Raw genomic sequence first — 57,202 nt, 5'->3', positions numbered from 1 at the left:
AGGCGCTGACCCGGCTGACCGTGCTGGACAACATGAAGCTGGCGGCGGTCGGCCAGCGCGGTGAGAACTTCTTCAACGCGCTGGTCCCGGCTCTCTGGCGTCCGCAGGAAAAGGGGCTGGAGAAGCGGGCCCTGGAGCTCCTGGACCGGTTCAAGCTGGCGCACATGCGCGATTCGTTCGCCGGTGAGCTGTCGGGCGGCCAGCGCAAGCTGCTGGAGATGGCGCGCGCGCTGATGGTGGGCCCGTCGATGGTGATGCTGGACGAGCCCATGGCCGGCGTGAACCCGGCGCTGACCCAGTCGCTGCTCGGGCACGTCCGGGCGTTGCGCGACGAGGGCATGACCGTCCTGTTCGTGGAGCACGACATGGACGTGGTCATGGGGATCAGCGACTGGATCGTGTGCATGGCGCAGGGACAGGTGATCGCCGAGGGCACGCCGGACCAGATCCGTTCCAATCGGACGGTCATCGACGCCTACCTTGGAACCAGGCACGAGCTGGAGGCGGAGGAGTAGAGGATGACCGAGACGGACGCGCAGGCGGCGGAGCAGAAGGCTCCGGAGCCGCTGCTGGTGGCGGAGAAGGTGGTCTCCGGGTACATCCCCGAGGTCAACATCCTCAACGGCTGCGACCTCACCCTCGCGGAGGGGGAGGTCGTGGCGGTGATCGGGCCGAACGGCGCGGGTAAGTCGACGCTGGTCAAGACGATGTTCGGGCTGATCCCGGTTCGTTCGGGGTCGATCCGGCTGAAGGGCTCCTCCTGCACGAACCTCACCGCGCACGAACTGGTGTCGCGGGGGATCGGGTACGTGCCGCAGACGCAGAACGTGTTCCCCACGCTCAGCGTCGAGGAGAACCTGGAGATGGGGCTGTACCTGCGGCCGAAGATGTGGAACGAGCGCTTCACGTTCGTCTGCGAAATGTTCCCGCTGCTGGGCGAGCGGCGCAAGCAGAAGGCCGGCGCGCTGTCGGGCGGTGAGCGTCAGATGGTGGCGATGGGCCGCGCACTGATGATGGACCCGTCGGTGCTGATGCTCGACGAGCCGACGGCCGGGCTGTCGCCCAAGTTCCAGGACCAGGTCTTCGAGCAGGTCAAGCAGATCAACACCAGCGGTGTGTCGATCGTGATGGTGGAGCAGAACGCGAGTCGCTGCCTGCAGATCTCCGACCGCGGATATGTGCTCGACCAGGGGCGCAACGCCTACACGGGCACCGGCGCCGAGCTGCTGCACGACCCGAAGGTCATCGAGCTGTATCTCGGCACTCTCGCCAAGGTCGACTGACCCGCCGCCCGGTCCGCGCCGGTGCGCCGGAGCGGACCGGGACGGGGGCGACGTGGCAGGACGAACGAGGAGGGCCCGGCCTGCAGGCCGGGCCCTCCTCGTTCGTGTGCCCGGTATGGGAGATCACCGGTATAGGGGCGTTCAGCGGTTCGCCGGACCGCCGGGGCGGGCCCGCCGCGCCCGGGTGACACGGAAAGGAGGGGCGGGAAACCCCGCCCCTCCTTTCCGATTCGCGCTGCTGTGAGGTCAGCTCACCGGCTTGCTCTGGACCGTGTCGATGATCTCGAACTTGCCCTTGTCGTTGTACTCGTAGATCTCGATCTCCGTGGAGCCGGGCTCGCCGGGCTCGGTGAAGTCGAGCGGGCCGCTGGCACCGTCGTAGTCGATGTCCTTGCCCTGCTTGATCAGGTCACGGCACTGCGTGAAGGTGGTGCACTTCTCGCCGCCCTTGGTGACCTCGTTCATCTTGGTCTTGAAGACCGCCGGGTCGTCGGTCTTGGCGGTCTCGGCCGCCAGGGCCATGACGGTGACGCAGTCGTAGACCTGCGGTGCGTACTGGAAGACCTCCAGCTTGGGGTCGAACGCCTTCAGGCCGTCGGTGAACGCCTTGTTCTCGACGGAGGCGGGACCGGTGCCCTTGAAGCCTTCGATGACCGAGGGGTCGCTCTTGGAGAAGCGCTGGGCCATCTCCTCGTCCTTCATGCCGTCGGCGCTGTAGAACTGGTTCGCCTTGAAGCCGGCCTCGATGAGCTTGGTGCCCAGCTGGGCGCCCTCCTGGAACGAGACCATGACGACCGCGTCCGGCTTGGCGTCCCGGACCTTGGTGACCGTGGCGTTGAAGTTGGTGGTGTTCGGCTCGTAGGCCTCCATCACCGGCACGGTGGCGCCGACCGCCTCCAGCGCCTTCTTGGTCGCGTCGGCCAGGCCCTTGCCGTAGTCGTCGCCGCGGTAGGTGATGGCGACGGTGGAGTGGCCGTCACCGGTGATGGTGTCGGCGAGGATCGGCCCCTGGAGCACGTCGCTCGGTGCGGTGCGGAAGTAGTAGCCGTCGTCCTTGTAGGCGGTGAACGTCGGCGCGGTGTTGGAACCCGAGCACTGCACCTTGCGGGCGCTCTTCACCTTGTCGAGGATGGCGAGGGACATGCCGGAGGCGGCCGCGCCGACGATCCCGTCGACGTTCTGGCCCAGCAGCCGGTCGACCGACGCGTTGGCGATCTCGGCCTTGCCGCCCTCGTCGGACCCGACCACTTCGGGCATCGGCTTGCCGAGGACGCCGCCGGCCTTGTTGATCTCGGAGATGGCGTACTTGGCCGCCGAGACCTGGGGCGGGCCGAGGTGGGCCAGCTCGCCGCTCTCCGGGAAGATGTAGCCGAGCTTGAGCACCCCGTCCTTGCTGTTCGCGCCGGCGTTGGTCTTCTTGTCGCCGTCGCCGTCGCCGCCGCCGCAAGCCGCTAGGGCGAGCGCGGTCACGGCGGTAAGTGCCAAGGTGCGGAACCTTCTGCCGCCTTGCATGGGCATCTCCAGCTGTCCGTGGACTGTCACTTTGTGTCCGTTTTGTACAGTGCCACGGAGGCTACTTGACCAGGCAGTTCAGGGGGAGGCGGGTGTCGGGGTTGCGGCCGAGTCGTGATCTGATGTGACCGTTTCGTGAAATGCCGCGCGCCGCGTGGAATGCCGCCCGGCATCGGCGGCTCCGCGTCCGAAAGGGGCCCGGGATCACCTTTGGGGCCGTACGAACCTTCCCCGGGCGCGTACGTTGTCTACTCGGTGATCCCGGGCCGTTCCGATCCACGGTACAGACCGGGGGGCGCGCATCGCAAAGAAAGCGCGGATCAGCCGCCGGGCGCGTCCCGCAGCATGCAGGTGAGCCGCGCGGTGCAGACCCGCCGGCCCTCGTCGTCGGTGATCACGATGTCGTAGGTGGCGAGGGTGCGGCCGCCGTGGGTGCGGGTCGCCACACCGGTGACGTACCCCTCGGTCGCGGACCGGTGGTGGGTGGCGTTGATCTCGATGCCGACGGCGATGCGGCCGGCGCCGGCGTGCAGCGCCGCGCCGGTCGACCCGATCGACTCGGCCAGAACGCACGACGCGCCGCCGTGCAGGAGCCCGAACGGCTGGGTGTTGCCCTTGACGGGCATGCGGCCCACGACGCGTTCGGGCGAGGCCTCCAGGCACTCGATGCCCATGGCCTTGCCCAGGTCGCCGTACGCGTCCGGTCCGGAGCCGGCGGGATTCACGGCGGGCTGCGTCCCGGGGTTGTCAGTCACTTACGCCTCCACAAAACTGTCGTACGCGCAGACTAGAGTCCTGGTGTGGCGACGACAGCAGCGACCCCTGACAAGCGTGACCGGCTTCTCCTGCTCGACGGGCATTCTCTGGCCTACCGGGCGTTCTTCGCGTTGCCCGTGGAGAACTTCTCCACGACCGACGGGCAGCCGACCAACGCCGTGTACGGCTTCACCTCGATGCTCATCAACGTCATGCGGGACGAGCGGCCCACCCATATCGCGGTGGCGTTCGACCGCTCCGAGCCGACGTTCCGGCACGAGCAGTACGTGGAGTACAAGGCGGGCCGGCAGAAGACGCCGGACGAGTTCCGCAGCCAGGTCAGCCTGATCTTCGAGGTGCTGGACGCGCTGCGCATCCCGCGGCTGTCGGTCGCCGGGTTCGAGGCGGACGACATCATCGCCACGCTGTCGGTCCAGGCCACGCAGGCCGGCCTGGAGACGCTGATCGTCACCGGCGACCGGGACGCGTTCCAGCTCGTCAACGACGACGTCACGATCCTTTACCCCATCCGCGGCGTGTCGGAGCTGTCGCGGATGGACCCGGGCGCCGTCGAGGCGAAGTACGGCGTCCCGCCCGAGCGGTACCGGGAACTGGCCGCGCTGGTGGGGGAGAGCAGCGACAACCTGCCCGGCGTGCCCGGCGTCGGCCCGAAGACCGCCGCCAAGTGGCTGGCCAAGTACGGCGACCTCGGCACCCTCGTCGACCGGGTGGAGGAGATCAAGGGCAAGGCGGGCGACAACCTGCGCGAGCACCTCGCCGGGGTGCTGCGCAACCACCAGATCAACAAGCTCGACACCGAGGTCGGGCTGGAGCTGACGCCGCCGCAGCTGACGATGGGCCAGTGGGACCGCGAGGAGATCCACACCCTGTTCGACTCGCTGCAGTTCCGGGTGCTGCGCGAGCGGCTGTACGCGACGCTGTCGGCGGCCGAGCCGGAGGCCGACGAAGGCTTCGACGTCGAGGTGGACGCACTGGAACCCGGCGCCCTCGGCGCCTGGCTGGAGACCAACGCCGGCGACCGGCTCGGCATCGCCGTCACCGGCTCCTGGGGCCGCGGAACCGGTGAGATCACCGCGCTGGCCCTGGCGTCCAAGAAGGGGCCGGCCGTTCATCTCGACCCGGCCGAGCTGATCGAGGACGACGAGCGCGCCCTGGCCGCCTACCTCGCCGAGGCCGCGCGTCCCAAGGCGATCCACGAGGCCAAGGGGCCGATGCTGGCGTTCGCGGCCCGCGGCATGACGCTGGAGGGCGTCACCAGCGACACCGCGCTCGCCGCCTACCTGGCACTGCCGGGGCAGCGGACGTTCGACCTGGCCGACCTCGCCCTGCGCTACCTGCACCGCGAGCTGCGCAGCGAGACCGAGGAAACGGGGCAGCTCACCCTCGACGGCTCCGGCGAGGTGGAGGCGGCGCAGGCCCTCGCGGTCCGCGCGCGCGCCGTCACCGAGCTGGCCGACGTCCTCGACAAGGATCTCGACAAGCGCGGCGCGACCCGGCTGCTGCACGAGGTGGAGTTGCCGCTCGTCCGCGTCCTGGCCGACATGGAGCGCGCCGGAATCGCGGTCGACACCGGCCATCTCGCGGAGATGTCCGCGTCCCTCGGCGGCCAGGTCAAGGAGCAGGAGCAACTGGCCCACTCGGCCGTCGGCCGCGAATTCAACCTCGGATCGCCCAAGCAGGTGCAGCAGGTCCTGTTCGACGAGCTGAACCTGCCGAAGACCAAGCGCACCAAGACCGGCTACACCACCGACTCCGAGGCCCTGACGAACCTCGCGGAGAAGGACCCGCACCCCGTCCTCGACCACATCCTGCGCTGGCGGGAGGTCGCCAAGCTCAAGAGCATCGTCGACTCCCTCATCCCGATGGCCGACGACGCCGGCCGCATCCACACCACGTTCAACCAGATGATCGCCGCGACGGGCCGGCTGTCGTCCACCGACCCGAACCTGCAGAACATCCCGATCCGCACCGCCGAAGGCCGCCAGATCCGCGAGGCGTTCGTCGTGGGCGCGCCCTACGAGTCGCTCCTGACGGCCGACTACTCGCAGATCGAGCTGCGCATCATGGCGCACCTGTCGGAGGACGAGGCGCTCCTGGACGCGTTCGGCACCGGCGCCGACTTCCACACCATCACCGCGTCCCGCGTGTTCGGGCTGCCGCCCGAGCAGATCGACTCCGAACTGCGCGCCCGCATCAAGGCGATGAACTACGGCCTCGCCTACGGCCTGTCGGCGTACGGGCTCTCGCAGCAGCTGCGGATCTCCCCCGACGAGGCCCGCGGCCTCATGGAGGAGTACTTCGAGCAGTTCGGCGGTGTCCGCGACTACCTGCGCGACATCGTCGCCAAGGCCAGGCAGGACGGCTACACCGAGACGATCCTCGGCCGCCGCCGCTACCTGCCCGACCTCAACTCCGACAACCGGCAGCGCCGCGAGATGGCCGAGCGGATGGCGCTCAACGCCCCCATCCAGGGATCGGCGGCCGACATCATCAAGGTCGCCGGCCTCAACGTCGACCGCGCCCTCCGCGCCGCCGGCCTGGCGTCCCGGATGCTCCTCCAGGTCCACGACGAGCTCGTCTTCGAAGTCGCCGCCGGCGAACTCGACGACCTCAAGTCCCTGGTGAGCACCGAGATGGCCGGAGCCTACGACCTCCGAGCCCCACTCGGCGTCTCCATGGGCACGGGCCGCACCTGGCAGGAAGCAGCGCATTAGTTTCTTGCATTTCCCTTGGCGGTCGGGCCCTGGGGGCCCTCCTTCGGCGGGAACTGCGGTGCGATCGCTGCATCGCTTCGGCTCGCCTGGCGGCTCGCTGCGCGATCAGGTTTCTCGCAGGCTCGAAACCTGCCTTCGGACGCGATCGCGACGGTTTTGGTCGTTGCGTGGTTGCGGTGGCGGCTGGGGTGGTCGGGCGCGGCTGGGAACCCGACGGCCGACACCGGCCCTTGAGGACACGGACCTCCGAGGACACCGGCCTCTGAGGACCCGGACTTCTGAGGACGCCGACTCGTGAGGACATGGGCTTCTGAGGACACCGGCTCCTGAGGACACCGGCCGCTGAGTGAATGCGGTCTCTGGGTGAATGCTGCCCCTGAGTAAATACGACTTGGTGGGATGTGGGGCGGGGCGGGGGTGGGGTGTGGGGATCATGCGGGTACGGGAGTGGGTGTCCGTAGATGTCCGGGGACCCGTACGCTGTCCCCGGTTCCTGTTGGGGTCGACCGGCGGGGGGTAGCGTGCCTCTGCTTCACAAGATCGCTGGAGTCGTGATCGTCTGCGCCGTGGTCCTGGGACTGACGCTCCCAGGGGACCGGCGGGGGCGCGACAAGGAGGACGCGGCCGAGCGGGCCGGGGCCGCGTCCAAGACGACGCCCACCGCGCGCCCGGCCAAAGCGGGGGCCACGCCCGCTCCCGGGAGCGGGTCGCCGTCGGTGTCGGCGAGCGCGCCGATCCGGGCGGCGGCGCCCGGGGCGGCGGCGGCCAAGGCGAACGAGCTCGGCCAGGTGCCGGTGCTGATGTACCACCGGATCGTTGAGAAGCCCGAGCGGCCGCTGGACCGGTCGGCCAAAGAGCTGTACGACGAGCTGACACGGCTCGCCAAGGACGGCTACTGCCCGATCACGGCCGCGGAGTTCGTCGGCGGGCGGTTCAACGTCCCGGCCGGCAAGCACCCCGTCGTGCTGACGTTCGACGACGGCACCCCCGATCATTTCGCGCTGGACCCGCAGGGGCGGCCGAAGGGCGGCACCGCCGTGGCGATCATCCAGCGTGTCGCGGCGGAGAACCCCGGCTTCCGGCCGGTCGCGACGTTCTTCATGACCAGGGAGCTGTTCGGGATGGAGGACGCGCAGGCGGCGACCGCGCTGAAATGGCTCCAGCAGCACGGGTACGAGCTCGGCAACCACACGATGAACCACCCCAACCTCTCCGGCATGTCCCAGAAGGAGGTGCGAGAGGAGATCGGGGAGATCGAGGACCGGGTCGTCCAGCTGACCGGGCGGCACACGACCACGCTGGCGTACCCGTACGGGGCCCTGCCGGAGAAGCTCGCGTGGGCCGAGAAGGCGGACGGCAGATACGGCTTCCAGGGCAACTTCGTCGCCGGCTGGCGGCCGTCGGCGTCGCCGTTCGACGAGGAATTCGACCGGTGGGAGATCAACCGGATCCGATCCGAAGGCAAGATCGCGGAGAACGACTGCAAGAAGTACTGCTCCACCGCGTGGCTCGAACAGCTGGACAAGAACCCGCATGAGCGGTACACATCTGACGGAGACCCGAACACCGTGACGTTTCCCAAGGCGGCCGAGTACCGTCTGGCCAAGGAGTACCGGGGCCGTGCGCGGACGTACTGACGGCCGGGCCGCGCGACTCGCCCGAGGCTGGATTGACCACGGGAGATTGGTCCCATATCCTGATCGCTGCGCTGTGGGCCTGCGCGCGCTTCGGACGGAGCAGGCTCGCGCTCGGTCAGGTCGGCGACAACGGTTCGGTGTACTGACGCGGCATGGTCCGCGTTCCCTTCCGGTCCTCGGCAGGGCGGAAAACGGCCCTCCGCGCAGAACCCATACGACTTCACTGTCCGTACCGGAGCCAGCCGACACATGACGAGCAGCACCGAGGCCACCTCGACCACCCCGCAGGTAGCGGTCAACGACATCGGGTCCGAGGAAGCCTTCCTCGCCGCGATCGATGAGACCATCAAGTACTTCAACGACGGCGACATTGTCGAAGGCACTGTCGTCAAGGTCGATCGTGACGAGGTCCTCCTCGACATCGGCTACAAGACCGAGGGCGTCATTCCCTCGCGTGAGCTGTCCATCAAGCATGACGTCGACCCGAACGAGGTCGTCTCCACCGGAGACCACGTCGAGGCCCTCGTCCTCCAGAAGGAGGACAAGGAGGGCCGGCTGATCCTGTCCAAGAAGCGCGCCCAGTACGAGCGCGCCTGGGGCACGATCGAGAAGATCAAGGACGAGGACGGCATCGTCACCGGCACGGTCATCGAGGTCGTCAAGGGCGGCCTGATCCTCGACATCGGCCTGCGGGGCTTCCTGCCAGCGTCGCTGGTCGAGATGCGCCGGGTCCGCGACCTGCAGCCGTATGTCGGCCGCGAGCTCGAGGCCAAGATCATCGAGCTGGACAAGAACCGCAACAACGTGGTGCTGTCCCGCCGCGCCTGGCTGGAGCAGACGCAGAGCGAGGTCCGCCAGACCTTCCTCAACACGCTGCAGAAGGGCCAGGTCCGCAAGGGCGTCGTGTCCTCGATCGTCAACTTCGGCGCGTTCGTCGACCTCGGCGGCGTCGACGGGCTGGTGCACGTCTCCGAACTGTCCTGGAAGCACATCGACCACCCGTCCGAGGTCGTCGAGGTGGGCCAGGAGGTCACGGTCGAGGTCCTGGACGTCGACATGGAGCGCGAGCGGGTCTCGCTGTCGCTCAAGGCGACGCAGGAAGACCCGTGGCAGCAGTTCGCCCGCACCCACCAGATCGGGCAGGTCGTCCCGGGACGCGTCACCAAGCTGGTGCCGTTCGGTGCGTTCGTCCGCGTCGAGGAGGGCATCGAGGGCCTGGTGCACATCTCCGAGCTGGCCGAGCGTCACGTGGAGATCCCCGAGCAGGTCGTGCAGGTCGGCGACGAGATCTTCGTGAAGATCATCGACATCGACCTCGACCGGCGCCGCATCAGCCTGTCGCTCAAGCAGGCCAACGAGGGCGCCGCCGGCGTCGAGGAAGAGGACTTCGACCCGACGCTGTACGGCATGCCCGCCGAGTACGACGACCAGGGCAACTACAAGTACCCCGAGGGCTTCGACGCCGACACCGGCGAATGGCTGGAGGGCTTCGACGAGCAGCGTGAGACCTGGGAGCGGCAGTACGCCGAGGCCCGGTCCCGCTTCGACGCCCACCGCAAGCAGATCGAGGAGGCCCGCAAGGCCGAGGCCGAGGCCGGTGCCGAGCCCGCGAGCAGCGGTGCCGCCGGCGGTGGCGGCGGTGGCGGTGGCGAGACCTCCTACTCCGGCGGCGGCGAGAGCGAGACGACCGGTGGCGCACTGGCCACCGACGAGGCTCTCGCGGCGCTGCGGGAGAAGCTCTCCGGCGGCCAGTAGGCCCGTCCCTTCCTCCGGCGGGCCGCGTGCGGACGCGATCCGCGCCCGGAACGCCGGAGGAAGGAAACCCGGTGACGGTCCGCCGCACCGGCGGCGCATGCCCCGGAAGGCCAGACCGCCCGGGTGCGGAGGTCGCCCGATATCCTCGACACGGCCGGAGAACGATCTTTCGGGATCGGCCTCCGGCCGTGCTTCGGTTACGTCACCATGATGTCGGACGGCCACGTGACTCCGGCGGTGCCCGTGTGACCCGTCGCCCCCGAAGCGCTCACCCGTCCCGCAGGTCCGCTCGTCCCCGGGAGCACTCGTTCAATTGGCCAGCACAGACGCCAGCACAGACGCCGGCGCCAGGACCGGCGGCCCCGCCGCGTCCGGGCCCTCCATCGTCCCGCAGGGCCCCGCCAGGCTCGCGCTGATCGCGGTCACCGTCGCGGTCCTCGCGCAGACACTGCGGTTCTCGCTGCCCCAGCTCGACCATTTCGCCGACCAGACCGGCATCGCGGCCGCCGCCGGCGGAGTGCTGGTCGTGTACCTCGCCGGGTTCACCTCGCCGCTGATCCGCCGAGCCGTCGGCCCCCGCGGCCTGCTGCTCGCCGCGGTCGGCGGCCTGTTCGCCGTCCGGCTGCTCGCGCAGGCCATCGACCCGCGCACCTGGCTGGCGTTCGCCGGCACCGCCATCGGCATGATCGCCGTCGCGGCGCTGTACGAGGGCGCCCGCGGCCTGTCCGGCGTCGGGTTCGCCACCGCCACCGTCGCGGGCCTGTCGATCGACGCCGCGGTGCGGATGTGCTTCGCCACCTGGGACCCCGTGTGGCGTGACGGCGTCGGGCCGTGGCTGGCGTGCCTGGCGTTCGTCGGCGTCGGAGCCGCCGCGCTCTACCGGGAGACGGCGTCCGGGCCGGTCACCGCGCCCGGGGTGTCCTGGCGGGACGCGCTCGGCGCGGCCGCGTTCGGGCCGTTCCTGGCGCTGCAGATCCTCGTGCTGTCCAGCCCCGCGTTCGTGGCGTCGTCCGGCTGGCAGTCGCTGACGGCCGCGCACGTCACGATCGTCGTCGGGCAGGGCCTCGCGCTGGCGTTCCTCGCGTCCGGCCTCGCCGTCCGGGCGGTGCCGGGCGGTGTGTGCGTGCTCGGCGGCACCGTCCTCGGGGTCGGCGCCGGCGCCGTCGCCGGGACCTACGCGATCTCCGGCATCGAGGTCGTGCCCATCGTGATCCTCGGGCAGGTGCTGTCGGCGTGGCTGCTGGCGGTGGCGTGCCGTGCGCCGCTGCGGCGCGCCGGCACCGGCGGGCCGGTGTGGCGGGTGGACGCCGGCGCCGCGCTCGGCGGCCTGCTGATCGCCGCGATCCTCGTCCCGTACCAGGTCAGCGCCGTCTCACCGCTGCCGTTCCCGAACAATCTGCTGCCCGGCCTCGCCGGGATCGCGCTCGGCGCGCTCGCCGCCATCGCCTCGGCCCGCGGCGGCCCGCTGCCCGCCCGCGCGCCGCTGCGCGCCCTCACCGCCGGCGCCGCCGCGCTCGCCCTGCTGGCCGGCACCCTGGTGTTCTCGGTGGCCGCGCCGGACGGGAAGGCGCAGGCGGGGCCAGTGCCGGGGCATGTCCGGGTGCTCAGCTACAACATCCACGACGCGGTCAACCAGGCCGGCCGCCTCGACCCGGAGGGCATCGCCCGCGTCATCGAGGAGCAGCGCGCGCAGGTCGTCCTGCTGCAGGAGGCCAGCCGCGGGTCGCTGCTGTCGGGCACCGCCGACGTCGGCGTGTGGCTGTCGCGGCGCCTCGGCATGAAGCTGATCTGGGGCCCCGCCGCCGACGGCCAGTTCGGCAACGCGATCCTGACGTCGCTGCCGGTGCGCAGTTCGGGGACGGGCCGGTGGCCGCGCGGCGACTGGTCGCAGATCCGCGGCTACGTGTGGGCGCGGCTCGGCGTCGGCGGCACCACGATGGACGTGTGGTCGACGCACCTGGAGGGCGGCGAGGACCAGTCCGACGAGCGGGTCCGCTCGATCGCGGCGCTGCTGCGGGCCTGGGGCGGCGCGCCCCGCACCCTGATCGGCGGCGACTTCAACGCCGGGCCGGGCAGCCCGGAACTGGCGGCGATGACCGACGGCACGGACCTGCGCAGCACCGCGATCGGCAACGACTCGTCCCCCACCAGGTCCGACGGCGCCCGCACCGACTGGATCTTCGGGTCGGACGGCATCCTCGTCACCGAGTACAACGTGCCGGCCTCGGAGGCCTCCGACCACTACCCGGTCGCGGTGACCATCCGGATCGGGCGCTGAGCAGACCCGGGGGCCCCGCGCCGCTAGGGTCGTCCCATGAGCGAACCGACGGTCGCGGTCGAGCGGGCCGGCCCGCAGGACGCCGGGGAGATCCTGACCGTCCAGCGCGCCGCCTACGTCGCGGAGGCGCAGCTGTACGGCGACCCGTTCATCCCCCCGCTGGTCGAGTCGGCCGAGCAGCTCCGGAAGGTGCTGTCGGGTGACGCGGTGGTTTTGAAGGCGGTGCTGGGCGGCCGTCTCGCCGGGGCGGTCCGCGCCCGGTTCAGCGACCACACGTGCCTGGTGGGGCGGCTCGTGGTCGTCCCCGACCTGCAGGGCCGCGGCATCGGGCGGCGGCTCCTCGCCGCGCTGGAGGACGAGGTGGCCGGGCGCGCCGACGCCTGCGTGCTGTTCACCGGGCACCTCAGCGAGACGAACCTGCGCCTGTACCGGCGCCTCGGCTACTCCGAGACGCACCGGGAGCGCGTCGCCGCGCACCTCACCCTCGTGCACATGCGCAAGCCCCTCGTGCCCGCCGGGACCGGGTGACCGGGCGGCCGCTAGGGTGAGCGCGTGCTGAAAGTGGGACTCACCGGCGGGATCGGGTCGGGCAAGAGCCAGGTGTCGGCGCGGCTCGCCGAACGCGGCGCCGTGGTCATCGACGCCGACAAGATCGCCCGGGAGGTGGTGGAGCCGGGCACGCCGGGCCTCGCCGCCGTCGTGGCGGAGTTCGGCGAGGACGTGCTGCTGCCGTCCGGCGGCCTCGACCGCGAGAAGGTCGGCCGGATCGTGTTCGCCGACGCCGGCCGCCTCGCCGCGCTGAACGCGATCGTCCACCCGCTGGTGGGGGAGCGGATGCAGGAGCTGATGGACGCCGCCCCCGACGGGGCGGTCGTCGTGTACGACGTCCCGCTCCTCGCGGAGAACGGCCTGGCCCCCATGTACGACGAGGTCGTCGTCGTGGACGCCCCGGAGGATGTCCAGCTCGACCGTCTCGTCGCCCGCCGCGGCATGACCGAGGAAGACGCCCGCGCCCGTATGGCGAATCAGGCGTCCCGCGCGGACCGCCGCGCCGTCGCGACCCGCGTCATCGACAACTCCGGCACCCTCGACGCCCTGAAAGCCCAGGTCGACGCCCTCTGGGAGACCCTGGCCCGCAGGGCGGCCGCCTAGAACGGGGCGTCGAGGGGAAGCCGGTGGACGTCGGGGAGGTAGGGGTCCAGTTCGCCGGGTTCGAAGCGGCACATGCCGACGGCGTACCAGAATTCGGCGGTGGCGTTGCCCTCCCACTTGTAGCGGCCGTCGGGGGCCAGCGCGGCCCAGCCTTCGGACAGGCCGAGGAGGGTCGCGCGGCGCGTGGGGGCGGTGCCGGCGCCGGTGCCGGCGCCGACGTCCCAGAGGATGATGGCGCCGTCGTCGCCCGCGGTGGCGAGCAGTGAGCCGTCCGGGCTGAACGCGGCCGACCAGACGCGGCGGGTGTGGCCGGTGAGGGTGTGCAGCGCTTCGCCGGTGGACGGGTCCCAGAGGCGGACGACCATGTCGTCGCCCGCGCTCACGAGCAGCGTCCCGGACGGGTGGAACGCCGTCGTCCACAGGCGGCCGGTGTGGCCGGTGAGGGTGTGCAGCGCTTCGCCGGTGGACGGGTCCCAGAGGCGGACGGTTCCGTCGTTGCTCGCGCTGGCGAGGGTTTCGCCGGACGGCGAGAACGTCACGCGGTAGACGCGGTCGTCGTGGCCTTCGAGTTCGGCGGTGAGTTCGCCGGTGCGGGGGTGCCACAGGCGGACGAGGCCGTCGTCGCAGCCGGTGGCGACCAGGGCGCCGGTGCCGGCGGAGGCGGGCTGGAAGTCGATGCTGCGGACCCGGCCCCGGTGGTCGGCGAGGTTCACGACCTCGCGGCCGGTCGTCCAGTACCAGAGGCGGACGGTGTCGTCGTCGTTGGCGGTGGCGAGGACGTCGCCGGCGGGCGCGAACGCGTGCGCCCAGACGTGGTCGGTCTCCACGTTCAGCTCGCGTTCGAAGGTGCCGGTCCCGGCCTGCCACAGGTGGACGCCGCCGTCGTTGGTGGCGGTGGCGAGCTGGGAGTCGCGGGTGTTGAAGGTCGCGGAGGTGAGGTTGTCGGCGACGCCGCGCAGCTCGCGGATCATCCGGCCGGTGCGTGGGTCCCAGAGCCGGACGAGGCCGTCGTTGCCGCTGCCGGCGAGCATGCCGCCGTCCGGGCTGAAGGTGACGCCGGTGACGCGGCGGCCGTGGCCGCGCAGCACGACGCGGCACTGCCCGGTCTCGGCGTCCCACAGCCGGGCCGTCCCGTCGTTGCTGCTGGTGGCGAGCTGGGCGCCGTCGGGGCGGAACGCGAACGGCCACACGGCGCCGCGGTGCCCGGCCAGTTCGAGGCGCTGCCGGCCCGTCCTCGGGTCCCACAGCCGGACGGATCCGGCGCTGTCGGCGGTGGCGAGGCGGCCGCCGTCGGGGCTGAACGCCGCCTGGTAGATGCCGCCCTCGTGGCCGGACAGCGTCGCGCGGTGGCGGCCGTCCTCCCAGAGCCGGACGGACGCGTCGGTGTCGCCGGTGACGAGGAGGTTCCCGCCCGGGTGGAACGCGATGGCGTAGACGCGTCCGGTGTGGCCGAGGAGTTCCTGCCGGATCTCGCCGGTGCGGATGTCCCAGAGCCGGACGACGCCCGCCTCGTCCCCGGCCGCCAGGATGGAGCCGTCCGGGTGGAACACGGCCCGGAACACGGCGCCGCGGTGGCCGGTCAGCTCGCGCAGCAGGGTCCCGCCGGCGAGGTCCCAGACGCGCAGGGTGCCGCCGGCGTCGCCGGTGACCATGAGCGAGCCCATCGGGTCGAACACGGCCGTGTAGACGGGCGCGGTGTGCCCGGTCAGCTCGTGCAGCAGGGCGCCGGTCGCGGTGTCCCACACGCGGACGGTCCCGTCGGCGGCGCCCGCCGCGAGGAGGTCGCCGTGCGACGGGGAGCGCCCGCCGGCGACGACCGGCCACACGCCCTCCGGGTGGACGGTGAAGGTGTGGGCGGTGTGCCCGGTGGCGAGGTCCCACAGCCGGACGGTGCCGTCCGCGGACCCGCTGGCCAGCAGGTTCCCGGCGGAGTCGAACGCCACCGCGTAGGCGCGGTCGGTGTGGCCCTGGAGGGTGCGCAGGGGGGTGCCGGTGACGGCGTCGCAGACGAGGACGCCGCCGTCCTCGCAGCCCACGGCCAGGACGGAGCCGCCGGGGCTGTAGGCGAGCGGCTGGGGGAGGCGGCTGGTCTGGAAGTGGAAGCCGTAGGGGACGCCGACGCCGGCGGGGGCGACCTGGATGTCGATGGGGCGGCCGGGCGCGATGGCCGCCTCCCGCAGTTCCGGTGCGTTCGCGACGCGTTCGGGGAGCGTGGCGTCCACGAGGGCGGCGCGCGTCCAGCGTCCGCCTTCGACGGCGACGTCGCGCAGGTCGGCGCGGGCGAGCCGGGCGCGTGACAGGTCGGCGCCGCGCAGGTCGGCTCCGGTCAGCGTGGCCTCGTCGAGGCGGGCCCCGGCCAGGGACGCGTCGCGCAGGACGGCGCGGGACAGGTTGGCGCCGACGAGCTGCGCGTCGGTGAGGTCGGCGCCGGTCAGGTCGACCTCCTGCAGGTCGCGGTAGGACAGGTCCTCGCCTTGCAGGCGCGCGCCGCGCAGGTCGGTGCGCGCCGGGGTGCGCAGCCGTGTCGTGATGCGGATGGCGTTGGCGCGGGCGATGTCGTCGGCGCCGGGGTCGGCGAGCACCGCGGCCGCCCATTCCTGGCAGGCGCGGGTGTCGGCGAGGTCGCAGAGGAAGTCGACGATGAGCTGGGTGAGCGCGCGCCCGCCCAGCGCGGCCGGCGCCGCGTCCCGTTCGAACTCGTCCGCGATGTGCCGCGCGACGAGCCACTCCATCACCGACGTGTGGATGAATCCGAACAGGCCCTCCGCGGTGCGGACGAGGAGGCTCCCGGCGCCGACGGCGTGCGTCACCTGGTGCGGCGACATGCGGCCGCCCGCGAGGCCGGTGAGGGTGTCGGCGACGTCGGCGAGCTCGGCGAGGCGGAGGAACTGCTCGTTGCCCTCCCACAGCCGCAGCGCGAGCGTCCCGACGGCCCGCCACATGTCCTCGGCCTTCAGCCCGGACGGCCCGCCCGACCCGCCGACCCGGTCGGCCTCGTACGCCAGCCACGACGACAGGATCTCGTGGTAGAGGTCGGCGGGGCTGACGGCCCGGCGTGCCTGCGCCACGGCGCGGAGCCGTTCCTCGGGCAGGTCGGCGATGAACGACAGCATCCGCGGGTTGGACGTCAGCACCAGCAGTTCCCCGATGCCCGCGAGCAGGGCCAGGCGCGCTTCGGCCGCGCCCTCGTCCCCGTACCGGTTGACCAGGTACGAGCGGACCTGCGGGGGTGTGAAGTCCTCCAGGCCGAGGACGCGCCGGTGCGGCAGCACGCCGACCTTCTCGCCGAGCGCGGTCAGCACCTGCGCCTGCGACTTGAAGTGCTGCGTGCGGCTCGCCACCACGATCTTGGCCTTGTCCTGGGCGGCCTGCAGCAGCGTGTCGAGGTGGTCGGCGGCCTGGTCGTAGGTCATCCGCGTCACCAGCTCGTCGAACCCGTCGAAGAGCAGGACGATGCGCCCCTGGCGGAGCATGTAGTGGAACGCCTTGAGGTCGATCAGCTCCTCGCCGTGGTTGGCGAGATGCGCGGCGACGAGGCCGTCCACCGAGTGCGCCTTGTCGAGGGCCCGCAGCTCGATGAGGATCGGGATGACGTGCGGCAGTTCCTCGGGGATGCGGCGGGCCAGCTCGCGCAGCGCGAACGTCTTCCCGCGGCCGAAGTCGCCGAGCAGCAGCAGGAACCGGCCGTGGTCGGCGGCCAGCAGCCGCAGCATCTCGCCGACCACGTCGTCGTGGACGTCCCGGCCCGGATCGGCGCCGGGCGGGCGGCCGCGCTCACCGTCCCGCGGCCCGGCCGGCGCGCCGGTGCCGAGCCGGTCGAGTTCCCGGTAGCGCTGCGGGACGTACAGGGCCGGCGGGTACAGGCCGCCCGCGGAGAGCCGTCCCGTCTGCGCCGTCACGTATTCGGAGAGGTCGACGAGGCCCTGGAACTCGGTGAGGCTCCGCACGCGGATGCCGCGCCGCAGCGCGTCGTCGCGCAGTGACCGGGCGGGCGCGGGGCCCAGATACACCAGTTCGGACCCGTGGTCGGTGCCGTCGGCGTGCACATGCCGGACGAACGCGTCGACGTCCGCCTCGGTCACCTGGCCCACATGCGCGCCGATGCGGTACTGCCGGACGAACCCGTCCTCCAGGTGGGTGAGCAGCAGGTGCGGCGGGTCCGACCGGCCGTCCTCACGCGGCGGCGGGACGATGCGCCGGATCGTCGCGCGTTCGAACCGCGTCTCGCACGCCTCCGTCAGGCGGTCGAGGAGCCGCGCCGCGGGGTCGGGGACCGGGTCGGCGGCGCGGCCCGCCCCCGGCCCGAGTTCCGGGACGGGCGGAGCCGGCGGCGTCTCGGCGCGCGGCGGGGGGAACGTGCCCGCGGCGTTCGCCCAGGACCGTTCGAGACGTTCGGGGCCGCGCCGTTCGGCGTCCTCGGGGATCCACCGCCGCAGGCCGTCGCGCTCCACGACCACGATCTGGTGGCGGCCGGGCCCGAGCGCCGGGACGGACGGGACGCCGCCGCCCAGCAGGGGGATCGCGCCGAACTCCGACTCCGTCCCCTGGAAGAACAGGTTGACGTGGCCGCCGAGGAGCATCTCGACGGTCTCGGGGTCGCGCAGCGCGCCGGGCTCCCCGGAGATCGGCGTGTGCTCGACCGCGGCGAGGCGGAGCCAGCCGTCGTCCTCGAAGTGCCGGAGCCGCTCGTTGAACCAGGCGGCCTGCGCCCGGCCGACCTGCCCGTACCGGTCCTCCTCGCGGTGCGTCTGCGGCAGCGTCGAGTTGAGGCCGGCGACCGCGACCCGCAGGTCGGGGACGGGGAACAGCGTCCACGGCTGGGCGCTGTCGAAGATGAGCGCGTCGATGCCCTGGTAGAACTCCTTGAACAGACCTGCGTAGTGCCGCCATTTGGGCCAGTACGGCGGCTGCGGCTCGATGTCGTCGGCCTCGCAGCTGGAGAAGTAGGCCTGGCAGGCCGCGCGGGTGACGTCGTGGGTGCCGGGGACGACCACGACGCGCTGCGCCTCCAGCCCGAGCAGGGCGCGCAGGCTCGTCAGGAACGACAGCGCCTCGGCGAACTCCTTGCGGCTGCCCGAGTGGGTGATGTTGCCGGTGACGAGGAGCAGGTCGGGGCGCGGCACGCCGGAGTCGGCCAGCCGCGTCACGTCGCTCCAGATGCGGTCCTGCAGCTCGGTGGCGGTGGTGGGCTCGCCGGGCTCGGCGAGCGTCCGCCCGAACCGGGGCCCGGCGACGTGCAGGACGCTCAGCCGCTCGCGCGGCTCCTCCCCGCCGCCGCCGGCGGCGGGGAACGCCGGCGCCGCCACGGGCGCCCGCCGCGCGGGCCGCTCACCGGCCGGATCCGGCCGGCCGCCGCCGGCGTCCTCCAGACGGCCCTGGAGGGGTTCCCGGTCGCCGGGGCCACCGGGAACGGCCCGGCCCGTTCCGGGGAAGCCGGGGCCGTTCTGGGGGCGCGCATGGCCGGCGAGGGCCTCGCCGATGCGCCGCATCAGCATCCGGCGCGCCTCGTCCGGGTCGTCGACGCCCACGAGGTCCACGTAGGTGATCGTGGACAGCAGCCCGTCGATCGGGCAGTCCTCGATGCGGACCGTGACCAGTTTGCGGGCCGGGTCGTCCGGGTCGGCCCGCAGCGCCGCCATCCACTCCATCCGCCCGTACCGGGACCGCAGGTAGTTGCGCGACAGCACCGCGACGACGGCCCTGGCCTCCGACAGGCCCCGGTCCATGAAGTCGATGAAGTTGGTGCCGGGCACGAAGTCCCACGCCTGCATCATCGTCCGGTGCCCGGCCGCCTCCAGCTGCCAGGCGATCCAGGACGCCCACCGCTCGTCCGCGGGGGAGTAGCTGATGAAGAAGTCGGTCGGACGCTCCTGCCTGGGGTGGCCGCCGTGGGTCGTCATTCCGCCAGTATCGCGCGGCGGGGCGACGAAAGCAGTGCCCCGGGCCGCCTATGGGATCATGTCGCGCGTGTCACCCCGGATCGAGATCCTGCGCCGCGCGGCCGGACGGCTGGGCGTTCTGGACTGGATCCGTGTCGGGGTGCTCGTCCTCGGCCTGGTGTTCGTCGCCACCGGCCTGCTGCCGGCCGGCACGGCGCGCTCCAGCGTCGAGCGGATTGCGCCGCTGCTGCTGTTCCTGTTCAGCGTCATCGTCCTGGCGGAGCTCACCAAGGCGGCCGGGGTCTTCGACGCGATCGCGCAGCGGATGGCGCGGGCGGGACGCGGCAACTACGCGGTCCTGTTCCTGCTGTGCGTGGCGTTCGCCTCGCTCACCACCATCTTCCTCAACCTCGACACGACCGCGGTGCTGCTGACGCCCGTCATGCTGGCGCTGGCGGCGCGCGCGCGGATCGCGACCCTCCCGCTGGCCATGACGACGGTGTGGCTGGCCAACACCGCCAGCCTTCTGCTGCCGGTGTCGAACCTGACGAACCTGCTCGCCGCCGACCGCGTCGCGCTGGGTACCCGCGCGTTCGCCGCCCGCATGTGGGCGCCGCAGCTCGCGGCCCTGGCGGTCACGATGGCGCTGCTGTGGGCGTTCTACTGGCGGCGGCGGATGCGCGGCGCCGACTCCTACGACCCGCCCGCACCCGCGCCCGTCCGGGACCGGGTGCTGTTCTCGGCGACCGGGCTCGCCTGCCTGATGTTCATCGGCGCGATCCTCGCCGGCGTGCACACCGGGATCCAGCTCGGCATCGCCGCGACCGCCGCCGCCGCCGTGGCCGCCGCCGCGTTCGCCGTCCGCGACCGGGCGGCGCTGCGTCCCGCGCTCATCCCGTGGCAGCTCATGGTGTTCGTCACCGGCCTGTTCCTGGTCGTGCCGACGCTGGAGCGGTTCGGGCTGGACGACGTGATGCGCGCCGTCATGGGCGGGGACGACGGTGTCGTGGGTGCGTTCCGGGCCGCGTTCGCCGGTGCGGGACTGTCGAACGTCCTCAACAACCTCCCCGCCTACGTGGCGGGGGAGCCGGCCGTGCCCGCGGCGAACAAGGACCAGCTTCTGTCGCTGCTCATCGGGACGAACGTGGGGCCCGTCATCACACCGTGGGGGTCGCTCGCCACGCTGCTGTGGTTCGAGTGGTGCCGCCGGTGGGACGTCAGGGTCCCGATGCGCAAGTTCGTGCTGACGGGGGCCGTCCTGGCCGTGGCGGGCTGTGCGGCCACCGTCCCGGCGCTCCTGCTGACCGGCTGACCATCACGGGCCGAGGCTCACCGGCCGAGACTCGCCGTGCCTCACAGGGCCGGATTCACCGGGTGAGGCGGACGCGGCCGTCCCGGTTCGTGATCCTCGCCGTGGTCGCCAGGAGGCGGTCGAGCAGTTCCGGGCGCGCCGCCACGAAACCGAGCTCGGACGCCGGGCGGTCGACGCCCAGCGCGTACGGCCGCCCGTCCAGGCGGCGCAGCTCGGCTCCCGCCTCCGCGGCCAGCAGCGCCCCGGCGGGCAGATCCACGATCTCGGGCAGGTAGCCGACGATCCCGTCGATGTCGCCGCGCGCCAGCATCGCCCACGCCACCAGCGGCGCCCACAGCTGCAGCATCCGCGCGCACTGCCCCTCAATGGCCGAACGCAGCGCGAACGCCACGGGGTCGTCCGAGGCGACCTGATGCCCTTGCGTCCATGCCAGGACGGGGTTGTCGTCCCGCCCCGGCCGCGGACGATCGGCCAGCGTCAGCGGCTCCCCGTCCGGCCCCAGGGCGCCCCTCCCGCGCACCGCCGACCACGTCCGTCCCGCCGCCGGGTCGTGGACGACGCCCAGGACGGGCTCTGCGCGCGCGCACAGCGCCAGACCCACCGCGTACACCGGCATGCCGATCGCGACGTTGTTGGTGCCGTCCAGCGGATCGACGAGCCAGAGCATCTCCTCACCGGGCGCCCCTTCGAGGACCCCGGACTCCTCGGCGATGATGCGGTGCCCCGGATACGCCGCCCGGAGCCGCCCGACGATCAGTTCCTCGGCGGCCGTGTCCAGCGCGGTCACCACGTCCCCGCCCGGGCCCTTCGGCCGGACGTCCAAAGGCCCGCCCATCCCGGCGGACAGCAGCGCCCCCGCCGCCACCGCCGCGTCCACCGCCACGCGGCGGGCCTCGGAGAGATCGACCGGAAGGGCCGGTGACGGGGTCGTGGATCTCATCGGGCCTTCTCCAGTCGGGTCCGGCGCCGGGCTACCGGCGCGCCGAGCGGTGGTGCCGCGCGTGCGGATCAGAGGTGGGACGCTTGCCGGGCAGGGCGGCGGGCGCCGCGGGGGAGGGAGCGGGAGGCGGATGCGCGGACGCGATCCTGCGAGCGGAACGCCGCAGCGCGCGCACGGTGTCGGCATGGCCGGAGCGTGAACGGTGCACCCGGTGCGAGGGAACGCCCGGAGGCCCGAGCGACAGATCGCCGCCGCCGGGCGTCCGGCGCCCCAGCGCGACCGTCGCGGCGTCCATGCCGTCCTCGATGAGCGTGGTGTGGAACACGCCCGCCGGCAGCGTGTACGACTCGCCGGTCCGGTGTGCGATGGAACGGCCGGGAGAGCAGCGGACGGTGCGCCCGGTCGCCTTCAGCTCGTCCACGCCGTCCGCGCTGACGACCTCGAAGATCTGCCGCGTCTCGCCGGCGGGGTCCCGGCCGGACGTCCCGCCCGGCCCCTCGGCTATCTCCATGCGCACGTTCCGCACCGTCCCGTACAGGACGAAGCTCAGCAGATCCCAGCTGTGGCAGTGCACCGGGGACGTGGTCGACGGGGCCGGGCGCACCTCCGGCGTCCAGATGTGCAGGCACACGCCGAAGTCGCCGCTGCGCTCCACGGGAAGGCAGACGAAGCCCAGCGGATGGCGCACGGCCGGGACGTGCGAGCGGCCCGCCGCGACGTCGTCCATGACGCGCCCGGCCCACGCCGGCAGCGTCCGCGCCGCTGTACCGGCCCGGATGTCCTCGCGGATCTCCTCGTACCTCACTCCGGCGGCCCCATCACTCGCGTCACTCGTAGGGATCCTTGGCCCGCAGCGCCTTGCGGATGACCTCGATGACGTCACGGTCGGTGTAGCCCTGCGGGAGATCGATCCCGATCACCTCGAAGAGCTTGCGGGCCTCCTCGACGGTCGGCTCGTCGTCCAGCGGCGCCAGCCGCGCCTGCTCGACGGGCACGCGGCGCGCCTGGTCGAGGCTCGTCTGCAGCTCCGCGCTCACCCAGCTGTAGTAGAACTTGTTGCTGTCCACGACCAGCGCCTCGCCGCGCGGGTCGTCGCGGGTCACCACGACCCGGGACGCCGCCAGGTCGTACCGCAGCGTCGTCATCGTCCGCGCCAGGCCGATGTCGATGTCGAGCATCGCGAACCGCTGCTTGTGCCAGCACGCCGCGAGGAGCGTGGCGTAGGCCTCCTTGCGGGTGCGGTCCAGCGTCCACGGCTCGCCCGTCGCGTCCGGGCCGTCCGACACCGAGCGGCGGTGACGCGCGTACGCCTCGCAGACCTCCACGTCGGTGGGGTCGAGGATCTCCAGGCGGAACAGCAGCGTCCGGCGCTCTCTGCGCGCCGCCGCCACGCACTCGGGCAGTGTCCGCGCACGGATGTAGGTGCCCGTCCCGCCTTTGAAGAACCACCGGTCGGTGTCGCGGCGCGCCTCTTCGAGGACCTGCGCCACCTGCGTCCCGCTGATGACGCGGACGACCGTGGTCTCGTCCAGGGTGCGCTTGGTGTCGGACAGGACGTTCTCGAACCCCTCGATGTGGCTCAGCCTGCCGCTCAGGTCGTCCAGGGTGGTCGAGGACGCGCGCAGCGTGTCACGGACCTCCGCCTCGACCGGGATGCGGCGGCTGCGGTCCCGCAGGACCGACGTCGCCAGCAGGCCGATGACGGCCAGGATCGCGCTGTTGGTGATCTCCGCCTCGTTCGGCAGGTTCACCCCGACGCCGATCACGGCGACGGTGACGGCGAGCACGAGCGCGATCACGGCGTCGGCGTTCTTCCCGAGCCAGTTGGCGAAGCGGGTCATGTTCTGCGGTTTCCCCGTCCCAGGTCGGCGCCGATGGCGCTGCGGGGGCGCGCGGGGCCGTCCCCTTCGGACGGCACGGTCGGCGCCGTCATGGTAACCACAGCACCCGGAGGGCGGGAAAGGCCCGTGGTAAGGGCGATTCGCGTTCCCCCGGGGGACGGCCGCCCTTACCGTCCCGCCGGGACGACCCTGGCGGCCTGCGGCTCGCTATAGGCTCATCGCATGCGCGCGCGGGGCTGGTGGTCGGCGGCGTGGCCGACACGGAGGTCACGCGCGCTCGACGTCTCCCTCGCCGTGGCTCTGGCCGCAGCCGACGGAACGTTCCTGTGGTTCGCCGAGCAGGAGTTCTGGCTGCCGCCGCCGGTCGTGTCGGTGTGCAGCGTCATCCTCGGCCTGGCCGCGGTCCTGCGCCGCGTCCACCCCGTGGGGCTCGCGCTGTTCATGGTGGTCTTCGGCACGGTCGCCGGTGCGGGGGTGTTCTCCGCGCTCGTCATCCTGTACTCGCTCGCGGCCTATACCGCGTCCCGCCGGACGGTGCTGACCATCGCCGTCTTCGGTTACGCCTTCTCGCTCGCCCTCCCCTCGCCGACGGCGGGCAACGAGGCGTTCATCGCGCAGGCCATCTTCGGTGTCGCGTTCATCGCCGTCCCCGTCCTGCTCGGCCTGTACATGGGTGCGCGCAAGCAACTCCTTGTATCGCTCCAGGAACGCGCGGCGCGCCTCGAACGGGAACAGCACCTCCTCGCAGAGCGCGCGCGGGGAGAGGAACGGACCCGCATCGCCCGGGAGATGCACGACGTGGTCGCCAACAGGATCAGCGTCATGGTCGTGCACGCGGGGGCGCTCAAGGCGACCGCCGTCCGCGACCCGGTGCGGGCCGCCGAGACCGCGACCGTGATCGGGGACATGGGGCGCCAGGCCCTGGAGGAGCTCCGCCACGTCATCGGGGTCCTCAGGCAGGGCGAGCAGGCACTGCCGTATGAGGCCGTGACCCTCGCCCACGTCCGCGAACTCGTCGGGCAGTCCGGTGCCGCCGGCCTCCGCGTCGACCTGTCGGTGCGCGGTGACGAGAAACCCATGCCCGCCGCCGTCGGGCGGACGGTCTACCGCCTCGTCCAGGAGGCGCTGACCAACGTCCACAAGCACGCCGGCGCCGCCGACACCCGCGTCGACCTCGGCCTCCTGCCCGGGGCCATCGAGGTGGAGATCGCCAACGACCCGCCCACGGCCCGTCCCGACCACCGGCTCCCGAGCGGCGGGAACGGCCTGGTCGGGCTCCGCGAGCGCGTCACCGCCCTCGGCGGCACCTTCGAGGCCGGTCCCCGCCGGGGCGGCTACGCCGTCCGCGCCAAGATTCCGCTGCCGGCGTCCTGACCTGCTCGGATATAGATTGTCCTACCCGCTGAATACAGTGGTGGGGCAGGGGAGAACGCCGGACGGATCCGGACCGAGGGGAAGAGGCGACGATGCGGCCGATCACGGATCTGCGGCGCCGCGTGGCGCCGTTCGAGGTCGTCACGGAGATGACGCCGTCGGGCGACCAGCCGGCGGCGATCGCCGCCCTCGCCGCCCGCATCGACGGCGGCGACAAGGACAACGTGCTGCTCGGCGCCACCGGCACGGGCAAGACCGCCACGATCGCGTGGCTGGTGGAGAAGGTGCAGCGGCCCGTCCTGGTCATGCAGCCGAACAAGACCCTCGCCGCCCAGTTCGCCAACGAGCTGCGCGAGATGATGCCGCACAACGCCGTCGAGTACTTCGTCTCCTACTACGACTACTACCAGCCCGAGGCGTACATCCCGCAGACCGACACCTACATCGAGAAGGACTCCTCGATCAACGACGAGGTCGACCGGCTGCGGCACTCGGCGACCAACTCGCTGCTCACCCGCCGCGACACCGTCGTCGTCGCGTCCGTCTCCTGCATCTACGGCCTCGGCACCCCGCAGGAGTACGTCGACCGCATGGTCCGCCTCCGCGTCGGCCAGGAGATCGACCGCGACGACCTGCTCCGGCAGCTCGTCGGCATGCAGTACACCCGCAACGACCTCGCGTTCACCCGCGGCACGTTCCGGGTCCGCGGCGACACCGTCGAGATCATCCCGCAGTACGAGGAACTCGCCGTCCGCATCGAGATGTTCGGCGACGAGATCGAGAAGCTCGCCACCCTTCACCCCCTCACCGGCGAGGTGATCACCGAGGACGAGGAGCTGTACGTCTTCCCCGCCTCCCACTACGTCGCCGGCCCCGAGCGGATGGAGCGGGCCATCCGCGACATCGAGGCCGAACTGGAGGACGCCCTCGCCGTCATGGAACGGCAGGGCAAGATGCTGGAGGCGCAGCGCCTGCGCATGCGCACCGCCTACGACATCGAGATGATGCGGCAGGTCGGCACCTGCTCCGGCATCGAGAACTACTCCCGCCACATCGACGGCCGCGGCGCCGGCACCGCCCCCAACACCCTCCTCGACTACTTCCCCGAGGACTTCCTCCTCGTCATCGACGAATCCCACCAGACCGTCCCGCAGATCGGCGCGATGTACGAGGGCGACGCGTCCCGCAAGCGGATGCTGGTCGAGCACGGCTTCCGGCTGCCGTCCGCCATGGACAACCGGCCCCTCAAATGGGAGGAGTTCCTCGACCGCATCGGCCAGACCGTCTACCTGTCCGCCACGCCCGGCTCCTACGAGATGAACCGCGTCAAGGGCGACGTCGTCGAGCAGGTCATCCGCCCGACCGGCCTCATCGACCCCGAGATCGTCGTGAAGCCGACCAAGGGGCAGATCGACGACCTCATCCACGAGATCCGCGAGCGCACCGAACGCGACGAACGCGTCCTCGTCACCACCCTCACCAAGAAGATGTCCGAGGACCTCACCGACTACCTCCTCGAACTCGGCATCCAGGTCCGCTACCTGCACAGCGAGGTCGACACGCTGCGCCGCATCGAGCTGCTCCGCGAGCTGCGCGCCGGCGAGTTCGACGTGCTGGTCGGCATCAACCTGCTCCGTGAGGGCCTCGACCTGCCCGAGGTGTCCCTCGTCGCGATCCTCGACGCCGACAAGGAGGGCTTCCTGCGCTCGGAGACGTCCCTCATCCAGACGATCGGCCGCGCGGCCCGCAACGTCTCCGGCCAGGTCCACATGTACGCCGACACGGTCACCCCGTCGATGGAACGCGCGATCGACGAGACCAACCGCCGCCGGGCCAAGCAGCAGGCCTACAACGACGAGCACGGCATCGAGCCGCAGGCCCTCCGCAAGCGCATCGCCGACATCCTCGACTCCCTCGTCCGCGAGGACGCCGACACCGAGACCCTCCTCGGCGGCGCCGGCCGCCAGCAGAGCCGCGGCAAGGCCCCCGTCCCCGGCCTCGCGTCCCGCACCAGGGAGGTCGGCCGCCACGCCGCCGACCTCGTCGGGGAACGCCCCCGCGAGGAGATGGAGGCCCTCATCGAGCAGATGACCGCGCAGATGCACCAGGCCGCCGCCGACCTCCAGTTCGAGCTCGCCGCCCGCCTCCGCGACGAGATCAAGGAACTCAAACGCGAACTCCGAGACATGAAGGAGGCGGGCGTCAAATAGGGGACGCGCGGCGGCGTCAGGTGAAGGCGAGCATGACGCGATCCTCCACCGGCCGGTAGCCGAGCCGCCGGTACACGCCGTGCGCGAAGATCGTCGACTTGCCCGCGCCGGAGCGGCCGGTGGGGCCGCATGGCCGCGCGGCGGCACCTCGAACGGGACTCCCCGCAGCACCGGCCGCGGCGGCCGGTAGCCGAACCACACGTCGCGGAACTCCAGGGCGGGGGGACGCCTGCGCGGCGGGTCCCGGCCGGAAGGGCGCGGACGGATCGCCCCTGGCGGCGTTCTACCATCGCGGGATGGAGTATGAGGTTCGTCCGGCGCGGCCCGAGGATCTGCCGGGGCTGGCGTCGATCGAGAGTTCGGGCGATGCGATGTTCGCCGAGATCGGGATCGTGTTCCCTCCGGGGCCGACCGTGATCGAGCAGATGACGGGCCAGATGACGGGCAAGGACGCGGAGATCGTCGTGGCCGGTGATCCGCCGGTGGGTTTCGCGGCGGTCGAGGAGGTCGACGGCGCGGCGCACCTGGAGCAGATCTCGGTGCGCGGCGACCTGACGGGCAAGGGGATCGGTGTCCGGCTGCTCGGCGCGGTGATGGCGCGGGCCGCCGAGGCGGGGTCGCCCGGGGTCAGCCTGCTGACGTTCCGGGACGTCGCGTGGAACGGGCCCTGGTACGCCGCGCACGGCTTCGCCGCGCTGCCCGAGGAGCGGTGGGGGCCGGGGATCAGGTCGTACTGGAACGCCGAGATCGAGGCGGGCCTGCACGAGCTGGGCCCGCGCCTGGTCATGTGGGCGCCGCTCGGCCGGCCGTAGCCCGGTTGTTGATCTACAACGTAAAGGCGGGAACCTGGAGCGCCTCATGGACGTCTGCCCCATGGACGTGAAGGAGGACGATGATCAGCCCGGTGGTGTGGGTCCGGGACCGATTCGGCGAACGGGGCCTCGCCGTCGCCGTCCTGGTGGTGCTGCTGGCCCTGGGCGTCGTCCCGCTGGTGGCGCTGCCGGCGGCGCGGTGCAAGGTCTTCGGCAGCGGGTGCCACGAGCCGGGGCCCGATGTGCGCGCCGATCCGGTGGCGACCGAAAGGGCGCTCACGCCGGTCGAAGCCGCCACTTGGGGCTCTTATGTCGCGTTGGGGGATTCGTACTCGTCGGGCGTCGGCGCGGAGGCGAGCGTGGCCGACCACAACCCTCTCGACCGGTGCCACCGGACGTCCAAGGCGTACTACCACGAGGTCTCGAAGGCCTTCCGGTTCGCGAAGGGCAGCGCGTTCTGGGCGTGCTCCGGCGCGACGACGGCCGATGTGCTGAAGGGGCGGGGCGGGGAACCACCGCAGATCGGCCGCATCGGCCCTGACACCAGCCTGGTCACCCTGAGCATCGGCGGCAACGACGTCGGGTTCTCCAAGGTGCTCGCCGGGTGCGTCGTCAAGCTGCCGTGGAGCAAGGACTGCACCCGGCAGGGCGAGGACGTCGCCGGGCGGATGGCCGAACTGCGCACGAGCCTCCCCGCGCTGCTCGACAAGATCACAGCGAAGGCGCCGCGCGCACGGGTGATCGTGATGGGGTACCCGAAGGCGTTCTCCGAGGTCAGCGGCGTGGACGGGGACAACATCACCGTGTCCGACCAGCGGTGGCTGAACGCGCGGGCCTACGACCTGGGCCGGCTGATCCGGCAGTCCGCACTGGAGGCGGACGCGAAGATCGCCGCCCGGAACGGCCGGGGCAGCGTCGAGTTCGCCGACGCCTACAGCGCGTTCGCCGGCCACGAGGTGGGCAGCAGCGACCCGTACATGAACGGCCTGGCGCTGAACCTGTCGGCGCTCGAGGCCGAGCCGCGCAGCTATCACCCGACCGCCGCCGGGCATCACGCGCTGGCCGGCCTGTTCGTCGAGCAGGTCAGGAAGGGCCCGGGGCGGCCGCTCTCCTAGCGCGGACGGCGCGTTCCACCGCGATCGCGACGAGTTCCGTGCCTCCCCGTGAGCGGCCCCGCCCCGGCGGGTAGGGGGTGTGGGACACCGCCGTCGATCGGGGGAGCCGATGGCCGTCACAGTGGCGCTCGCCGGTGACACCATGCTGGGCCGGGGAGTGGCGGACGAGATCGCCGCCTCCGGCCCGCACGGACTGTTCTCCGCCGGCGTGCGCGAGGTCTTCGCGGAAGCCGACCTCGCCCTGCTGAACCTGGAGTGCTGCGTGTCCGCCCGCGGCAGGCGCTGGGAGGCGCCGGGCAAGCCCTTCCACTTCCGGGCGCCCCCGGATGCGGTCGGGGCTCTCACCGACCTCGGCGTGGACTGCGTGACGCTCGCCAACAACCACGCGCTCGACTATGGCCCGGACGCGCTGGAGGACACGCTCGACCACCTGGAGAGGGCGGGCATCCGGGCCGCCGGCGCGGGTTCGAGCCCCGAGGAGGCGCGGGAGAGCGTCGTCCTGGAAGCGGAAGGCGTCAACGTCGCGGTCGTGGGGATCACCGACCATCCCTCCGACTTCGCCGTCGGGCCCGGCAGGCCGGGCGTCGCCCTCGTCGAGCTGGAGAGAGGCGTGCCGGAGCGCCTTCTGGAGCAGATCCGGCGCCTCCGCGCGGGCAACGACGCGGTGCTCGTCCTGCCGCACTGGGGCCCGAACATGACGCAGGAGCCGCTGCTCTACGTCCGGCGGGCGGCCAGGGCCCTGGTGGACGCCGGTGCGACGCTCATCGCCGGCAGTTCGGCGCACGTCTTTCACGGAGTCGCCTGGCCCGTCATCTTCGACATGGGCGACCTCATCGACGATTACGTCGTCAGCGAGCTGCTCCGCAACGACCTCGGGTTGCTGTTCCTGGTCACGCTCGGCCGCGCGGGCCCGTCCCGGATCGAGGCCGTGCCGCTGCGGCTCGGATTCGGCCACACGAGCCTCGCCGGTGACGCCGACCGCCAGTGGATCGCCGAGCGTTTCACCGGGGCCTGCGCGGCCTTCGGGACGCGGGTGACCGCCCACGAGGGCCGTCTCGTCATCGACGGGCCGCCGCGGGCGGGCGGGCCGTAGCGGGCTCCGGCTTCCCGGCGGCCCCGAGCTGGACGGCGACGCCCCGCCCGCCTCCGCGCGTCCCATCCGCGACCAGCGCGACGTGGCCCTTCAGCGGACGCTTCTCCATGGTCATCGCTCCCTCCGGACGCAGCAGGTGCCAGGACGGTGCCGATCTTCGTTCGAGGCGCTCTCGGCGTCAACCGGAGCGTGCCGTCGGACGGGGTGGACGTGACCGCCGGACCGAGGCGCCGCCGCGGGCCCGCCATCGTCCCGCGGCGGGCCTCACTTCGTGCCGGTGCCGACGTTGATCTCCGCGTGCAGGACCGCTCCGGGCTCGCCGCCCGAGCGTTCGCGCAGGAGTCCGTCCAACACCCGGTGCACGTCGTCGCGCGCCTCCGCGGTCAGGCCCGAGGCCAGCCGTGCCCCGATCGGGTTGCTCGCCGTGACCAGGTTCCACAGGTGCGCCGCGGACTCGACGGGCATGTCCCAGGTGATCGTGTCCACGGTGGCGCCGGTGAGCCCCGCCGCGACGAGATGTTCCCGGAACAGATCCGGGTCGGCCAGACGGAACGGCGGTGGCGTTTCCATCGGTGGCATGGCGGCGGGTGCGACCGCCTGGACGGCGCCCATGAAGAATCCGAGGAACTCGGCCTTGTGGAGTGCCCCGAACGCGACGACGAGCACCGTCCCTCCGGGCCTGGTCACGCGCACCATCTCGGCGAGCCCGCCGCTCAGGTCCGGGAACAGCGACACGCCGTGCTGGGACGCGGACACGTCGAAGGCGCCGTCCGCGAACTCCAGGGCCTGACCGTCCATGACCCGGCCCTCGATGTTCGTCAGGCCTTCCGCCTCGGCGCGGGCGCCGAGTCGCTGGATCATCGCCGGTGCGATGTCGGTCGCCACCACCTCCGCGCCCAGACGCGCGGCGGGGATGCTCAGTGCGCCGCTTCCGGCCGCCACGTCCAGGAAGCGCGTCCCGGGACGGATGCCCAGCGGGCGGAGCACCGCTTCGCCGTGCCGGATGTTCCCCGGGGTGAGGTATTCGTCGAACCCGGGCGCGATCGTCTCCCACTCGCCGCGGATCTGCTCCTGTATCGGTGTCTCGACGGCCATGGCGGGTTCCTCCCTTGCTCATCGGTGTTCGTGTTCTGCCGGTCGCCGGCCGCGGTCACGCGCCGCCGCGATCGTCCAGGAAGCGCCGCATCAGCGCGCCGACCTGCCGGGCCTGGTACAGCCAGGGCGCGTGACCGCCCGGGACGAGGTGCAACTCGGCGTCCCGCATGATCGCCGCGGCGCGGCGTCCGCTCTTCTCCTGCCCGAACGGATCCCGCTCACCCCAGATCATCTGCACCGGTCGCCGTACGCGCGCGAGTTCCCCGTCCATCGGCTTCGCCGTGATCCCGTAGCGCGCCAGCACGTCACGCTGCGACCTCCGAAAGCCGCCGCCGGGTCGAGAGGGGCGCCGCGCGCCCCCGCGCGGCCGAGTCGACCATCATCGAAGGCTCCCACACTGGACGAATCCGCGGCGGCACTCCCCAACTTGCCTCCGTGTGGATGCGGTTTCCCGGCCCGCCCCGCTGCGATGAGTCAGTCTTCGCCGGTGATGGCGTTGAGGCGCTCCACGGCGCCGGCGAAGTCCTCGACCATGTCGTAGACGACCTGGCGGGCGGGCTTCACGGTGTTCATGAGGCCGACGCACTGGCCGACGAAGTAGTTGGCGAGCTGCCGGGCGCCCGGGTTGCCGGACTCGGCGATCTTGGTGATCTGCCGCATGGCGCCCTCGGCGACGATCATCTGGAGGGGCATGCCGAGGGGGCCGGGGCTCGCGGGGCCCTCCCACTCCTCCGTCCAGGCGGAGCGGAGCTGGCGGGCGGGCTTGCCGGTGCGGGACCGGGAGCGGATCGTGTCGCGGGACGTGGCCGCGAGCATCTTCTCCTTCACCGGACCGGAGGTTTCCGCCTCCTCGGTGGTGAGCCAGACCGAGCCGCACCAGACGCCGGACGCGCCGAGGGCGAGGGCGGCGGCCATCTGGCGTCCCGTGGCGATGCCGCCCGCGGCGAGGACGGGCACCGGGGCGACGGTGTCGACCACCTCGGGGACGAGGACCATCGTGGAGATCTCGCCGGTGTGCCCGCCGGCCTCGCCGCCCTGCGCGACGATCAGGTCGACGCCGGCGGCGACCTGGCGGCGGGCGTGCTCGGACGTGCCGACGAGGGCGGCGACGGGGATACCGGCGGCCTTCGCCTTCTCCACCATGAGCGGGGGAGGGGTGCCGAGGGCGCTGGCGATGAGGCCGATGGGGTGGGCGAGTGACACGTCGATCAGCTCGGTCGCGCCCTCCTTGGTGACCTGCGCGCCGCCGCGCGCGTTGGACCGCTTGGCCTGCTCGAAGTCCGGCAGCGGGACGTCGTACTTGGCGAAGAGGCCGGTGAGGAAGTTCCAGTGCTCGTCGGGGATCGCGGCGAGCATGGCGTCGAGGCCGCCGCCGCCCTCCGCCGCCTTGTCGATCTTGCCGGGGACCAGGACGTCCACGCCGTAGGGGCGGCCGTTCACGTGGTCGTCGATCCAGCGCAGTTCCTCTTCGAGGCGGTCGGGGCTGTAGGCGACCGCCCCGAGGACGCCGAAGCCGCCCGCGTTGGTCACGGCGGCGACGACGTCGCGGCAGTGACTGAAGGCGAACAGCGGGAACTCTATGCCGAACCGTGCGCAGACCTCGGTGTTCATGACCCCAGACGCTAACGGACCGAATGGCATTCGGTCTAGTGGCGGAACAGGACGTACGACTCGCCCTCGTCCGGGTGCACGAACGCCGCCCGGAGGGGGAGGCCCTCGCGCAGGGACGCGGGGTCGACGCCGTCCAGGCGGGCGTGCAGCCAGGGGCCCTCCACCAGCTCGACCAGCGCGAGGTGGGCGGGGGGCTGATCGGCGTTCCGCGCATGGGTGACGGTCCAGGTCACCAGAGTCGCCTCGCCGCTCGCCTCGGCCCAGCCGAGGTCCTCGTTCCCGCAGCCGGGGCAGCCGGCCTCATCCGGGGCGAACCAGCGGTCGCACGCCTCGCAGCGCCTGATGACGAGCCTCCCGGCGGCGGTGCCGTCGAAGAACGGGTCGGTGCGGCCGTCCCGCCGCAGAACACCGATGTTCATGCCCGGGCCCCCTTCTCGTGCGGGCTGACGATGAGCGTGGAGTGGTGGTCGAGGATGCCGCCGTTCCCGCTGACCAGGATCACGTCATTGGACGGGGCCTGCCGCTCGCCGCCGTCCCCGCGCGCCTGGATCACGGCCTCCGACAGCGGCGTCATGCCCCACATGTAGTACGCCGAGAGCTGGCCGCCGCCGGTGTTGGTCGGCAGCGACCCGCCGGGGCCGAGCGCGCCCGACGCGGCGAACGCGCCGCCCTCGCCCTTGGCGCAGAACCCGTAGTCCTCCAGCGACACCAGGACCGTGTAGGTGTAGCAGTCGTACAGCTCGCACACGTCGACGTCGGACGGGGTGATCCCCGCCATCTTCATCGCCGTCGCTCCGGAGGAGACCGCACCGGTCGTCAGGCCGAACTCGCTGCCGCGCTCCTTGCGGTGCCCCGGATGCCCCTGTCCCCAGCCCCACAGGTGGACGGGCGGCCGGGCCAGGTCGCGGGCCCGGTCGGCGCTCGTGACCACGACGGCGATCGCGCCGTTGGAGACCAGGCAGCAGTCCAGCAGGTGCAGCGGCTCCGACACCCAGCGGGACTCCTGGTGGTCGGCCAGGGTGATCGGCTCGCGCATCTGGGCGAGCGGGTTGCGCGAGGCCCACTCGCGGGTCGAGACGGCGATCGCGCCGAGCTGCTCGCCGGTGGTGCCGTAGCGGGTCATGTGCCGCTGGGCGGCGAGGGCGTAGAACGAGTTGACGCTGCGCAGCCCGAGCGCCGCCGTCATCCCGCCGAACCCGTACCATTCGCGGGCGTCGCGGTCGTACGCCGAACCGGCCGGCTTCTGCGGCTTCAGCGGCGCGTCGGCGAACACGCAGGCGACGGTGGTCGCCGAGCCGCTCAGCACCGACATCGCCGCGTGCGCCAGCATCGCGCCGGCGGTCGCTCCGAACGCGTTCATCAGCGAGAGCAGCCGCAGGTCGCGGAGCCCGAGCGTGCCCGCCAGCTCGATGCCGGGGGAGCCGCCCAGCCCGTGGCTGACCAGCAGCCCGTCCAGGTCGCCGAGCGTCAGCCCCGCGTCGGCCACGGCGAGCCGCACCGCGTCGGCGGCCAGCCGCCGCGGGCTGCGCCCGTAGACCTTGCCGAGCTCGGTCATCCCGAGCCCCACGATCGATGTGCCCATCAACGCAACCTCGCCCCTCCACGATTCATCCCGCCACGGTACCGAATGACGTTCGGTGCTCTCCAGGGCGGGTTGATCACGGAGGGCGGCGCGCCCGTGGAACCGTCCCGGAACGAGAGCCGCCCGCGTCCCCGGGGCGACGGGGACGCGGGCGACGGGCTGCCTGCGGGAGGCCGGCCGGAGGCCGTTCGGTCAAGAAGCGAGGACCGCCTGCAGGAAGTCCCGGGTGCGCTGCTCGGTCGGCTCGCCGAAGATCTGGTCCGGGGGACCCTCCTCGACGATCTGGCCCTGGTCGAACATCAGGACCCGGTCGGAGATGTCCTTGGCGAAGGCCATCTCGTGAGTGACGCACAGCATGGTCAGGTCGCTCTGCCTCGCGATGTCGCGCAGCAGGTCCTGGACTCCGACGACGAGTTCGGGGTCCAGGGCCGAAGTGACCTCGTCCAGCAGCAGTACCCGGGGCTGCATGGCGAGCGCCCGGGCGATCGCCACCCGCTGCTGCTGCCCGCCCGACAACTGCGTCGGGTGGGCGTTGATCTTGTCGGCGAGGCCGACCAGCTCCAGCAGGTCCCTGGCGCGTTCGAACGCCTCGTCCTTGGACACCCCCAGCACCCGCACCGGCCCCTCGGTGAGGTTGCGCAGCACGTTCATGTTGGGGAACAGGTTGAACTGCTGGAACACCATGCCGACCTGCTTGCGCATCTCGTGCAGGTGCCGCTGGCTGGCCGGGACGCGCTTGCCGCCCCGCTCCATGTGCCACAGCGTCTCGTCGCCGATCCAGATGACGCCCTCGTTCAGGGTCTCCAGCGTCATCAGGAGCCGCAGGATGGTGGTCTTGCCCGACCCGCTCGGCCCGATGAGCGTCACCCGCTCGCCGGGCTCCACGGTGAAGTCGAGTTCGCGGAGCACGACGTTGCTGCCGAACCGCTTGACCACCTTCTCGAAGCGGATGCCCGGTGCGCTGCCGTGCGGAAGCTCCGCGGCGGGCTCGCCCTTCTTCGCGTCGGTCTTCTGCGCGGAGACGCCCTTGTCCGTCGGAACGCTCTCGCCCGCCGCTGCGTCCTGCGGCGTCGGGCCGCCCTCCGGGTCCTGGGGCGTCGGGGCTTCGGGTGTGGTGTCAGTTGGTGGCATAGCGCCTCTCCAAGCGGCGGACCAGTATCGAGGATATGACGCTGACCACGACGAACAACAGGCCGACCATCGTCATCGGCTCCAGGAACTGGCCGTTCACCGACCCCACCTTGTTGGCGGCGAAGAGCAGTTCCGCGACGTTGATCGCGAACAGCATCGGCGAGTCCTTGAACATCGCGATCAGGTAGTTGCCGAGCGTCGGGATCACGCGGCGGACCGCCTGCGGCAGGATCACGTCCAGCCACACCCGCGACTTCGGCAGGTTGATGGCCGTGCACGCCTCCCACTGCCCCTTCGGGACGTCGGCGATTCCGGCCCGGTACACCTCCGCCGTGTAGGTCGAGTAGTGGACGCCGAGCGTGATGATGCCCGCCGTCAACGGCCCGATCGTGATGCCCCAGGCGGGCAGGACGAAGAAGACGAAGTACAGCTGCGGGATCAGCGGCGTCGACCTGATGAACTCCGTGACCCACCGGACCGTCTGGTTGACGGCCGTGTACGGCGTGCGGCGCAGCAGCGTCCACACCAGGCCCAGGACCAGGGCGAGCACGTAGCCGACCAGCGTCGCGATGACGGTGTAGCGCAGCCCGTCCAGCAGATCGGGCAGGATCTCGCTTGCGTATTCCCAGTTCCAGTTCATCAGCCCGCCACCCCCGCTCCGGGAGCACCGGCCGCGATCGTGCCGAGCGACGGTTCACTGGGAAGCCTGCGGCCCAGCATCCGGTCCACGCGCCGCTCGGCGTAGCGGACGAACAGCTGCAGCACCTGCGCGATCACGAAGTAGAGGATCAGGGCCACCGAGAAGGCCGCGATGGTCTCCCCGCTGCTGCCCTGGATGTTCTTCGAGACGCGGGTCAGGTCGACCAGGCCGACCAGGGACACGATGGCCGTCCCCTTCATCAGCTCGATGATCAGGTTGCCGAACGGCGGCAGCATCAGCGCGAAGGCCTGCGGCAGCAGGACCCGCCGCATCCGCTGGAACGGCGTGAAGTTCAGCGCCACCGTCGCCTCGTACTGGGCCTTCGGCACCGCCTTGATCGAGCCGCGGACCACCTCGGCGCCGTAGGCGCCGATGTTCAGGCCGAGTGCCAGCACGGCCGCCACGATCGTGGTGAACCGCAGCCCGATCAGGGGCAGCGCGTAGAAGAACCAGAACAGCAGCACCAGGGTCGCGTTACCGCGGAAGAACTCCACGTACACCCTGTTCAGGACGCGTACCCCGGCGTGCCGCGAGGCGCCCGCGAGACCGAAGATCAAAGCGAGCACCAGCGCGAGCGCGCCGCCGAACACGGTGAGCCGGAAGGTGAGCCACGCGCCATCGAGCCACTGGGGGTAGCTCTCGAGGACGTCCGTCACCCGGGATCAGCCCTTGCAGAACTTCGCGGCGGTGTCGTCCGGCCCGGGCATCTCCGCCTGGGTGAACCCGAACGGCTGCAGGACCGGCAGAAGCCCGTTCGACTGCTTCAGCTTCGCGAGCTCGTCGTTCCAGGCCTTCAGCAGGTCCGCGTCGGCCTTGCGGAACGCGAACGCGCCGGCGCCGAGCTGCTCCTTGCCGTCGATGACCGGCGTGAACGCCTCGGTCACCTCGTAGCCCTCGCCCTCGTGCTTGGCCAGCAGGTCGGCCAGGGAGATGCGGGTCAGCCAGATGCAGTCGATGCGGCCGGCCTTGAGGCCCTCGTAGGCGCTGGCCTGGTCGGCGAAGGTCTTGATGTCGTCCTTCTTGACCCCGGTGCTCTCGGCGTAGCCGGCCTCGACGGCGCCCGTGAGCACGCCGACCTTGACGCCCTTCTTGCCCGGGTCCTCGGCGGTCTTCAGGCCCTCGGGGTTGCCCTCCTTGACCATGAACGCGCTCTTGGCCACGTACTCGGGATTGGCGAACGCCGCGGAGGCGCAGCGCTCCGGAGTGATGAACATGCCGGCGGCGATCGTGTCGAACCGCCTGGCGTTGAGCCCGGCGATCAGGCCGGCGAAGTCCACCTGGACGCCCTTGACCTCGTCGATCCCGAGCTTCTTGAAGATGACGCGCGCCAGCTCGGGCGCCTCACCGGTCAGCTTGCCGGACTTGTCGGTGTAGCCGTACGGCGCCTCGTTGGCGAAGCCGACGGTGATCGAGCCGGCGCTCTTGGCCTTCTCCAGCGTCCCGCCGCCGGCGAGCTCCTCCTCCGGATCCGTCGTGGAGCAGCCCGCCGCGGCCAGCGGTACCGCGGCGGACAGCAGCACGGCGGTGCGCAGGAAGTCACGTCTCGAGGAAGTCATCATCGAACTCCTGGATGGGTGTGCTCCCGCGCCCGCGGGGAGCCGCAGCGGCCCCCCGCGGGCGCGGGAGCAGGATGGGTCGGGGTTATCGAATTGTTGTGTTCATTCAGCCGCCCACGGGTGTGAAGTCGCGGGCACCGATGAACTCCGGACGCGGTGCGGGTGCCGAGAACGGCTCGACGCAGGTGTTCTCGACGCTGTTGAAGACGATGAACACGTTGGAGCGCGGGAACGGCGTGATGTTGCCGTTCGAGCCGTGCATGCAGTTGCAGTCGAACATGGTCGCAGAGCCCGCCGACCCTGTGAACAGCTCGATCCCGTGTTTTTCGGCAAGGATCGACAAGCTGTTGGGATCGGGCGTCCCGATCTCCTGTCCGCGCAGGGACTCCTTGTAGTGGTCGTCCGGGGTCTCCCCGACACAGGCCACGAAGGTCTTGTGCGAGCCAGGCATAATCATTAGCCCGCCATTGTGCACGAAATTCTCCGTCAGCGCGATGGATATGCTCACCGCGCGCATCCGGGGCATGCCGTCCTCGGCGTGCCAGGTCTCGAAGTCCGAGTGCCAGTAGAACTCCTTGCCGCTGAACCCCGGCTTGGAGTTGACCCGGCTCTGGTGGACGTAGACCTCGGACCCGAGGAGCTGCCGTGCCCGGCCGACGACGCGGGGGTCGCGGACCAGCCGGTCGAAGACCTCGCTGATCTTGTGGATCTCGAAGATCGAGCGGACCTCGTCCGAGCCCCGCTCGGTCACCGTGCGCTCGTCGGCCAGGATCCGCGGGTCCGCGGACAGCCGGCGCAGCTCGGCGCGGTAGTCCTCGACCTCCTCCGGGGAGATGAGCTGGTCGACGGACAGGAATCCGTCGGCCTCGAACGAGTCGAGCGTCGCACCGTCGATCGGCCCGTCCTCCGGGGCGCCGTACACGACAGGGTCCTGCCGGTACAGCAGCGCCGCCTCGACGCCCTTGCGGGTGGGATAGGCGTCGTCGATGGTCGGATGGGACTCGATGATGCTCATGCGTCCTCCTCAGTCAGCAGCGGGTACACACCGTTCTCGTCATGGACCTCCCGGCCGGTGACCGGCGGGTTGAACACGCAGACGGTCCGCACGTCCGTGTGAGCCCGCAGGGTGTGGTGCTCGTGCTGGTCCAGCAGGTACATCACGCCCGGCTCGATCTTGTGCTTCTCGCCCGTCTCGTCGTTGGTCAGCTCTCCCTGGCCCTCGATGCAGTAGACCGCCTCGACGTGGTTCGCGTACCACATCCTGGTCTCGGATCCCGCGTACAGGATCGTCTCGTGCATCGAGAAGCCGACGCCCTCCTTGGCGAGCACGAACCGGCGGCTGCACCACGTCGGTGCCTGCACGTCGCGCTCGGTGCCGATGATCTCGTCAAGGGAACGAACGATCATGAATCTCCTCTTTCCAGCTGTGCCCGGGCCGGGCCCGCGGCGGGCCCGGCGGCAGCGGACGGTGTTCGCTCGAGCCGTGCGTCGTGGCCGGCTCGTTCTCAGACGGCGACCTTCTGGCGGACGGCCTCCAGCGAGTCCGCGATGATCTCCAGGCCCTGGGCCAGTTCGGCCTCGGTCGTGGTGAGCGGCGGCAGCAGCTTGACCACCTCGCCCTCCGGGCCGGAGGTCTCCATCAGCAGCCCCCGCTCGAACGCCTCGGTGCACACCCGCGGCGCCATCTCGGCGTCGTTCATCACCAGGCCCCACGCCAGGCCGCGGCCGCGGACGGAGTCGACGGCGCCGGCGTGCGCCTGCGCGATCGACTCCAGCGCGGTCTGGACCTGCTGGCCCTTGGCGAGGGTCTGCTTCTCCATGTCGTCGCCGGTCCAGTAGTCCTCCAGCGCGGCGACGGCGGTGACGAACGCGGGGTTGAACCCGCGGAAGGTGCCGTTGTGCTCGCCCGGCTCCCACACGTCCAGCTCCCGCTTCATGAGCGTGACCGCGAACGGCAGCCCGTAGCCGCTGAGCGACTTGGACAGGCAGACGATGTCCGGGGTGATCCCGGCCTCGTCGAAGCTGAAGAAGGACCCGGTGCGGCCGCAGCCCATCTGCACGTCGTCGACGATGAGCAGGATGTCCTGCCGGCGGCACAGGTCCTGCAGGCCCCGCAGCCACTCGGCGGTGGCGACGTTGATGCCGCCCTCGCCCTGCACGGTCTCCACGATGACGGCGGCGGGCTTGTCGAGGCCGCTGCCGCTGTCCTCCAGCATCGTCTCGAACAGCAGGAAGTCGGGCGTCCTGCCGTCGAGGTAGTTGTCGTAGGGCATCGCGACGCCGTGCCCGAGCGGTACGCCGGCCCCGGTGCGCTTCATCGAATTCCCCGTGACGGCGAGCGCGCCGAGCGTCATGCCGTGGAAGGCGTTGGTGAAGCTGACGACCGTCTCACGGCCGGTGTACTTGCGGGCGAGTTTCAGCGCGGCCTCGACCGAGTTGTTGCCCGCCGGGCCGGGGAACTGGATTTTGTAGTCGAGCGCCCGCGGCTGGAGCACGTACTCGTTGAACCGTTCCAGGAACTCCCGTTTGGCCGAGGTGTACATGTCCAGGCTGTGCACGATCGCGTCGCTCGCGAGATAGTCCATCAGCCGGCGTTTCAGCTGCGGGTTGTTGTGCCCGTAGTTGAGAGTTCCGGCGCCGGCGAAGAAATCGAGGTATGTTTTCCCGTCCTCATCGGTCATGTGGCTGCCCTGCGCGGTCGTGAACACCGTGGGCCAGCCTCGGCAGTAGCCGCGGACTTCCGATTCCAGGCGGGCGAAAACGTCCATGTCTGCCTCCAGGCAGGTTGTGTGGGGGAGCGGACGGGGGAGTGGGGTGGATCAGTTCGCGTCGGTGATCGGGCCGATCCGGAAGAGCACCTCGGGCTCGTGTCCCCCCTCGGGGAAGTGCTCCGCGCCGAACAGCGGGCTGCGGGCGAGCTCGCACCCGCGGTCCCGGGCGAACGACTCGAACATCGCGGTGGAGGCGGTGTTGTCCGGCGTGACCGTGGCCTCCATGAACCGGTGGCCGCGGGGGACGAGCCGGTCGGCGAGGTCGTCGAGCATGCGGCGGGCCAGGCCCTGGCCGCGGTGGTCGTGGTCGACGGCGACCTGCCATACGAAGAACGTGTCGGGCCGGGACGGGCGGACGTAGCCGGTGATGAAACCGCAGGGGGCGCCGGCGTCGCGCGCCACCACTGAAGTGTCCGGGAAATCGCGGCACCAAAGCGTGTAGCTGTACGGCGAGTTGACGTCCAGGACGCGTGAGTCCCGGGCCATCCGCCAAAGCTCTGGGCCGTCGGCGAGGCTCGGCTCCTGGAGTTGCACGTCCGCGTTCGTCTCGTTCGCGTCGGGGCGTCGGGTCGGTGATTCCAGGGGTTGCGCTGCCATGTCCAGGCAACTTAGCGAATCTCGCATCGTGATCGCAGAGGAATGTTATCTGCGAGATGTTTAGCGACCTGCGGCACTGGGTAAGATATTAGGCTTTGTCGAATTCGGTGCAATTAAGTGCGGGCCCGCGCATGCGGCCATCCGCTTTTCCCCGTGCTACGCAGGAGGTACTGCCACTCGGGCGGGCGGCGGCGCCAGGACGCTTCCTGAACGCCACCTTAATGTTTTGTCGTGGCCTCGGGAGGGGTTTTGTGTATCGGTTGTGTGAGGTAAGTCACTCAAATTCGATGACAACGCCCGGGGTGCGGTGGACGTCACGTCGCATCGAGCGAGGTCGTCCGGTCGCGGGCATCCTGGGGCGGGTGTGGGGCAAGGCGTTGACGCGGACTCTGAGAGGCCGCCCCTACTGACCTTCAAGGGGCAGGTTCAGTGACCGAACGGTAAGGCTCTGATAGCTCAGAGGTAAGATATCGAGGGATTTCGGTCTTAAATGCGCCCGGCCGGGGCATGGTTCGAACGCCGTCCCCGGCCGGGATTCCGGACTCGCCGATCACAACATTTCGACGCGTCCGATTTATCGAGCCCTTCTGCGAACGGCGCGTTGCACCGGGTTTCGCTCAGCGTCCGGCGAACCGGTCCGTCGCCTCGATCAGCCGGTGCAGGATGCCCGGCTCGCTGTAGGCGTGGCCGGCGTCGTCGACGATGTGGAACTCCGCCTCGGGCCACGCGCGGTGCAGATCCCAGGCCGTGGCGACCGGGGTGCACACGTCGTAGCGGCCCTGCACGATCACGGCCGGGATGTGGCGGATCCCGTCCACGCCGCGGATCAGCTGCTCGTCCTCGAGGAACCCCTCGTTGACGAAGTAGTGGTTCTCGATGCGGGCGAACGCCACCGCGTAGTCGGGCTCGCCGAACTCGCCGGCCACCTCCGGGTCCGGTCGCAGCGTGATCGTCGAGCCCTCCCAGGTCGACCACGCCTTGGCCGCGGCGACGCGCACGTCCCGGTCCGGGGAGGCGAGCCGCTCGCTGAACGCGGAGATGAGGTCCTCCCGCTCGTCCTCGGGGATCGGCTCGACGTACTTCTCCCACAGATCGGGGAACAGCAGCGACGCGCCCTCCTGGTAGAACCAGTACAGCTCGAACGGCCGCAGCGTGAAGATGCCGCGCAGCACCAGCTCCGTCACCCGCTCCGGATGGGTCTGCGCGTACGCCAGCGACAGCGCGCTGCCCCAGCTCCCGCCGAACACCAGCCAGCGCTCGATGCCCAGGTGCTCGCGCAGCCTCTCCATGTCGGCGACCAGGTTCCAGGTGGTGTTCGCCTCCAGCGACACCGCCGGGTCACTCGCGTGCGGCAGGCTCCGACCGCAGTTGCGCTGGTCGAACAGGACGATCCGGTACGCGTCCGGGTCGAACTGCCGGCGGTGCTCCGGGCTGCACCCGGCGCCCGGCCCGCCGTGCAGCATCACCGCCGGCTTGCCGTCCGGATTGCCGCAGACCTCCCAGTAGATGCGGTTGCCGTCGCCTACGTCGAGGATCCCGGACTCGTGCGGCTCGACGGGCGGATAAAGGGTGCGAAGCTCCATGGGGTGCGATTGTCCCACCCGTTCCGCCGTTCCACCGGATGTGACCCGCGGCACCCGTCAGACTGTCGTGTGCAGGCCGTGAACAGGGCGCGACCAGGCGTCCTGCGTGCGCGGATACATTGCGAGGATCAAGAAAGTAAACCCCAAACTGGGCAAAGGTTCCGCTGGTCGGGACTAGAGTGCCTTCAGTGATGCGAAGCGACGAGGCTCAGGGCCGGTAGCGGAGCGAACGAAATGTGCACACAGACCCCCGCGAACGCGGCCGGGCGCCGCCAGGCGAGGAGACACGTGAGCGAGATGACGGGCCGCCAGGCGGGCAGGGCCGCGACCACGATGATCAGCGCCATGGCGTTCACGTGGCACCGAGCCGTGAGGCGAGGAGAGCAGTGAGTGAGCTGAACGGATCGGGCGGTTCCCGCGGAGTCCCGGACGCGGGGTCCCCCTGGACCGCCATGGGGCGCGACCCCAACCGGACGCCCGAGGCGCCGGTTCCGGCCGCCCAGCAGCCGATCCAGATGTCCAAGCCCGCGCTGCCCGTCCCGGCCGCGCAGCAGCCGCCCCAGGCCGGTCAGGGCCGGCACGGCCGCACCGGTGAGATGGTGCGGCCCGAGCCGGGGCAGCCCGAGGCCCAGCCCTGGGACATGGTGGAGCGGCTCCGCCAGATGGCCGACCTCATCGGCGACGCGCTCGCCGCCGGGGAGCGCAAGGTCAACGAGGTGCAGAGCGAGATCGCCTCGCAGGTCGCGGCCATCGCGGCCGAGCGGGAGGCCGCGCAGCGCGACGCCGCCGCCGCGTGGGGCGAGGTGCAGCGCGCCCGCGGGCAGGCCGAGCAGTCCGAGCGGCGCGCCGTGGAGGCCGAGCGGCGCCTCGGCGACGCCCAGAACGAGGTCTCCTCGCAGGTCGCGGCCGTCCAAGCCGAGAAGGAGGCCGCGCAGCGCGACGCCGCCGCCGCGTGGGGCGAGGTGCAGCGCGCCCGCGGGCAGGCCGAGCAGGCCGACCGCCGCGCGGTCGAGGCCGAGCGGCAGTACGCCGACGTCGACCGCCGTGTCGCCGAGGTCCAGAACGAGGCCGTCACCCAGATCGCCGCGTTGCAGACCGAGAAGGAGAACGCGCAGCGGGACGCGGCCGCCGCCTGGAACCAGGCCCAGCAGGGACGCGCCCAGGCCGACCAGGCGCGCAACCAGGCCGAGCAGGCGCGCATCCAGGCCGACCAGGCGCGCGCGCAGGCCGAGCAGACCCGCGCGCAGATGGAGCAGGTGCAGGCCCAGGTCGAGCAGGCCGAACGCCGGGTCGCCGAGGCCGAGGCCACCGTCCGCCAGGCGATCCAGCAGCGCGACGCCATGAGCGAGGCCCGCGACGACGCTCTCCGCGCCGTCGAGGACGCCGTCGCCGGACGCCGCTCCGCCGAGGCCGAGCGCGACCGCGTCGCCGAGCAGGCCGCGGAGCTGTCGCGGGGCCTGGAGGCCGCGCACGCCGAGCTGTCGGCGCTGCGCGCCAAGGTCACCGACGCCGAGATGACCGCGCAGAACCTGCAGCACGCCATCGTCGCGGCCGGCAACGAGACCGATGAGTCCCGCCGCCGCGCCGAGGTCGCCGAGCGCCGCGCCCAGGAGAACGAGCGCCGCGCGCTGGACTCCGAGCGCCGGGCGCAGGAGGCCGAGCGGCGCATCCAGGAGGCCGCCGGACGGGCCGAGGCCGCCGAGGCCGAGCGCCAGCAGGCCCTCGACACGGCTGCGCAGTCGCTTGAGGCCGCCAAGAAGGCCGAGCGCGAACGTGACGGCAGCGCCAAGGGCAGGGAGTCGGCCGAACGGGCCCGCGAGGCCGCCGTCCAGGCCCAGGCGCGTGCCGAGTCCGAGCTCACCCTGGCCCGCGGCCGGGCCGACCAGGCCGGGCGCGAGCGTGACAAGGCCGTGGCGGGCATGCGGCAGATGGCCGCGGAGCGCGACGCCGTCGCCGAGAAGCTCGCCGAGCGCGACCAGTGGGTCGACCAGCTCGCGCAGGCCGTCACCGAGCAGCGCGCGCAGATCGCCGAGCTGTCCCAGGAGCGCGACGCCGCCCGCACCGCCGCGGACCAGGCCCGCTCCCTGATCGACGAGCTCACCCGCCAGCTCCGCACCATCATGCCCACCGCCGCCACCCCGCGCCTCTAGCGGCGCCTCGACGCGGGCCCCCGGACCCGGGCACGCGGGGTCCGGGGGGTGTCCCCTGGGCGGACACGGTGAGCCGGCTGTTAAGCTAGAGGCCCGTGGACAGTGAGCAGCGTCCGCCTCGCAACGACCACGGGAGCGTCTTCTTGCCTTCGGCAGCCACTGGTAGAGCACGGCCTACCAAGCACCTTTTCGTCACCGGCGGTGTCGCCTCGAGCCTCGGCAAGGGACTGACGGCGTCCAGCCTCGGGAGGCTCCTCACCCTCCGCGGCCTCCGGGTCACCATGCAGAAGCTCGACCCCTACCTCAACGTCGACCCCGGGACGATGAACCCGTTCCAGCACGGCGAGGTGTTCGTCACCGACGACGGCGCCGAGACCGACCTGGACATCGGGCACTACGAGCGGTTCCTGGACACCGAGCTGCACGGTTCGGCGAACGTCACCACCGGCCAGGTCTACTCCAACGTGATCGCGAAGGAGCGGCGCGGGGAGTACCTCGGCGACACCGTCCAGGTCATCCCGCACATCACGAACGAGATCAAGGACCGGATCATCGGGATGGCCGCCGACAACGCGGTCGACATCGTCATCACCGAGGTGGGCGGGACGGTCGGTGACATCGAGTCGCTGCCGTTCCTGGAGTCGGTGCGCCAGATCCGGCACGAGATCGGCCGGGAGAACTGCTTCTTCCTGCACGTGTCGCTGCTGCCCTACATCGGTCCGTCGGGGGAGCTGAAGACGAAGCCGACGCAGCACTCGGTGGCGGCGCTGCGCTCCATCGGCATCCAGCCCGACGCGATCGTGTGCCGGTCCGACCGGCCGATCACCGACGGGCTCAAGCACAAGATCAGCATGATGTGCGACGTGGACCGTGAGGCGGTCGTGTCGGCCGTCGACGCGGCCAGCATCTACGACATCCCGAAGGTGCTGCACTCCGAGGGCCTGGACGCCTATGTGGTGCGCCGCCTGGACCTGCCGTTCCGCGACGTCGACTGGGGCGCCTGGGACGAGCTGCTGCGGCGCGTCCACAAGCCGGCCCGGGAGGTGACGATCGCGCTGGTCGGCAAGTACATCGACCTGCCCGACGCCTACCTGTCGGTCACCGAGGCGCTGCGGCACGGCGGTTTCGGCAACGACGCGAAGGTCCACATCCGCTGGGTGAAGAGCGACGACTGCGAGACCCCGGAGGGCGCCGAGCGGGAGCTGGACGGAGTCGACGGCGTCCTCGTGCCCGGCGGGTTCGGGGTCCGCGGCATCGAGGGCAAGATCGGCGCCGTCCGGCACGCCCGCGAGAACCGCGTCCCGCTGCTCGGCATCTGCCTCGGCCTGCAGTGCATGGTGATCGAGGCGGCGCGGACGCTCGGCGGGCTCGCCGACGCCGGCAGCGCCGAGTTCGACGCCACCACCGCCGACCCCGTCATCGCCACGATGAGCGACCAGCTCGACGTCGTCGCCGGCGAGCGCGACATGGGCGGGACGATGCGGCTCGGCCTCTACCCGGCCGACCTCGCCGAGGGGTCGGTCGTCCGGGAGCTGTACGGGGAGGCCAAGGTGTCCGAGCGGCACCGGCACCGCTACGAGGTCAGCAACGCCTACCGGGACCGGCTGGAGGAGGCGGGGCTGTGGTTCTCCGGCCTGTCACCCGACGGCCGCCTGGTCGAGTACGTCGAGCTGCCGCGCGACCGGCACCCGTTCTTCGTCGGCACGCAGGCGCATCCGGAGTTCCGGTCCCGGCCGACGCGCCCGCACCCGCTGTTCACCGGCCTGGTCGCCGCCTCCCTCGACTACGCGGCGAATCGCGCGGGCGAGGGCGAGACGGGGAACGTGACCGTCTCATGAGCCCCGCGGAGGAGTTCGGCCCGGACGACGTCCGCGACCGTCCCGAGCGGTGGCGGGTCGTGGCGGAGTCCGCGGTCTACCGGGGGCGCGTTTTCGGCGTCCGGAGCGACCGGGTCGAGATGCCGCGTGGAGACGGCACCGAGGTCGTCGGCCGCGACGTGATCGAGCACATCGGCTCCGTCGGCGTCATCGCCCTCGACGACCGCGACCGGGTGCTGCTGCTGCGCCAGTACCGGCATCCCGTGGGGCGGCTGCTGTGGGAGGCGCCCGCCGGGCTGCGGGACGTGGACGGCGAGCCCCTGCACAAGCTCGCCGAGCGGGAGCTGCTGGAGGAGTCCGGGTACCGCGCGGAGCGCTGGGACACGCTGCTGGACGTGTACCCGTCGCCCGGGATGACCGACGAGCGCGTCCGGATCTTCCTGGCCCGCGGGGTCGCCGAGGTGCCCGCCGACCAGATCGATTTCGAGCGGGTCCACGAGGAGGCCGACATGCCGGTCGTGTGGGTGCCGCTGGAGGACGCGGTCCGCAAGGCGCTGGCCGGCGACCTGCACAACATGATCGCCTGCATGGGGGTACTGGCCGTGCACGCCGCGCGCTCGTCCGGGTTCGCGGGGCTGCGCCCGGTCGACGCGCCGGAGGGCTGACCCCGGGATGGGCCCCCGTCCGCGGCGGGAGGGGGCATGATGGGCGGGGTCCCCGTAGTCACCGCCGGAAGAGGTGCCGCACTGTCCCCGAGTCCGACCCCCCGGAGCACCGCGCGGCCCGCCATGTCCGACCGTTTCCCGGACGACGCCGGCGCCGGTTCCGCGCTCGGTTCGGCCGTGCGCACCTATCTGGGGCACCTCGCCGTCGAGCGGGGCCTGGCCGCCAACACCCTGAGCTCCTACCGGCGTGACCTGCGCCGGTATGTGCGGGTCCAGGAGGGGCGGGGCCGCACGGCCGCCGGCGAGATCACCGAGGACGACGTCCGCGCGTACCTGGCGAGCCTGCGGGAGGGCGACGACGACCATCCGCCGCTGTCGGCGGGGTCGGCGGCGCGGGCGCTCGCCGCCGTCCGGGGACTGCATCGTTTCGCGCTGCGTGAGGGCCTGGCCGCGGGCGACCCCGCACACGACGTCAAGCCGCCGACGCCGCCGCGGCGGCTGCCCAAGGCGATCTCGCTGGAGGAGGTCGAGCGGCTTCTCGCCGCGGCCGCCGGCCCGTCCGGCGGCGGCCCCGGCGCCGCGCGCGGGCTGCGCGACCGGGCGCTGCTGGAGTTGCTGTACGGGTCGGGGGCGCGCATCTCGGAGGCCGTCGGCCTGGACGTCGACGACCTCGACCTGCGGGACGGGTTCGCCCGTGTGGCGGGCAAGGGCGGCAAGGCCCGGGTGGTGCCCATCGGCGACTACGCCCGCGAGGCCGTGGACGCCTACCTGGTGCGGGCGCGTCCCGAACTCGCCGGGGCGGGGCGGGGCGGCCCGGCGCTGTTCCTGAACGCGCGGGGCGGGCGGCTGTCGCGGCAGGGCGCGTGGATGGTGCTGCGCGCCGCCGCGGACCGGGCCCATCTGTCGGAGGTGTCGCCGCACACGCTGCGGCACTCGTTCGCGACCCATCTGCTGGACGGCGGAGCCGACGTCCGCGTGGTCCAGGAGCTGCTCGGGCACGCCTCGGTGACCACGACGCAGGTCTACACGCTGGTGACCGTTCAGCTGCTGCGGGAGGTCTACGCGACCTCGCATCCGCGTGCGCGGAGCTGACCGGGGCCCGCGAGACGGGCCCCGGGGGGACAAACCGGGCGAACCGGTGTGTCGACAAATCGCGACGTTCGGCGCGCGTCGGCTTGAGACGCGGGTCCGGCGGCCCTAGAGTCCCCGTTCTGGATGGCATTTCCGGGCCGCCGGGGAGGGATCTGGTGACCAGCACTGACGGTGCGGATGGAGTCCTTTCCTCCGCCACCATAGAGACCGATCCGAGAAGGGCCCTCGGGCCCACTCAGCGACCCGTGCCGGTGTTCCCCGAACCGGAACCTCTGGCCGAGCACGGGCCCGCACGGATCGTCGCCGTCTGCAACCAGAAGGGCGGCGTCGGCAAGACCACCACGACCATCAACCTGGGCGCGGCGCTCGCCGAGTACGGCCGCCGTGTCCTGCTCGTCGACTTCGACCCCCAGGGCGCCCTGTCGGTGGGCCTGGGCAAGGGCGACCCGCGCCAGCTCGACCTCACGATCCACAACATGCTGCTCGAACGCGACACCGAGTGGGAAGACATCGTCATCGAGACCGGTGTCGACGGGATGGAGCTGCTGCCGAGCAACATCGACCTGTCCGGCGCGGAGGTCCAGCTCGTCCACGAGGTCGGCCGCGAGTACATCCTGCAGGGCGCGCTGAAGTCGGCGATCCCGCACTACGACTACATCCTCATCGACTGCCAGCCGTCGCTCGGCCTGCTCACCATCAACGCGCTGGCCGCGAGCGAGGGAGTGCTGATCCCGCTGGAGTGCGAGTACTTCGCGATGCGGGGCGTCGCGCTGCTGATGGAGACCATCGAGAAGGTGCAGGGCCGGATCAACCCGGAACTCGTCATCGACGGGGTCCTCGGCACCATGTACGACTCGCGCACCCTGCACACCCGCGAGGTCCTCGGACGCATCGTCGAGGCCTTCGGCGACAAGGTGTTCCACACGGTCATCAACCGCACCGTGCGGTTCCCCGACGCGACCGTCGCCGGAGAGCCGATCACCTTCTTCGACCCGAACTCGATGGGGGCGAACGCATACCGTGGTCTGGCGCGAGAGGTGCTCGGAAGGTGGGCCCACGTCGGGTAGGTCCGACGCGCACGGTGAAAACAGCACCCTGGTACGCCGCCCCCGCGGCGGCCACTGACGAACCGGAAACGCCGTGAACCAGCCCCCCGCCCCCCCTCCTCCACCGCCCCCGCCTCCTTCCGGCCCGCCCTATGAGCCGCCGTTCGGGCAGCCGTACGAGGCGTTCCCTCCGCCCGGCGGCCCTCCGCCGGACCGCACGGCCGGGAAACGGGTGGTGATCGTCGTCGCCCTCCTGACGCTCGGCGTGCTGCTGGCGGGCACCGCGGTCTTCCTCGTCATCCGCGACGTCACCGGCGGCGGCGGGGGCGGCCCGGCGGACCTGCGCGAGCCGATGACGTTCCAGCAGGTCGCGGACACCTCCCCGCCGCCGTGCGGGTCCGGGACCGTGCCGGACACCGAGGGCGCCTGCCTGCGGCTCGGCCCGGAACGCATGATCGTCGACCGGGTCGAGCGCATCGAGGCGGTGCCGCCGGAGCCGGAGAGCGGGCAGGCCCGATGGGCCGTCCAGCTGGATCTGACCCCCGCCGACGGCGCCGCGTTCGGGCGGCTGACCGGCAAGGCCGCCGAGCAGCCGGAGGGCTCCCCGGGCCGGCGGATCGCGATGATCGTCGGAGGAAAGGTCGTCTCGGCGCCCTCGGTGTCCGGCGGCCCCATCACCGGCGGCACGGTGATGATCTCCGGGCAGTACACCAGGGCGGACGCGGAGGACCTCGTCGCGCGGATGACCGGGCGGTAGGGGCGTCCGCGCCGTCACCGCTCGTGACCGGCCGTGGTGCGAGCACGCGCCGCGCGTGGGACGATGTGGCCGGTGAGCACAGCGCGGGAGGTGACCTCCGCTACCGTGAGCGACGTGGACGAGACGTCGCCGGAACCGGAGCGGGGGAGCGGTCAAGAGACCGGGGAGGAACAGGGGTTCCGCGTCCACCTGGACAACTTCGAGGGGCCGTTCGACCTGCTGCTCGGGCTGATCTCCAAGCACAAGCTCGACATCACCGAGGTGTCGCTGCACAAGGTCACCGACGACTTCATCGCGCACATCCACTCCCACGGCAAGGACTGGGACCTCGACCAGGCCAGCCACTTCCTCCTCGTCGCCGCGACCCTGCTGGACCTCAAGGCCGCCCGGCTGCTGCCGTCCGGCGAGGTCGACGACGAGGACGACCTGGCCCTGCTGGAGGCCCGCGACCTGCTGTTCGCGCGGCTTCTGCAGTACCGCGCCTACAAGGAGGTCGCGCGGGTGTTCGCGGGGCGGATCGCCGACGCGAGCCGCCGGTTCCCGCGCGTCGTGCCGATGGAGCCGAGGTTCGCGAACCTGCTGCCGGAGGTGCTGCTCGGCCTCGGGCCCGAGGAGTTCGCCCGCCTCGCTGCCAGGGCCTTCACGCCCAAGGAGGCGCCGTCGGTCTCCGTCGAGCACATCTACCAGCCGAAGGCCAGCGTCACCGAGCAGGCCGCGATCGTCGTGGAACGGCTCCGCCGGCTCCGCCGGACGACGTTCCGCGTCCTGGCGTCCGACGCCGAGGGCACCTACGAGGTCGTCGCGCGGTTCCTGGCGCTGCTGGAGCTGTACCGGGACCAGAACGTCACGTTCGAGCAGCTGGAACCCCTCGGGGATCTGCACGTGACCTGGGTCGGCACCGACGAGGGCGACATCGAGGTCGGCGACGACTACGAGGGCGTCGCCAAGAAGGACGACGCCGGCCGGAACGGCGAGAAGGACCGGAGGGACGAGGGAGACGATGACTGAGGAACCCGGCGCGGACGCGCCGGAGCTTCCGGGGCTGCGCGCCTCGATCGAGGCGATCCTGCTGGTGGTGGACGAGCCCGTCACCGAGATGACGCTCGCGCAGCTGCTGGAGCGCCCCCGCGGCGAGATCGCGGAGACGTTGCGGGAACTGGCCGCGGAATACACCGGGCAGGGCCGCGGGTTCGACCTCAGGGAGGTGGCCGGCGGCTGGCGGTTCTACACCCGGGACGTGTGCGCCCCGGTCGTGGAGCGGTTCGTCACCGACGGCCAGCAGGCGCGGCTCACGCAGGCCGCCCTGGAGACGCTCGCCGTCGTCGCCTACCGGCAGCCGGTGAGCCGTGCCCGCGTATCGGCGATCCGGGGCGTCAACAGCGACGGGGTGATGCGCACCCTGACGCTGCGCGGCCTGATCGAGGACGCCGGTCAGGACCCCGAGTCGCAGGCGCACCTGTACCGCACCACCGGGTACTTCCTGGAGCGGCTCGGGCTCCGCGGCCTCGACGAGCTGCCCGAGCTCGCCCCCTTCCTGCCCGACGACCTTCCAGACGACATAGTTGAGGACACGTGAGCGAAGTGACGAGTAGCCCCCAGGCGAGGAACGCAGCGAACCAGGCAAGCAGAGCAGCGTTCGCTCACGGGCCCCGAGCCGCCAGGCGAGGGGCCCAGTGAGCGAGAACGAGGGCGTGCGGCTGCAGAAGGTCCTGGCCGAGGCCGGGATCGGCAGCCGCCGCCACTGCGAGGAGCTGATCGGCGAGGGCCGCGTCACCGTCGACGGGAAGAAGGTGTTCCGGTTCGGTGAGCGCGTCGACCCGCGGCACGCCGTCATCCATGTGGACGGCATGCGGGTCGAGACCCGCTCCGAGATGCGTTACTACGCGATCAACAAGCCGCGCGGCGTGGTGAGCACGATGTCCGACGAACGGGGCCGCAAGTCCCTCGCCGACTACGTCGAGGTGCCGGAGCGGCTGTTCCACGTCGGACGGCTGGACACCGACACCGAGGGCCTGATCCTGCTCACCAACGACGGCGAGCTGTCACACCGCCTCACCCACCCGAGCTACGGGGTCTCCAAGACCTACCTGGCCGAGATCCACGGCCCGATCCCGCGGGACCTCGGCAGGCGGCTGAGGGCCGGCGTGACGCTGGACGACGGTCCCGCCAAGGCCGACAAGTTCCGGATCTTCGACCAGGTCGGCAGGCGCGTGCTGGTGGAGATCACCCTGCACGAGGGGCGCAAGCACATCGTCCGGCGGCTGCTGAAGGAGGTCGGGTTCCCCGTCCAGCAGCTGGCCCGAATAGAGTTCGGGCCGATCAGGCTCGGGGCGCTGAAGCCGGGCACGATGCGGGCGCTGTCCGTGCAGGAGATCGGCGAGCTGTACAAGGTCGCCGGGCTGTAGCCGGCGGACACGAGGAGGGGAACGGCTGTGACGGTACGCGCGGTCCGCGGGGCGACGCAGGTCGAGGCCGACGACCGGGACCAGATCCTGGAGGCGACGACGGAGCTCGTCGCCGAGGTGATGTCCCGCAACGAGCTGAGCACCGACGACGTCATCAGCGTGATCTTCACGACCACGCCGGACCTGACGGCGGAGTTCCCGGCGCTCGCCGCCCGCAAGCTCGGCTTCCACGACGTGCCGCTGCTGTGCGCGTCGGAGATCGCCGTTCCGGGCTCGCTGCCCCGGGTGATCCGGCTGATGGCCCACATCGAGACCGGCCGCCCCCGCTCGGACGTCCAGCACGTCTACCTGCGCGGCGCCACGGCCCTCCGCCTCGACATCGCGCAGTAGGGTGACCGGCGTGAGTGAGGACGTGGTGGCGCGGCGCATCATCGTTGTCGGGACGGGGCTGATCGGGACGTCGATCGCCCTGGCGATGCGGGAGCGCGGCGCGGAGGTGCGGCTGACCGACCGGGACGCGGCGGCGCTGGCGCTGGCGGTCGAGCTGGGCGCCGGTGACGCGCTGCCGGACGGGGCGCAGGCGGAGCCCGCCGATCTGGCGGTGCTCGCGGTGCCGCCGGCGGCGGTGGCGGTGACGCTGCTGGACGCGCAGAAACGCGGCCTCGCCACCGCCTACACCGACGTCGCGAGCGTGAAGGCGCTGCCGCTGGCGCAGGCCGCCGAGCTGGGTTGCGATCTGACGACGTTCGTGGCGGGCCACCCTCTGGCGGGCAGTGAGCGGTCCGGGCCGGCCGCGGCCCGCGCGGACCTGTTCCTCGGCCGCCCGTGGGCGCTGTGCGCGCCCCCGGAGGCGACGCCGGAGACGGTCGCGGTCGTCACGGATCTCGCGAAGTCGTGCGGCGCGATGCCGGTGGCGGTGGACGCCGCCGAGCACGACCGGGCCGTCGCCCTGGTCTCGCACGGCCCGCACGTGGTGTCGGCGGCGGTCGCCGCCCGCCTCACCGGTGCGGACGACGTGGCGCTGGGGCTGTCGGGGCAGGGCGTCCGGGACGTCACCCGGATCGCGGCCAGCGACCCGCGGCTGTGGATCGGGATCCTGTCGGCGAACTCCGCGCCGGTCGCGGACGTGCTGGAGGCCGTCGCGACCGACCTCGCGGTGGCCGCGTCGCTGCTGCGCGACGGCAGCGAGGAGGCCGCCGCCCATGTGGCGGATCTGTTGCTGCGCGGGAACGCGGGCCGGTCCCGCATCCCGGGCAAGCACGGCGGCGACCAGCCCGCCTACGCGGCCGTCCAGGTGGTCATCCCCGACCGGCCGGGCGAACTCGCGATGATCTTCCAGGCGGCGGGGATCGCGGGCGTCAACATCGAGGACGTGGCGATCGAGCATTCGCCGGGCCGCCCGCTGGGCGTGCTGGAGCTGTCGGTGGTGCCGGAGGCGGCCGAACGGCTGGCCGGGGAGTTGCGCGCCCGCGGCTGGTCGGTGCCCGGCTAGCCCGCGGCCCGGGGCGCGGCCGTGCGGGCGGCGGCGCGGGGAGTGGGCCGGTGCCGGTAGCCTGGTTCGCCGGGGCTCGTCCGGGGGACACCCGCGCATCGGCGCGGCGTTGGGCGCCGCCCGGTCCGCCCGCGGCCCGCGCCGGAGGGCGCCTCAACGGAACAGAGAGGGAGCGATCGTGCCGCTCGTCATCGCCATGGACGGCCCCTCCGGGTCCGGCAAGTCCAGCGCGTCCAAGGGCGTCGCCCGCGCGCTCGGGCTCCGCTACCTGGACACCGGTGCGATGTACCGCGCCATGACGTGGTGGATGCTGAACAACGGCGTGCCGGTCGAGGACGGCGCCGCCGTCGCGGCCCGCGCGCCGGAGCCGGTCATCGAGTCCGGCACCGACCCGGACGCGCCGACGATCACGGTGGACGGGACGGACGTGTCCGCGCCGATCCGCACCCGCGAGGTGACGAACGCGGTCAGCGCGGTCAGCTCCGTCCCGGCGGTCCGGACCCGGCTCGTGGAGCTGCAGCGGGAGATCATCGGGGCCGGCGCCATCGTGGTGGAGGGGCGCGACATCGGCACGGTCGTGGCCCCGGACGCGCCGGTCAAGGTGTACCTGACCGCCAGCGAGGAGACGCGGGCCCGTCGCCGCGCGAAGGACCTCGCGGCCGACCCGGGGGCGTCGGTGACCGTCACGCAGGCCGAGCAGGCCCGGCGCGACCGGCTGGACTCCACCCGGAAGGCGTCGCCGCTGACCAGGGCGGGGGACGCGCACGAGATCGACTCGACGGAGCTGAGCCTCGCCGAGGTCATCGAGGCGATCGTCCGCCTCGCCAAAGAGCATGAGTGAGCGGGCGGCCTGACGGCCCCCGCGGGGATGTCATTGTGAGCGATTACGAGATCGAAACGGTGGACGTCGTCGAGGACGTCCCCGAGGACGCGGGCCCGGCGCCGGTCGTGGCGGTGGTGGGGCGGCCGAACGTCGGCAAGTCCACCCTGGTCAACCGGATCCTGGGCCGCCGTGAGGCGGTCGTGGAGGACGTGCCGGGCGTGACCCGCGACCGGGTCGCCTACGACGCGACGTGGAGCGGCCGCAGGTTCACCGTCGTCGACACCGGCGGGTGGCTGCCGGACTCGTCCGGGCTGGCCGCGGCGATCGCCGAGCAGGCGCGGCTGGCGGTCGACCTGGCCGACGTCGTGATGTTCGTGGTGGACGCGACGGTGGGCGCGACCGACGTGGACGAGGCCGTGGTGGAGATCCTGCGCCGGTCCGGCAAGCCGGTGGTGCTGGTCGCCAACAAGGTCGACAACATGGGCACCGAGGCGGACGCGGCCGCGCTGTGGTCGCTGGGCATCGGTGAGCCGCAGCCCGTCAGCGCGCTGCACGGGCGCGGCAGCGGCGACCTGCTCGACGCGGTGCTGGAGGCGCTGCCGGCGGAGCCGCCGCCGGAGACGTTCGGCGAGCCGGGCGGGCCGCGCCGGGTCGCGCTGCTGGGCCGCCCGAACGTCGGCAAGTCGAGCCTGCTGAACCAGCTGGCGGGGGAGCAGCGGGCCGTCGTGGACGCGGTGGCGGGGACGACCCGCGACCCGGTCGACGAGCTGATCGAGCTCGGCGGGAAGACGTGGCGGTTCATCGACACGGCGGGGATCAGGCGGCGGCACCGCGAGAACCAGGGCGCCGACTTCTACGCGACGCTGCGCACCCAGTCGGCGCTGGAGCGCGCCGAGGTCGCGGTGGTCCTGGTGGACGCCGACCAGCCGCTCGCCGAGCAGGACCTGCGGATCATCTCGATGGTGGTGGACTCGGGCCGGGCCCTGGTGATCGCCTACAACAAGTGGGATCTGCTGGACGAGGAGCGCCGCCACTACCTGGAGCGGGAGATCGACCGGCAGCTCCACAACGCGCGGTGGGCGCCGCGGGCGAACATCTCCGCCAAGACCGGCCGGCACATGGACAGGCTCGTGCCGGGGATCGAGACGGCCCTGGAGGGCTGGGGCACCCGCGTCCCCACGTCCAAGCTGAACCAGTTCTTCGCCGATCTGGTGAACTCGCACCCGCATCCGGTGCGGGGCGGCAAGCAGCCGCGCGTGCTGTTCGCGACGCAGGCGGGGGTGCGACCGCCGCGGTTCGTGCTGTTCACGTCCGGGTTCCTGGAGGAGGGGTACCGGCGGTTCATCGAGCGGCGGCTGCGCGAGGAGTTCGGCTTCGCCGGGACGCCCCTGGACATCGCCATGAAGATCCGGGAGAAGCGCGGCAAGGGCAAGAAATAGCGGAAATATTCGGCATGCGGCCCGCCGGGGATCTTTCCCGGGCGGGCCGCGGCATGTCAGGATGCTGTCTGCGGGCGGCGAGTAAGTCTTCCATTACTCGTCGATCGCGCGGGAAGTGCACGTTCGAGTCCGGAGTGACCGGGTCCTCCGGACATCAGGGCGCGGGTCGAGGGGTGCGACGTTGAAGCTCTTGCTGCTCATCTCCTGTGCTGTCGCCTGCGTGGCGCTCAGCTTCGCGTGGCGGGAGCCCTGGATCGGCGGTGTCGGCCTCCTGGTCGCCTTCGTCGCCATGTTCACCGACCGCGACGACGTGCGGCTGGACGACGAGCGGGGCAGCTACGAGACCACCAAGTCCGTCCGCAACATGCGCAACCCCGAACGCTGACCCGCCGGCCCGCGGCGCGCCGTCCTTCGAGGGCCTCTTCGGGGCGAAACGCCGCACGCCGGCGAAACGGCGCGGGCGGTCAGCGGTCGTGGCGGGGCTCGCCCGCGACCTGCTGGTCGCCGGGCCGCGGTGGCCGCGGCGCCTGCCCGGGCGGGTTCTCCCGTGCGTACCGCCCGTACACGAGCGGCTGGGTGGTGTTCGACCCGGGATTCTCGGCCTCGGGTGTCCTCGCCGTCCCGCGTGCCGCCTCCCGGGCGCCGACCACGGCGAAGCGGCCGAGCGCGAGGGCGGCGAGGAACGTGATGACGACGCCGAGCGCGGTGAATCCGGCGAGCTGCTCGGCGGTCCGCCACCCCTCGCCCGTTCCGAGCGGGGCACCGACGCCGGGGACGTCCCACAGCGCGGCGACGCTGTGCCCGACGGCGAACCAGGCGCCGCCGAGCGCGGCGAGCCAGGCGCCGGACATCGCGAACGCGCGGTTGGCGGCGGCGAGCACGATCAGGCCGCCGAGCACGACGGCCGCGGCGGGCGCGACGCTGAGCTGGAGCCGGTCGGTGTCGTAGACCCAGGTGTCGTCCGGCGCGAAGCCGAAGCCGAAGTACGGGCCCACGAAGGGCAGCAGGCCGCCCCACAGGCCCAGCAGCACCAGCAGCGTCCCGCTGAGCAGGCCCCGGGTCCGTGGTGCGCGCATGGTCCCAGTCATGATCATTCCTCCTGACCGGGCGTGTGATTCTGGTCTAAATCACCCAATACCCGGACCAAATCACTCCACACGAACGGGAAAGGCCGACCCATGGGCGCGGAGATCAGCGCGGGGATCA

53 protein-coding genes (2 of these 53 cut by a window edge) are annotated in these 57,202 nt (G+C 71.8%); 29 read left to right on the top strand and 24 right to left on the bottom strand.

All coding sequences use genetic code 11. The annotated features are described in order from the left end of the window. Together ACGFK0_RS25820 and ACGFK0_RS25815 are read left to right on the top strand one after the other, a co-directional pair. Positions 1–515: the 3' portion of an ABC transporter ATP-binding protein gene (locus ACGFK0_RS25820; protein ID WP_392909267.1), read on the top strand. 274 nt of this gene lie to the left of the window's left edge; the window shows 515 of its 789 coding nt (coding positions 275–789); its start codon lies beyond the left edge, outside the window; it ends in the stop codon at positions 513–515. A gap of 3 nt (positions 516–518) precedes the next feature. Next, positions 519–1,283 (top strand): ABC transporter ATP-binding protein, encoded by a 765-nt coding sequence (locus tag ACGFK0_RS25815; RefSeq protein ID WP_392909049.1) that lies wholly within the window; start codon positions 519–521, stop codon positions 1,281–1,283. A 246-nt stretch (positions 1,284–1,529) separates the two neighbouring features. Here the strand turns inward: ACGFK0_RS25815 and ACGFK0_RS25810 are convergent, their stop codons facing one another. Together ACGFK0_RS25810 and ACGFK0_RS25805 are read right to left on the bottom strand one after the other, a co-directional pair. Further along, complete coding sequence (locus tag ACGFK0_RS25810; RefSeq protein ID WP_392909047.1) at positions 1,530–2,795, bottom strand: ABC transporter substrate-binding protein; 1,266 nt, start codon at positions 2,793–2,795, stop codon at positions 1,530–1,532. Positions 2,796–3,115: 320 nt separating this feature from the next. Continuing rightward, on the bottom strand, positions 3,116–3,520 hold the full coding sequence (locus ACGFK0_RS25805; RefSeq protein ID WP_392909265.1) for a PaaI family thioesterase: 405 nt from the start codon (positions 3,518–3,520) through the stop codon (positions 3,116–3,118). A gap of 75 nt (positions 3,521–3,595) precedes the next feature. Between ACGFK0_RS25805 and polA the strand changes: the two genes are divergently transcribed. The 6 genes from polA (at position 3,596) to coaE (ending at position 13,108) form a co-directional block, all read left to right on the top strand. Continuing rightward, the gene (gene polA, locus ACGFK0_RS25800) at positions 3,596–6,286 is read left to right on the top strand and encodes a DNA polymerase I (protein WP_392909045.1); all 2,691 of its coding nucleotides are present in this window, start codon (positions 3,596–3,598) and stop codon (positions 6,284–6,286) included. A 521-nt stretch (positions 6,287–6,807) separates the two neighbouring features. Then, positions 6,808–7,923 (top strand): polysaccharide deacetylase family protein, encoded by a 1,116-nt coding sequence (locus ACGFK0_RS25795; protein ID WP_392909043.1) that lies wholly within the window; start codon positions 6,808–6,810, stop codon positions 7,921–7,923. Between the two features lie 249 nt (positions 7,924–8,172). Continuing rightward, positions 8,173–9,678 (top strand): 30S ribosomal protein S1, encoded by a 1,506-nt coding sequence (gene rpsA, locus ACGFK0_RS25790; protein ID WP_392909041.1) that lies wholly within the window; start codon positions 8,173–8,175, stop codon positions 9,676–9,678. 313 nt (positions 9,679–9,991) lie between these two features. Then, positions 9,992–11,956: an endonuclease/exonuclease/phosphatase family protein gene (locus tag ACGFK0_RS25785; RefSeq protein ID WP_392909039.1), complete on the top strand. Its 1,965-nt coding sequence runs from the start codon at positions 9,992–9,994 to the stop codon at positions 11,954–11,956. 36 nt (positions 11,957–11,992) lie between these two features. Continuing rightward, positions 11,993–12,484 (top strand): GNAT family N-acetyltransferase, encoded by a 492-nt coding sequence (locus ACGFK0_RS25780; RefSeq protein ID WP_392909037.1) that lies wholly within the window; start codon positions 11,993–11,995, stop codon positions 12,482–12,484. A 24-nt stretch (positions 12,485–12,508) separates the two neighbouring features. Then, positions 12,509–13,108, top strand: a complete 600-nt coding sequence (gene coaE / locus ACGFK0_RS25775) for a dephospho-CoA kinase (RefSeq protein WP_392909035.1) — start codon at positions 12,509–12,511, stop codon at positions 13,106–13,108. On the opposite strand, the gene ACGFK0_RS25770 is transcribed toward coaE, so the two are convergent. Next, entirely contained in the window at positions 13,105–19,008 is a 5,904-nt protein-coding gene (locus ACGFK0_RS25770) for a TIR domain-containing protein (protein ID WP_392909033.1), read from the bottom strand. The genes coaE and ACGFK0_RS25770 overlap by 4 nt on opposite strands. Before the next feature lie 67 nt (positions 19,009–19,075). Here ACGFK0_RS25770 and ACGFK0_RS25765 point away from each other — a divergent pair, with 67 nt between their 5' ends. After that, on the top strand, positions 19,076–20,299 hold the full coding sequence (locus tag ACGFK0_RS25765) for an SLC13 family permease (protein ID WP_392909031.1): 1,224 nt from the start codon (positions 19,076–19,078) through the stop codon (positions 20,297–20,299). 55 nt (positions 20,300–20,354) lie between these two features. Here ACGFK0_RS25765 and ACGFK0_RS25760 read toward each other — a convergent pair whose 3' ends face one another. The 3 genes from ACGFK0_RS25760 to ACGFK0_RS25750 are packed head-to-tail and all read right to left on the bottom strand — an operon-like array spanning position 20,355 to position 23,080. Beyond that, positions 20,355–21,239 (bottom strand): inositol monophosphatase family protein, encoded by an 885-nt coding sequence (locus ACGFK0_RS25760; RefSeq protein WP_392909029.1) that lies wholly within the window; start codon positions 21,237–21,239, stop codon positions 20,355–20,357. A 31-nt stretch (positions 21,240–21,270) separates the two neighbouring features. Next, positions 21,271–22,044, bottom strand: a complete 774-nt coding sequence (locus ACGFK0_RS25755) for a hypothetical protein (RefSeq protein ID WP_392909027.1) — start codon at positions 22,042–22,044, stop codon at positions 21,271–21,273. 22 nt (positions 22,045–22,066) lie between these two features. Then, on the bottom strand, positions 22,067–23,080 hold the full coding sequence (locus tag ACGFK0_RS25750; protein WP_392909025.1) for a hypothetical protein: 1,014 nt from the start codon (positions 23,078–23,080) through the stop codon (positions 22,067–22,069). A 222-nt stretch (positions 23,081–23,302) separates the two neighbouring features. On the opposite strand from ACGFK0_RS25750, the gene ACGFK0_RS25745 reads away from it, so the two are divergent. After that, the gene (locus ACGFK0_RS25745; RefSeq protein ID WP_392909023.1) at positions 23,303–24,454 is read left to right on the top strand and encodes a sensor histidine kinase; all 1,152 of its coding nucleotides are present in this window, start codon (positions 23,303–23,305) and stop codon (positions 24,452–24,454) included. Positions 24,455–24,546: 92 nt separating this feature from the next. Next, positions 24,547–26,664 (top strand): excinuclease ABC subunit UvrB, encoded by a 2,118-nt coding sequence (uvrB, locus tag ACGFK0_RS25740; RefSeq protein WP_392909021.1) that lies wholly within the window; start codon positions 24,547–24,549, stop codon positions 26,662–26,664. Positions 26,665–26,680: 16 nt separating this feature from the next. Here uvrB and ACGFK0_RS25735 read toward each other — a convergent pair whose 3' ends face one another. Beyond that, positions 26,681–26,863, bottom strand: a complete 183-nt coding sequence (locus ACGFK0_RS25735; protein WP_392909019.1) for a hypothetical protein — start codon at positions 26,861–26,863, stop codon at positions 26,681–26,683. A 97-nt stretch (positions 26,864–26,960) separates the two neighbouring features. Here ACGFK0_RS25735 and ACGFK0_RS25730 point away from each other — a divergent pair, with 97 nt between their 5' ends. From ACGFK0_RS25730 to ACGFK0_RS25720, 3 genes are all read left to right on the top strand, one after another. Continuing rightward, the gene (locus tag ACGFK0_RS25730; protein ID WP_392909017.1) at positions 26,961–27,476 is read left to right on the top strand and encodes a GNAT family N-acetyltransferase; all 516 of its coding nucleotides are present in this window, start codon (positions 26,961–26,963) and stop codon (positions 27,474–27,476) included. 80 nt (positions 27,477–27,556) lie between these two features. Further along, entirely contained in the window at positions 27,557–28,591 is a 1,035-nt protein-coding gene (locus tag ACGFK0_RS25725; protein WP_392909015.1) for an SGNH/GDSL hydrolase family protein, read from the top strand. A gap of 109 nt (positions 28,592–28,700) precedes the next feature. Beyond that, complete coding sequence (locus ACGFK0_RS25720) at positions 28,701–29,684, top strand: CapA family protein (RefSeq protein WP_392909013.1); 984 nt, start codon at positions 28,701–28,703, stop codon at positions 29,682–29,684. On the opposite strand, the gene ACGFK0_RS25715 is transcribed toward ACGFK0_RS25720, so the two are convergent. From ACGFK0_RS25715 to ACGFK0_RS25640, 16 genes are all read right to left on the bottom strand, one after another. Next, positions 29,650–29,799: a hypothetical protein gene (locus tag ACGFK0_RS25715; protein WP_392909011.1), complete on the bottom strand. Its 150-nt coding sequence runs from the start codon at positions 29,797–29,799 to the stop codon at positions 29,650–29,652. The two genes, ACGFK0_RS25720 and ACGFK0_RS25715, sit on opposite strands and share 35 nt — an antisense overlap. Positions 29,800–29,948: 149 nt before the next feature. After that, on the bottom strand, positions 29,949–30,779 hold the full coding sequence (locus tag ACGFK0_RS25710; RefSeq protein WP_392909009.1) for a class I SAM-dependent methyltransferase: 831 nt from the start codon (positions 30,777–30,779) through the stop codon (positions 29,949–29,951). A gap of 55 nt (positions 30,780–30,834) precedes the next feature. Beyond that, positions 30,835–31,083 carry an alpha/beta fold hydrolase gene (locus ACGFK0_RS25705; protein ID WP_392909007.1) on the bottom strand — a complete coding sequence of 83 codons (249 nt, stop codon included), beginning with the start codon at positions 31,081–31,083 and terminating at the stop codon, positions 30,835–30,837. 170 nt (positions 31,084–31,253) lie between these two features. Continuing rightward, on the bottom strand, positions 31,254–32,390 hold the full coding sequence (locus ACGFK0_RS25700) for an NAD(P)H-dependent flavin oxidoreductase (protein ID WP_392909005.1): 1,137 nt from the start codon (positions 32,388–32,390) through the stop codon (positions 31,254–31,256). 35 nt (positions 32,391–32,425) lie between these two features. After that, positions 32,426–32,809 (bottom strand): Zn-ribbon domain-containing OB-fold protein, encoded by a 384-nt coding sequence (locus ACGFK0_RS25695; protein ID WP_392909003.1) that lies wholly within the window; start codon positions 32,807–32,809, stop codon positions 32,426–32,428. Then, entirely contained in the window at positions 32,806–33,972 is a 1,167-nt protein-coding gene (locus tag ACGFK0_RS25690; RefSeq protein WP_392909001.1) for a thiolase family protein, read from the bottom strand. The genes ACGFK0_RS25695 and ACGFK0_RS25690 overlap by 4 nt, the downstream gene beginning before the upstream one ends. A 192-nt stretch (positions 33,973–34,164) precedes the next feature. Next, positions 34,165–35,103, bottom strand: coding sequence for an ectoine/hydroxyectoine ABC transporter ATP-binding protein EhuA (gene ehuA / locus ACGFK0_RS25685; protein WP_392908998.1), 939 nt, complete (start codon positions 35,101–35,103; stop codon positions 34,165–34,167). Further along, a complete protein-coding gene (gene ehuD / locus ACGFK0_RS25680; protein ID WP_392908996.1) occupies positions 35,090–35,743 on the bottom strand; it encodes an ectoine/hydroxyectoine ABC transporter permease subunit EhuD in 654 nt (217 codons plus the stop codon). Before ehuD ends, ehuA begins: the two co-directional genes overlap by 14 nt. After that, the gene (gene ehuC / locus ACGFK0_RS25675; RefSeq protein WP_392908994.1) at positions 35,743–36,459 is read right to left on the bottom strand and encodes an ectoine/hydroxyectoine ABC transporter permease subunit EhuC; all 717 of its coding nucleotides are present in this window, start codon (positions 36,457–36,459) and stop codon (positions 35,743–35,745) included. The genes ehuD and ehuC overlap by 1 nt, the downstream gene beginning before the upstream one ends. A gap of 6 nt (positions 36,460–36,465) precedes the next feature. Next, entirely contained in the window at positions 36,466–37,359 is an 894-nt protein-coding gene (gene ehuB / locus ACGFK0_RS25670; RefSeq protein ID WP_392908992.1) for an ectoine/hydroxyectoine ABC transporter substrate-binding protein EhuB, read from the bottom strand. Positions 37,360–37,465: 106 nt separating this feature from the next. Beyond that, positions 37,466–38,374, bottom strand: coding sequence for an ectoine hydroxylase (thpD, locus tag ACGFK0_RS25665; RefSeq protein ID WP_392908990.1), 909 nt, complete (start codon positions 38,372–38,374; stop codon positions 37,466–37,468). After that, positions 38,371–38,766 carry an ectoine synthase gene (locus tag ACGFK0_RS25660; RefSeq protein ID WP_392908988.1) on the bottom strand — a complete coding sequence of 132 codons (396 nt, stop codon included), beginning with the start codon at positions 38,764–38,766 and terminating at the stop codon, positions 38,371–38,373. The genes thpD and ACGFK0_RS25660 overlap by 4 nt, the downstream gene beginning before the upstream one ends. A 98-nt stretch (positions 38,767–38,864) precedes the next feature. Continuing rightward, the gene (gene ectB / locus ACGFK0_RS25655; RefSeq protein ID WP_392908986.1) at positions 38,865–40,127 is read right to left on the bottom strand and encodes a diaminobutyrate--2-oxoglutarate transaminase; all 1,263 of its coding nucleotides are present in this window, start codon (positions 40,125–40,127) and stop codon (positions 38,865–38,867) included. A gap of 51 nt (positions 40,128–40,178) precedes the next feature. After that, positions 40,179–40,727, bottom strand: coding sequence for a diaminobutyrate acetyltransferase (gene ectA, locus ACGFK0_RS25650; protein WP_392908984.1), 549 nt, complete (start codon positions 40,725–40,727; stop codon positions 40,179–40,181). Positions 40,728–41,344: 617 nt separating this feature from the next. After that, the gene (gene pip / locus ACGFK0_RS25645; protein ID WP_392908982.1) at positions 41,345–42,310 is read right to left on the bottom strand and encodes a prolyl aminopeptidase; all 966 of its coding nucleotides are present in this window, start codon (positions 42,308–42,310) and stop codon (positions 41,345–41,347) included. A 185-nt stretch (positions 42,311–42,495) separates the two neighbouring features. After that, positions 42,496–42,657, bottom strand: a complete 162-nt coding sequence (locus ACGFK0_RS25640) for a hypothetical protein (protein WP_392908980.1) — start codon at positions 42,655–42,657, stop codon at positions 42,496–42,498. 39 nt (positions 42,658–42,696) lie between these two features. On the opposite strand from ACGFK0_RS25640, the gene ACGFK0_RS25635 reads away from it, so the two are divergent. The 14 genes from ACGFK0_RS25635 to ACGFK0_RS25570 all read left to right on the top strand — a co-directional run bounded on the left by ACGFK0_RS25635 (position 42,697) and on the right by ACGFK0_RS25570 (position 56,381). Then, positions 42,697–44,460, top strand: a complete 1,764-nt coding sequence (locus ACGFK0_RS25635) for a hypothetical protein (protein ID WP_392908978.1) — start codon at positions 42,697–42,699, stop codon at positions 44,458–44,460. A gap of 143 nt (positions 44,461–44,603) precedes the next feature. Beyond that, the gene (locus tag ACGFK0_RS25630) at positions 44,604–46,298 is read left to right on the top strand and encodes a CTP synthase (RefSeq protein ID WP_392908976.1); all 1,695 of its coding nucleotides are present in this window, start codon (positions 44,604–44,606) and stop codon (positions 46,296–46,298) included. Further along, entirely contained in the window at positions 46,295–46,942 is a 648-nt protein-coding gene (locus ACGFK0_RS25625; protein WP_392908974.1) for an NUDIX domain-containing protein, read from the top strand. The genes ACGFK0_RS25630 and ACGFK0_RS25625 overlap by 4 nt, the downstream gene beginning before the upstream one ends. A gap of 123 nt (positions 46,943–47,065) precedes the next feature. Then, complete coding sequence (locus tag ACGFK0_RS25620; protein WP_392908972.1) at positions 47,066–48,034, top strand: site-specific tyrosine recombinase XerD; 969 nt, start codon at positions 47,066–47,068, stop codon at positions 48,032–48,034. A gap of 200 nt (positions 48,035–48,234) precedes the next feature. Then, positions 48,235–49,101: a ParA family protein gene (locus tag ACGFK0_RS25615; protein ID WP_392909263.1), complete on the top strand. Its 867-nt coding sequence runs from the start codon at positions 48,235–48,237 to the stop codon at positions 49,099–49,101. 73 nt (positions 49,102–49,174) lie between these two features. Next, positions 49,175–49,837, top strand: a complete 663-nt coding sequence (locus ACGFK0_RS25610; RefSeq protein ID WP_392908970.1) for a hypothetical protein — start codon at positions 49,175–49,177, stop codon at positions 49,835–49,837. Between the two features lie 114 nt (positions 49,838–49,951). Next, positions 49,952–50,845 (top strand): segregation and condensation protein A, encoded by an 894-nt coding sequence (locus ACGFK0_RS25605; RefSeq protein ID WP_392909260.1) that lies wholly within the window; start codon positions 49,952–49,954, stop codon positions 50,843–50,845. Further along, positions 50,838–51,413: an SMC-Scp complex subunit ScpB gene (gene scpB / locus ACGFK0_RS25600; RefSeq protein ID WP_392908968.1), complete on the top strand. Its 576-nt coding sequence runs from the start codon at positions 50,838–50,840 to the stop codon at positions 51,411–51,413. The genes ACGFK0_RS25605 and scpB overlap by 8 nt, the downstream gene beginning before the upstream one ends. A 97-nt stretch (positions 51,414–51,510) precedes the next feature. Further along, on the top strand, positions 51,511–52,242 hold the full coding sequence (locus ACGFK0_RS25595; RefSeq protein WP_392908966.1) for a pseudouridine synthase: 732 nt from the start codon (positions 51,511–51,513) through the stop codon (positions 52,240–52,242). A 27-nt stretch (positions 52,243–52,269) separates the two neighbouring features. Then, positions 52,270–52,632 carry a chorismate mutase gene (aroH, locus tag ACGFK0_RS25590; protein ID WP_392908964.1) on the top strand — a complete coding sequence of 121 codons (363 nt, stop codon included), beginning with the start codon at positions 52,270–52,272 and terminating at the stop codon, positions 52,630–52,632. 10 nt (positions 52,633–52,642) lie between these two features. Continuing rightward, positions 52,643–53,734 carry a prephenate dehydrogenase gene (locus ACGFK0_RS25585; protein WP_392908962.1) on the top strand — a complete coding sequence of 364 codons (1,092 nt, stop codon included), beginning with the start codon at positions 52,643–52,645 and terminating at the stop codon, positions 53,732–53,734. Between the two features lie 178 nt (positions 53,735–53,912). Beyond that, the gene (gene cmk / locus ACGFK0_RS25580) at positions 53,913–54,575 is read left to right on the top strand and encodes a (d)CMP kinase (RefSeq protein WP_392908960.1); all 663 of its coding nucleotides are present in this window, start codon (positions 53,913–53,915) and stop codon (positions 54,573–54,575) included. 35 nt (positions 54,576–54,610) lie between these two features. Then, positions 54,611–55,996 (top strand): ribosome biogenesis GTPase Der, encoded by a 1,386-nt coding sequence (gene der, locus ACGFK0_RS25575; protein WP_392908958.1) that lies wholly within the window; start codon positions 54,611–54,613, stop codon positions 55,994–55,996. Positions 55,997–56,177: 181 nt separating this feature from the next. Further along, on the top strand, positions 56,178–56,381 hold the full coding sequence (locus tag ACGFK0_RS25570) for a hypothetical protein (RefSeq protein WP_392908956.1): 204 nt from the start codon (positions 56,178–56,180) through the stop codon (positions 56,379–56,381). Between the two features lie 79 nt (positions 56,382–56,460). On the opposite strand, the gene ACGFK0_RS25565 is transcribed toward ACGFK0_RS25570, so the two are convergent. Next, positions 56,461–57,084, bottom strand: coding sequence for a hypothetical protein (locus ACGFK0_RS25565; protein ID WP_392908954.1), 624 nt, complete (start codon positions 57,082–57,084; stop codon positions 56,461–56,463). Between the two features lie 90 nt (positions 57,085–57,174). On the opposite strand from ACGFK0_RS25565, the gene ACGFK0_RS25560 reads away from it, so the two are divergent. Then, a protein-coding gene (locus ACGFK0_RS25560; RefSeq protein WP_392908952.1) for a nucleoside 2-deoxyribosyltransferase domain-containing protein crosses the window boundary here: on the top strand, positions 57,175–57,202 show its beginning. Its footprint extends 1,124 nt past the window's final position; only the first 28 of its 1,152 coding nucleotides appear in the window; its start codon is at positions 57,175–57,177; its stop codon lies beyond the right edge, outside the window.

It is taken from the genome of Spirillospora sp. NPDC048823, assembly GCF_043198445.1.
Classification (GTDB): domain Bacteria; phylum Actinomycetota; class Actinomycetes; order Streptosporangiales; family Streptosporangiaceae; genus Spirillospora.
Note: the sequence above shows the minus strand (reverse complement) of the source record. Positions and strands in the feature narration are given on the sequence as shown.

Coding starts and splice junctions, on each gene's coding strand:
- ACGFK0_RS25815 (WP_392909049.1), top strand. CDS start 519: ATGACCGAGACGGACGCGCAGGCGGCGGAGCAGAAGGCTCCGGAGCCG.
- ACGFK0_RS25810 (WP_392909047.1), bottom strand. CDS start 2,795: ATGCAAGGCGGCAGAAGGTTCCGCACCTTGGCACTTACCGCCGTGACC.
- rpsA (WP_392909041.1), top strand. CDS start 8,173: ATGACGAGCAGCACCGAGGCCACCTCGACCACCCCGCAGGTAGCGGTC.
- ACGFK0_RS25780 (WP_392909037.1), top strand. CDS start 11,993: ATGAGCGAACCGACGGTCGCGGTCGAGCGGGCCGGCCCGCAGGACGCC.
- ACGFK0_RS25770 (WP_392909033.1), bottom strand. CDS start 19,008: ATGACGACCCACGGCGGCCACCCCAGGCAGGAGCGTCCGACCGACTTC.
- ACGFK0_RS25760 (WP_392909029.1), bottom strand. CDS start 21,239: ATGAGATCCACGACCCCGTCACCGGCCCTTCCGGTCGATCTCTCCGAG.
- ACGFK0_RS25750 (WP_392909025.1), bottom strand. CDS start 23,080: ATGACCCGCTTCGCCAACTGGCTCGGGAAGAACGCCGACGCCGTGATC.
- ACGFK0_RS25745 (WP_392909023.1), top strand. CDS start 23,303: ATGCGCGCGCGGGGCTGGTGGTCGGCGGCGTGGCCGACACGGAGGTCA.
- uvrB (WP_392909021.1), top strand. CDS start 24,547: ATGCGGCCGATCACGGATCTGCGGCGCCGCGTGGCGCCGTTCGAGGTC.
- ACGFK0_RS25730 (WP_392909017.1), top strand. CDS start 26,961: ATGGAGTATGAGGTTCGTCCGGCGCGGCCCGAGGATCTGCCGGGGCTG.
- ACGFK0_RS25725 (WP_392909015.1), top strand. CDS start 27,557: ATGATCAGCCCGGTGGTGTGGGTCCGGGACCGATTCGGCGAACGGGGC.
- ACGFK0_RS25720 (WP_392909013.1), top strand. CDS start 28,701: ATGGCCGTCACAGTGGCGCTCGCCGGTGACACCATGCTGGGCCGGGGA.
- ACGFK0_RS25715 (WP_392909011.1), bottom strand. CDS start 29,799: ATGACCATGGAGAAGCGTCCGCTGAAGGGCCACGTCGCGCTGGTCGCG.
- ACGFK0_RS25710 (WP_392909009.1), bottom strand. CDS start 30,779: ATGGCCGTCGAGACACCGATACAGGAGCAGATCCGCGGCGAGTGGGAG.
- ACGFK0_RS25700 (WP_392909005.1), bottom strand. CDS start 32,390: ATGAACACCGAGGTCTGCGCACGGTTCGGCATAGAGTTCCCGCTGTTC.
- ACGFK0_RS25695 (WP_392909003.1), bottom strand. CDS start 32,809: ATGAACATCGGTGTTCTGCGGCGGGACGGCCGCACCGACCCGTTCTTC.
- ACGFK0_RS25690 (WP_392909001.1), bottom strand. CDS start 33,972: ATGGGCACATCGATCGTGGGGCTCGGGATGACCGAGCTCGGCAAGGTC.
- ehuA (WP_392908998.1), bottom strand. CDS start 35,103: ATGCCACCAACTGACACCACACCCGAAGCCCCGACGCCCCAGGACCCG.
- ehuD (WP_392908996.1), bottom strand. CDS start 35,743: ATGAACTGGAACTGGGAATACGCAAGCGAGATCCTGCCCGATCTGCTG.
- ehuB (WP_392908992.1), bottom strand. CDS start 37,359: ATGACTTCCTCGAGACGTGACTTCCTGCGCACCGCCGTGCTGCTGTCC.
- thpD (WP_392908990.1), bottom strand. CDS start 38,374: ATGAGCATCATCGAGTCCCATCCGACCATCGACGACGCCTATCCCACC.
- ACGFK0_RS25660 (WP_392908988.1), bottom strand. CDS start 38,766: ATGATCGTTCGTTCCCTTGACGAGATCATCGGCACCGAGCGCGACGTG.
- ectB (WP_392908986.1), bottom strand. CDS start 40,127: ATGGACGTTTTCGCCCGCCTGGAATCGGAAGTCCGCGGCTACTGCCGA.
- ectA (WP_392908984.1), bottom strand. CDS start 40,727: ATGGCAGCGCAACCCCTGGAATCACCGACCCGACGCCCCGACGCGAAC.
- pip (WP_392908982.1), bottom strand. CDS start 42,310: ATGGAGCTTCGCACCCTTTATCCGCCCGTCGAGCCGCACGAGTCCGGG.
- ACGFK0_RS25640 (WP_392908980.1), bottom strand. CDS start 42,657: ATGGCGCTGATCATCGTGGTCGCGGCCCTGCCCGCCTGGCGGCCCGTC.
- ACGFK0_RS25625 (WP_392908974.1), top strand. CDS start 46,295: ATGAGCCCCGCGGAGGAGTTCGGCCCGGACGACGTCCGCGACCGTCCC.
- ACGFK0_RS25620 (WP_392908972.1), top strand. CDS start 47,066: ATGTCCGACCGTTTCCCGGACGACGCCGGCGCCGGTTCCGCGCTCGGT.
- scpB (WP_392908968.1), top strand. CDS start 50,838: ATGACTGAGGAACCCGGCGCGGACGCGCCGGAGCTTCCGGGGCTGCGC.
- ACGFK0_RS25565 (WP_392908954.1), bottom strand. CDS start 57,084: ATGACTGGGACCATGCGCGCACCACGGACCCGGGGCCTGCTCAGCGGG.